Annotated in this window: 50 protein-coding genes and 1 pseudogene (1 of these 51 running past the window's edge); 15 read left to right on the forward strand and 36 right to left on the reverse strand. The window is 52.0% G+C overall.

What is annotated here, in order from left to right; all coding sequences use genetic code 11:
* The 13 genes and pseudogenes from OGV71_RS07810 to OGV71_RS07870 all read right to left on the reverse strand — a co-directional run.
* A pseudogene (locus OGV71_RS07810) lies at nt 1–254 on the reverse strand (formylglycine-generating enzyme family protein); the annotation flags it as partial.
* Complete coding sequence (locus OGV71_RS07815; protein WP_286533009.1) at nt 251–2,467, reverse strand: ATPase; 2,217 nt, start codon at nt 2,465–2,467, stop codon at nt 251–253. The gene OGV71_RS07815 and the pseudogene OGV71_RS07810, both read right to left, overlap by 4 nt.
* A gap of 15 nt (nt 2,468–2,482) precedes the next feature.
* Nucleotides 2,483–4,990, reverse strand: coding sequence for a type VI secretion system Vgr family protein (locus tag OGV71_RS07820; protein ID WP_286533012.1), 2,508 nt, complete (start codon nt 4,988–4,990; stop codon nt 2,483–2,485).
* A 295-nt stretch (nt 4,991–5,285) separates the two neighbouring features.
* Nucleotides 5,286–5,933: an Ssp6 family T6SS pore-forming effector gene (locus OGV71_RS07825; protein WP_286533014.1), complete on the reverse strand. Its 648-nt coding sequence runs from the start codon at nt 5,931–5,933 to the stop codon at nt 5,286–5,288.
* A gap of 76 nt (nt 5,934–6,009) precedes the next feature.
* Nucleotides 6,010–8,634, reverse strand: a complete 2,625-nt coding sequence (tssH, locus tag OGV71_RS07830) for a type VI secretion system ATPase TssH (RefSeq protein WP_268046651.1) — start codon at nt 8,632–8,634, stop codon at nt 6,010–6,012.
* A 162-nt stretch (nt 8,635–8,796) separates the two neighbouring features.
* The gene (tssD, locus tag OGV71_RS07835) at nt 8,797–9,288 is read right to left on the reverse strand and encodes a type VI secretion system tube protein TssD (protein WP_003024437.1); all 492 of its coding nucleotides are present in this window, start codon (nt 9,286–9,288) and stop codon (nt 8,797–8,799) included.
* Between the two features lie 16 nt (nt 9,289–9,304).
* Nucleotides 9,305–10,960 (reverse strand): OmpA family protein, encoded by a 1,656-nt coding sequence (locus OGV71_RS07840; protein ID WP_048218587.1) that lies wholly within the window; start codon nt 10,958–10,960, stop codon nt 9,305–9,307.
* Nucleotides 10,961–10,963: 3 nt separating this feature from the next.
* Entirely contained in the window at nt 10,964–11,605 is a 642-nt protein-coding gene (gene tssL, locus OGV71_RS07845; RefSeq protein WP_003024441.1) for a type VI secretion system protein TssL, short form, read from the reverse strand.
* 5 nt (nt 11,606–11,610) lie between these two features.
* A complete protein-coding gene (gene tssK / locus OGV71_RS07850) occupies nt 11,611–12,948 on the reverse strand; it encodes a type VI secretion system baseplate subunit TssK (protein WP_003024443.1) in 1,338 nt (445 codons plus the stop codon).
* 23 nt (nt 12,949–12,971) lie between these two features.
* Nucleotides 12,972–14,501, reverse strand: a complete 1,530-nt coding sequence (tssC, locus tag OGV71_RS07855) for a type VI secretion system contractile sheath large subunit (RefSeq protein ID WP_268046644.1) — start codon at nt 14,499–14,501, stop codon at nt 12,972–12,974.
* A gap of 65 nt (nt 14,502–14,566) precedes the next feature.
* Nucleotides 14,567–15,064 (reverse strand): type VI secretion system contractile sheath small subunit, encoded by a 498-nt coding sequence (tssB, locus tag OGV71_RS07860; RefSeq protein WP_286533016.1) that lies wholly within the window; start codon nt 15,062–15,064, stop codon nt 14,567–14,569.
* A 466-nt stretch (nt 15,065–15,530) separates the two neighbouring features.
* Nucleotides 15,531–17,393: a bifunctional glutathionylspermidine amidase/synthase gene (gss, locus tag OGV71_RS07865; protein WP_103856756.1), complete on the reverse strand. Its 1,863-nt coding sequence runs from the start codon at nt 17,391–17,393 to the stop codon at nt 15,531–15,533.
* A 153-nt stretch (nt 17,394–17,546) separates the two neighbouring features.
* Entirely contained in the window at nt 17,547–19,835 is a 2,289-nt protein-coding gene (locus OGV71_RS07870; RefSeq protein WP_204583281.1) for an FdhF/YdeP family oxidoreductase, read from the reverse strand.
* Between the two features lie 217 nt (nt 19,836–20,052).
* On the opposite strand from OGV71_RS07870, the gene yghU reads away from it, so the two are divergent.
* A complete protein-coding gene (gene yghU, locus OGV71_RS07875) occupies nt 20,053–20,919 on the forward strand; it encodes a glutathione-dependent disulfide-bond oxidoreductase (RefSeq protein ID WP_003024455.1) in 867 nt (288 codons plus the stop codon).
* Between the two features lie 88 nt (nt 20,920–21,007).
* Here the strand turns inward: yghU and hybG are convergent, their stop codons facing one another.
* The 11 genes from hybG to yghX form a co-directional block, all read right to left on the reverse strand.
* Nucleotides 21,008–21,256, reverse strand: a complete 249-nt coding sequence (gene hybG, locus OGV71_RS07880; RefSeq protein WP_003024459.1) for a hydrogenase maturation factor HybG — start codon at nt 21,254–21,256, stop codon at nt 21,008–21,010.
* Between the two features lie 30 nt (nt 21,257–21,286).
* Entirely contained in the window at nt 21,287–21,628 is a 342-nt protein-coding gene (hypA, locus tag OGV71_RS07885; RefSeq protein WP_003024462.1) for a hydrogenase maturation nickel metallochaperone HypA, read from the reverse strand.
* Nucleotides 21,621–22,109, reverse strand: a complete 489-nt coding sequence (hybE, locus tag OGV71_RS07890) for a hydrogenase-2 assembly chaperone (RefSeq protein ID WP_003024465.1) — start codon at nt 22,107–22,109, stop codon at nt 21,621–21,623. The genes hypA and hybE overlap by 8 nt, the downstream gene beginning before the upstream one ends.
* Complete coding sequence (locus OGV71_RS07895; RefSeq protein WP_204583279.1) at nt 22,102–22,596, reverse strand: HyaD/HybD family hydrogenase maturation endopeptidase; 495 nt, start codon at nt 22,594–22,596, stop codon at nt 22,102–22,104. The genes hybE and OGV71_RS07895 overlap by 8 nt, the downstream gene beginning before the upstream one ends.
* The gene (gene hybC / locus OGV71_RS07900) at nt 22,596–24,299 is read right to left on the reverse strand and encodes a hydrogenase 2 large subunit (RefSeq protein ID WP_003024476.1); all 1,704 of its coding nucleotides are present in this window, start codon (nt 24,297–24,299) and stop codon (nt 22,596–22,598) included. The genes OGV71_RS07895 and hybC overlap by 1 nt, the downstream gene beginning before the upstream one ends.
* Nucleotides 24,296–25,474, reverse strand: coding sequence for a Ni/Fe-hydrogenase cytochrome b subunit (gene hybB / locus OGV71_RS07905; protein WP_003024479.1), 1,179 nt, complete (start codon nt 25,472–25,474; stop codon nt 24,296–24,298). Before hybB ends, hybC begins: the two co-directional genes overlap by 4 nt.
* On the reverse strand, nt 25,464–26,450 hold the full coding sequence (gene hybA / locus OGV71_RS07910; RefSeq protein ID WP_003828357.1) for a hydrogenase 2 operon protein HybA: 987 nt from the start codon (nt 26,448–26,450) through the stop codon (nt 25,464–25,466). The genes hybB and hybA overlap by 11 nt, the downstream gene beginning before the upstream one ends.
* Before the next feature lie 2 nt (nt 26,451–26,452).
* Nucleotides 26,453–27,571: a hydrogenase 2 small subunit gene (hybO, locus tag OGV71_RS07915; RefSeq protein ID WP_003024486.1), complete on the reverse strand. Its 1,119-nt coding sequence runs from the start codon at nt 27,569–27,571 to the stop codon at nt 26,453–26,455.
* Nucleotides 27,572–27,761: 190 nt separating this feature from the next.
* Nucleotides 27,762–28,049, reverse strand: a complete 288-nt coding sequence (locus tag OGV71_RS07920; protein ID WP_003024490.1) for a DUF2623 family protein — start codon at nt 28,047–28,049, stop codon at nt 27,762–27,764.
* Between the two features lie 84 nt (nt 28,050–28,133).
* The gene (locus OGV71_RS07925) at nt 28,134–29,774 is read right to left on the reverse strand and encodes a methyl-accepting chemotaxis protein (protein ID WP_003024493.1); all 1,641 of its coding nucleotides are present in this window, start codon (nt 29,772–29,774) and stop codon (nt 28,134–28,136) included.
* A gap of 215 nt (nt 29,775–29,989) precedes the next feature.
* Complete coding sequence (gene yghX, locus OGV71_RS07930; RefSeq protein WP_071696285.1) at nt 29,990–30,877, reverse strand: YghX family hydrolase; 888 nt, start codon at nt 30,875–30,877, stop codon at nt 29,990–29,992.
* Between the two features lie 155 nt (nt 30,878–31,032).
* Here yghX and OGV71_RS07935 point away from each other — a divergent pair, with 155 nt between their 5' ends.
* Nucleotides 31,033–32,073, forward strand: coding sequence for an aldo/keto reductase (locus OGV71_RS07935; protein WP_204583278.1), 1,041 nt, complete (start codon nt 31,033–31,035; stop codon nt 32,071–32,073).
* A gap of 70 nt (nt 32,074–32,143) precedes the next feature.
* Here the strand turns inward: OGV71_RS07935 and OGV71_RS07940 are convergent, their stop codons facing one another.
* On the reverse strand, nt 32,144–32,647 hold the full coding sequence (locus OGV71_RS07940) for an ESA_00282 family adhesion-associated protein (protein WP_003024499.1): 504 nt from the start codon (nt 32,645–32,647) through the stop codon (nt 32,144–32,146).
* 104 nt (nt 32,648–32,751) lie between these two features.
* Between OGV71_RS07940 and OGV71_RS07945 the strand changes: the two genes are divergently transcribed.
* A complete protein-coding gene (locus OGV71_RS07945; protein WP_003024501.1) occupies nt 32,752–33,156 on the forward strand; it encodes a hypothetical protein in 405 nt (134 codons plus the stop codon).
* A 1-nt stretch (nt 33,157) separates the two neighbouring features.
* Complete coding sequence (locus tag OGV71_RS07950; RefSeq protein ID WP_003838178.1) at nt 33,158–33,565, forward strand: hypothetical protein; 408 nt, start codon at nt 33,158–33,160, stop codon at nt 33,563–33,565.
* 77 nt (nt 33,566–33,642) lie between these two features.
* Here the strand turns inward: OGV71_RS07950 and exbD are convergent, their stop codons facing one another.
* A complete protein-coding gene (gene exbD / locus OGV71_RS07955) occupies nt 33,643–34,068 on the reverse strand; it encodes a TonB system transport protein ExbD (protein ID WP_003024505.1) in 426 nt (141 codons plus the stop codon).
* Between the two features lie 6 nt (nt 34,069–34,074).
* On the reverse strand, nt 34,075–34,809 hold the full coding sequence (gene exbB, locus OGV71_RS07960; protein WP_003024507.1) for a tol-pal system-associated acyl-CoA thioesterase: 735 nt from the start codon (nt 34,807–34,809) through the stop codon (nt 34,075–34,077).
* Between the two features lie 250 nt (nt 34,810–35,059).
* Between exbB and metC the strand changes: the two genes are divergently transcribed.
* Both metC and yghB read left to right on the forward strand, forming a co-directional pair.
* On the forward strand, nt 35,060–36,247 hold the full coding sequence (gene metC / locus OGV71_RS07965; protein WP_044713735.1) for a cystathionine beta-lyase: 1,188 nt from the start codon (nt 35,060–35,062) through the stop codon (nt 36,245–36,247).
* A 131-nt stretch (nt 36,248–36,378) separates the two neighbouring features.
* On the forward strand, nt 36,379–37,038 hold the full coding sequence (gene yghB / locus OGV71_RS07970) for a DedA family general envelope maintenance protein YghB (protein WP_003024510.1): 660 nt from the start codon (nt 36,379–36,381) through the stop codon (nt 37,036–37,038).
* A 69-nt stretch (nt 37,039–37,107) separates the two neighbouring features.
* Here the strand turns inward: yghB and OGV71_RS07975 are convergent, their stop codons facing one another.
* Nucleotides 37,108–38,007, reverse strand: a complete 900-nt coding sequence (locus OGV71_RS07975; protein WP_153983661.1) for an AraC family transcriptional regulator — start codon at nt 38,005–38,007, stop codon at nt 37,108–37,110.
* Between the two features lie 194 nt (nt 38,008–38,201).
* Between OGV71_RS07975 and yqhD the strand changes: the two genes are divergently transcribed.
* The 4 genes from yqhD to OGV71_RS07995 all read left to right on the forward strand — a co-directional run bounded on the left by yqhD (nt 38,202) and on the right by OGV71_RS07995 (nt 42,440).
* Nucleotides 38,202–39,365: an alcohol dehydrogenase gene (gene yqhD / locus OGV71_RS07980; RefSeq protein WP_071696288.1), complete on the forward strand. Its 1,164-nt coding sequence runs from the start codon at nt 38,202–38,204 to the stop codon at nt 39,363–39,365.
* 104 nt (nt 39,366–39,469) lie between these two features.
* Nucleotides 39,470–40,297, forward strand: coding sequence for a 2,5-didehydrogluconate reductase DkgA (gene dkgA / locus OGV71_RS07985; RefSeq protein WP_003024520.1), 828 nt, complete (start codon nt 39,470–39,472; stop codon nt 40,295–40,297).
* A gap of 188 nt (nt 40,298–40,485) precedes the next feature.
* Nucleotides 40,486–41,940 carry a DASS family sodium-coupled anion symporter gene (locus OGV71_RS07990; RefSeq protein WP_286533022.1) on the forward strand — a complete coding sequence of 485 codons (1,455 nt, stop codon included), beginning with the start codon at nt 40,486–40,488 and terminating at the stop codon, nt 41,938–41,940.
* A gap of 44 nt (nt 41,941–41,984) precedes the next feature.
* On the forward strand, nt 41,985–42,440 hold the full coding sequence (locus OGV71_RS07995) for an HIT family protein (RefSeq protein ID WP_204583277.1): 456 nt from the start codon (nt 41,985–41,987) through the stop codon (nt 42,438–42,440).
* A gap of 103 nt (nt 42,441–42,543) precedes the next feature.
* Here OGV71_RS07995 and OGV71_RS08000 read toward each other — a convergent pair whose 3' ends face one another.
* On the reverse strand, nt 42,544–44,715 hold the full coding sequence (locus OGV71_RS08000) for a YgiQ family radical SAM protein (RefSeq protein ID WP_003024532.1): 2,172 nt from the start codon (nt 44,713–44,715) through the stop codon (nt 42,544–42,546).
* A 199-nt stretch (nt 44,716–44,914) separates the two neighbouring features.
* On the opposite strand from OGV71_RS08000, the gene OGV71_RS08005 reads away from it, so the two are divergent.
* Nucleotides 44,915–46,390: a TrkH family potassium uptake protein gene (locus OGV71_RS08005; RefSeq protein ID WP_003024535.1), complete on the forward strand. Its 1,476-nt coding sequence runs from the start codon at nt 44,915–44,917 to the stop codon at nt 46,388–46,390.
* Between the two features lie 16 nt (nt 46,391–46,406).
* Here OGV71_RS08005 and ftsP read toward each other — a convergent pair whose 3' ends face one another.
* The 4 genes from ftsP to OGV71_RS08025 all read right to left on the reverse strand — a co-directional run bounded on the left by ftsP (nt 46,407) and on the right by OGV71_RS08025 (nt 51,599).
* Nucleotides 46,407–47,819, reverse strand: coding sequence for a cell division protein FtsP (gene ftsP / locus OGV71_RS08010; protein ID WP_003024538.1), 1,413 nt, complete (start codon nt 47,817–47,819; stop codon nt 46,407–46,409).
* 71 nt (nt 47,820–47,890) lie between these two features.
* On the reverse strand, nt 47,891–48,628 hold the full coding sequence (gene plsC / locus OGV71_RS08015) for a 1-acylglycerol-3-phosphate O-acyltransferase (RefSeq protein ID WP_003024540.1): 738 nt from the start codon (nt 48,626–48,628) through the stop codon (nt 47,891–47,893).
* 195 nt (nt 48,629–48,823) lie between these two features.
* A complete protein-coding gene (parC, locus tag OGV71_RS08020) occupies nt 48,824–51,082 on the reverse strand; it encodes a DNA topoisomerase IV subunit A (RefSeq protein ID WP_204583276.1) in 2,259 nt (752 codons plus the stop codon).
* A gap of 118 nt (nt 51,083–51,200) precedes the next feature.
* Entirely contained in the window at nt 51,201–51,599 is a 399-nt protein-coding gene (locus OGV71_RS08025; protein WP_003024544.1) for a YgiW/YdeI family stress tolerance OB fold protein, read from the reverse strand.
* 150 nt (nt 51,600–51,749) lie between these two features.
* Here OGV71_RS08025 and qseB point away from each other — a divergent pair, with 150 nt between their 5' ends.
* From qseB to OGV71_RS08045, 4 genes are all read left to right on the forward strand, one after another.
* A complete protein-coding gene (gene qseB / locus OGV71_RS08030; protein WP_003024547.1) occupies nt 51,750–52,409 on the forward strand; it encodes a quorum sensing response regulator transcription factor QseB in 660 nt (219 codons plus the stop codon).
* Nucleotides 52,406–53,755 carry a quorum sensing histidine kinase QseC gene (gene qseC, locus OGV71_RS08035; protein ID WP_204583275.1) on the forward strand — a complete coding sequence of 450 codons (1,350 nt, stop codon included), beginning with the start codon at nt 52,406–52,408 and terminating at the stop codon, nt 53,753–53,755. The genes qseB and qseC overlap by 4 nt, the downstream gene beginning before the upstream one ends.
* A 109-nt stretch (nt 53,756–53,864) precedes the next feature.
* Nucleotides 53,865–54,446: an NAD(P)H-dependent oxidoreductase gene (locus OGV71_RS08040; protein WP_071696292.1), complete on the forward strand. Its 582-nt coding sequence runs from the start codon at nt 53,865–53,867 to the stop codon at nt 54,444–54,446.
* 30 nt (nt 54,447–54,476) lie between these two features.
* Complete coding sequence (locus OGV71_RS08045) at nt 54,477–54,791, forward strand: putative quinol monooxygenase (protein ID WP_003024557.1); 315 nt, start codon at nt 54,477–54,479, stop codon at nt 54,789–54,791.
* 106 nt (nt 54,792–54,897) lie between these two features.
* Here the strand turns inward: OGV71_RS08045 and parE are convergent, their stop codons facing one another.
* The 3 genes in view from parE to cpdA are tightly spaced (at most 28 nt apart) and all read right to left on the reverse strand, a layout consistent with a single transcriptional unit that may run on beyond the window.
* On the reverse strand, nt 54,898–56,790 hold the full coding sequence (gene parE, locus OGV71_RS08050) for a DNA topoisomerase IV subunit B (RefSeq protein ID WP_003024571.1): 1,893 nt from the start codon (nt 56,788–56,790) through the stop codon (nt 54,898–54,900).
* Between the two features lie 28 nt (nt 56,791–56,818).
* Nucleotides 56,819–57,400 carry an esterase YqiA gene (gene yqiA, locus OGV71_RS08055; RefSeq protein ID WP_003024575.1) on the reverse strand — a complete coding sequence of 194 codons (582 nt, stop codon included), beginning with the start codon at nt 57,398–57,400 and terminating at the stop codon, nt 56,819–56,821.
* Nucleotides 57,400–57,671: the end of a 3',5'-cyclic-AMP phosphodiesterase gene (gene cpdA, locus OGV71_RS08060; protein WP_003838143.1), read on the reverse strand. Its footprint extends 556 nt past the window's final position; 272 of the gene's 828 nt are visible here — the last part of the coding sequence; its start codon lies off the right edge, out of view; the stop codon is at nt 57,400–57,402. The genes yqiA and cpdA overlap by 1 nt, the downstream gene beginning before the upstream one ends.

Raw genomic sequence — 57,671 nt, forward strand, 5'->3', positions numbered from 1 at the left:
CTGTGTAATGGTTTGCTGTCTTTACGCCCGTCGTACTGCAGTCTTTCCACGCCATACTCTTCGCCAAAATCCCCCATCAGATATTCACCTCCTTCCACAAATACCTGCTCTGACTTTATCTGCGCCACAAATTCCTGCAGCCGGGCCTGGTCTTCCGCACTGTGCAAGGGTGTGACTGAGGCAGCTTTTTGATCGCAGCCAGCCATCGCGCTGACAGCCAGACTCAGGAGTAATAACGGGTATTTTATCTTCATGACCATTCCTCAGAATTTGTGCCAGACAGCGGTGAAAATGTTCCCATACGCGGATAAAAGGGGTTATCCGCCGTCGTTAAGCGATACGCAGTGGTATTGTTCATCGTCAGGGCATATCCCCAGGCAGGCGTCGTTCTTAATCTTTTATAGATAAGATCCATTTCACTGACTTTATCGAAACCTTCCTGGAGAAAACGCCTTACCGCGTTCATTGAATTTTGCGCCTCCATATATTTCAAGGCAGAGTTACCCTCTGCCATGTCACTTCCACTGGCATTAAATCGGCTAAATATCTGGAACCACTCCCGCTGCGTCTGAATGGATTGCAACACAACAATAATCGCCTGCTTGCGATCCTGATAAATATCGATGAGATAATCACCGCGATTATCAAAATCAACATGATCTGCGGCACCATGGCGGGTAAGCAGGTAGAGTAATATTCCTTTGGCCTCAGGGGTACGCATCAGAAGTAAATCGGGGCTCTTAATAATATTTGCTGCTAACTGATTTCTTCTTTCAGACTCATCAAAGACGGATTCAATATTTTCAATTAAGGAGTTAAATTTCTCCCCTATTGACTTGACCGTTTCACTGCAAGCTGATAATCCATTTTTAATTGAACCCTCTATATCCGAAAGCAACAAAACACTGACCTGGGTAAATGCTTCAAAAGCTTTCTGTGCCACTATTTCGAAAAAGGCGTAGTCTAATCCATAAAGCTGATAAATGAGCCATTTTGAAAATTCATAAAATTTGTCAAAATCCACTTCTGCTTCAAAACTGCCTTTTGCCCCAATCCCGACACAGAGGCTGGCGGCGATTTTGAAACAAAACTTACCGTTAACAAAATCACACTGAAAAGTACCACCAATTCCGGCGCCGGCCATTCCGACCAGGCTTTCAGTAAAGGTACAAAAATCGGCGAACTCGTTAGCTTCTTTGGCATCGTCTCCGGTCTTGCCCTGGCGTACGGTAAGTTCCGGCGGCTGCAACCACTGTACTCCACCTGCGAGCTTTAGTTCTGCGCGCGCGCCGCCAAACGCTTCTGCGCTCACTTTGGCGCCATCTTCGTTTTCCTCTCTAGCCTTATGAAAAGTCGCTCCTGTCACATGCCGTTCACTAAATCTCGGTAGACGCCCGGCGCTGTTACCCATAATCATTTGCTTACCGCCATAGGTGGTAATCTGCAACTGCGCTTCTGCCTGGGCAGAGGCTCCCACAAAGCCAATCAGTGAGGTTTTCAGATAGACTCTGAGCATTCCCATTTTTAATGGTTCAGTTCGATTTTCAGGTTGAAATGTCAGGCTCCAGCCAATACGATCCGGAAGATAAAATGTCGTTTCAACAATGCCAGAAGCCAGAGAAAGCGTGGCCTTGAACTCACCTTTGATAGCCAACTCGCCGGTTGCTGGATCCCATTCCGCTGAAGCCGCCAAATTAGACGAGCAGCGCATAAACTGTGCGCCAGCTGAAAAATCGATAAACTGACCAATTTCTTTATGCGAAACCAGACTGTTATTCCAGCTATCTGCCCAGCCCGTTAACGTCTCATCTATTAGTTTTTTATCGATTGGTTCAAAAATATTTATGCCTTTATTTTCAAACTCCAGATCTTTAATTTGTTTTTTTAATTTAGAAACTGAAATTCCTGTGATGTTACCATTTTCTCTCTTTAGGATATTATCCGCATCAGATTGTTTAAATTTTACTTTATGTCTGACTCCCGCCCCCAAATTATCAACATATCCTTTCTTTGCAAAAGCATAGCGTTTCTTAGTACCAGCGCCACCATTTTTTCGAGAGATGGGGATGAGTTCAACAACATCCTCATAACCTGCCCCCTCAGACGAAAATTTTCCCATAATCTTTTGTAAAGCATCTCTTTTTTCACTCAAATCAGCTTCTTTATGAGTGACATTACTCTCTTTGTCAGTAAGAGCGGCACTTTCCTCTATTTTCGAATTTAAAACACCAAATTCCTCAACAGCTTTAGAGTATTCCTCGTTAGCCTGATGGAATTCATCAACTGCCGTCATTATTTCACTGGCATGCTCATCAAGATTTTTCGCTGCTGCCGTCGTTAGGAATAATAATTCCTGATTTTCGGTGCAATAATAAATATCACATGATTCATGTGATATCTGTACGGTGTTATTTTCTTTTTTACTTAATTGATTCTCTGCTACGGGTAATCTGGATGTATCGCTCATGATACCAACCTGGTTTTATTCAAAGAATAACTTCATAGTCTGAGGTTCAAGGCCGTAATGAGATTGGGTATATCCATTCTCATCAGTCACACCACGAATAGTTTCACCACTTTCAGTTTCAATACGATATTTAATGTACGGTTTAGGCTTACCATCCCCTTTATCAACGATCTGAAAAGAACCATTCATAGGGTATTTATATTGCGGGTCAGAAACAGTCATCGGCTTAAGCGCTTTTTCCAGGATACCTACTCCGCCCCACTGGATATCAGGACTTTTTAGCTTAAGACTCCCCGGTGCGCCAAGCTCGATGGATCCATCTTTGATTTTTATATACGCTCCGCCAGTGCTGGTAAGCGTAATTCCCTGTTGGGCGTTTAAAACAATGTCACCATTAACGCTATTAATATTCATCGTTTTATCTGACTGCAATCGCATGGCATCAGTTTGTGCCTGAATATCGACCATTCCTCTGGCGGCAAAAATTTTCATCCCCATTTTTTGGGCAAACAAACTGATTGCCTCGCCAGCGGCAACGGTCAGACGTTTAAACAACGTCAGATCTGCGTTCTCACCTGTCGTTACGGTTAGAGAATGACCCGCTGTTAGCTGAATATTTTTGGGTGTGGCCGCACCTATACCAGCAGGTGCATTCAGTAACAAACCCGCCCCTTTTAGTTGCGCCAGCGTTTTCGTCAGTTCTTGCTGCGAAGCAATATCAGCATCAAGTGAACCTGATACTTTGGCGCTGTTCGCTAAAGCTGTAACCAGCTCGAGTGCATTTTGCAACTCAGCTATTGCAGCACGCATATCCAGCATCTCTCCCTGAGCCTGCGGCTGGTTATAGGCACTAATTAAAACCCCTTTCCCGCCGCGTACCGCCACCCAGTCATCTGTGCGCAGCTCGGCTCCCTCGCCCCGCAGCGCACGCTGTGCATCCACATTATGCCCCAGGTTCAGCTGCGTCTTGCCGCCGTACTCGGTGCTGAGCTTGACGTGCTCCTCGCCCCGTTTGTCTTCCATGCGCAGCTTGTTGTTCGCGGGTGTGCGAATGACGTTGCGGGTGTGGTTTGCCTGTGTCACGTGGTCAGGATGCCGGGAGTCGTGCAGCGCGTGGGCTATATAGGGCCGGTCCGGGTCACCTTCATGGAACGCCACCGCCACTTCTGTGCCCTGTATCAGCGGGAAGTGAATCCCGTAGGTGTCGCCGCCGTAGGGTTTGGCCAGGCGCAGCAGCATGCTCTCGTAACCCTGCTGTTTGCTGTCCTGGTCTGCATCGAACTTCACCCGGTACAGCCCCTCCGCCGTCTGATGCGCGTAGATATCCCCGCTCTTCGGGCTGCTGACCCGTGCCGTCAGCGTGCCGCTAACCTTCGGTCTTGCCTTCAGCGCCGGACGCCAGCACTGCGTCTCACTGTACGGCACCGCCGCCAGCGTCACCCTCAGCGCATCCTTCCTGCTGCCGCTGAAACCGGCCCGGATGACCACCACCGGCTGCTGCAGCACGCCCGGCAGCGTCGACGGCACGCTGTTGTCGGTTATCGTCAGCACCTGTCCCGGACGTAACCCCGCATCCGTGCTGAAACCCGTTATCAGCGTCTGCTCCGCCAGAAAACGCTCGTGGTCCAGTCGCGCCCAGAAGTTCCCGGTTTCCGCCGCCGGATCGAATGCATCCCCGGTTTCAAGATGGCGCGGTTTGTAGTGATACACCTCGCCATAGCGCATTTCCTCGCCTTCGCCGCCGGTGATATCCGCCCTCGCCGACTGCAGCACCTTCTGCGCTTCGCGGTGGTTATAGTCTTTTGTCGTCACTCCCGCCGGTGCCACCTGGTGCAGGATGTTCAGTCCCCAGACGGAGTCCGCCCCGCTGTCGCTCATTCCTGACGGGCTGTTCAGCGCCAGCCGTTTATCAAACTCATAGGCGCTCTGCTGGTCTGCAAAATGCACCACTTCCGTCCGGGTGTCCGGCTGCAGCGTGAAGAAGTAAAATATCCCCACTTCCGCCAGCAGACGCTCAATAAACGCCAGGTCGCTCTCCTGGTACTGATTTATCTGTTCACGCTTCGGATAACTCTGTGTCAGCGTGAATTCATACTCCCAGCCATGCAGGGCGTGCTCCTGCAGGATTTCACTCACCACTTCCGGGACCGATTTGTTTATGAAGAAGCGGTGCGTGCGGAACTGTTTATCCAGCAGGGAGAGATAAGGCTCAATGATGATTTCATGGCTGACCTGGTCGCGCGACCCCGTCAGACGCCGGAAATGGGTCACCACGCCGTGGACGAATTTCACGGGCAGGGCATGCAGTAATTCCCCGCCTTTCATGGTCAGCAAAGCCGGCTGGTTCAGGAACATACCGGCAGTCAGCTCTGAAGCGCTGCAGGTAAAACGGACTGAATAATGGTAACGGACACTTAACTGCTCCAGCCCCTCAAAACGTTCCACATCCAGTTCATGCGGGCATGAAGAAACCGATAAACTGTAGCGGTTAAGCGTGGGCCCTGATGCTATTTCCATATTCATAGCGTTAACTCCGTTTAATAAACTATAATTACGCGTTTATAAACCATAATAAAAACTGAATAAAACAGTTTTCCATTAAATAAAAATCACAGATAATCATCCCAATTACTACGTACGTGAGGCCAGCCAAATTTCATCATAAAATACCCAAAAACAATCAATAAAAAACCTCCCGCGCCCCATAAATATCTAAATCCATCGTCAGAAATAAAGAAGAACCAAATAGAAAAGGCAATACCAAACATACATAAGATATTACCAGCCAGATATGAAAAATAATACATTAAATATCTGGCTATTTCTCTAAACTTCCCAAGCCGTCCAGAAAACATTGGCAAACCTCATTAAAAAAAACTAAATTTGCATTGTGAAATTCAATTGCTTTTTCAAAAGGTGAAACAAGATCTTCTATCAGAAAATAAAGCAGATCCAGGTCCCCCATATCCTTCAATTTTTGATAATGACCTGGACTCCTTGCAGCCAGATAGCGAGATGTATAGATTGCTCTGGATACTTCCGCTCCCAGCGTAAGAAGCGAGCCTATAGCAGCACCTGAAAAAAATACCGTGACTAGCCGATTAGAAATAACAGCCCCAATTTTAACGCCAGTTAGCTCTGAGAAAATCATCCTTCCAGCACTATTTCCAGCTATTTTTTCTGCCATTAAAGCAACATCCAGTCGAGAAGAAAAATCATCAATAAAAACTCCAACAACCTGACCTACCAGCTCCTTATTAAATCCCACCTTATTAATAAGTCTGGCAAACCTGTATTTGTCATCTTCATTCGCTCTGCGATGTTCTGTGTCCATAAAATCATAGGCCAAATACCCCATACTAACAGGAAATGATATAAGCCCTTTTACCAAAGCAGCAATAAATCCAGAATCATCAACATTAATAGCTTCGAGCATATCTTTTGCAAGATCTTTAGCACCATCCATATTTAGTCCTTTAGCGCAACGCATATCCCGATACAAAATAAAACCCAGCGCTAGTCTTTTCACTGGGTTTTATTTTTCACTTGCTATCAAATATCAGTTCAATTCCCTCTTCATCACGCCAACTTAAAGTAAGTTGCAGAGGTTTTTGCTGCCGGGAAAGATACGTTAACAACTGCTGGCTGAGCACTGGCAAGATTTGTTGATTCAGCAGGCTGTCAATATTCCTCGCCCCCGTATCCGGTAGCAGGCAAGCGGCGGTCAGGGCATCAAAAAGGTTCTCGGATATCGTCGTGGTGATACCGTAGTGGCGCTGCAATCGCTGGCTAACCTGATCCAGCTTCATTTGTACAATGGTGCGCAGCGCTGGTTCACTGAGCGGGTGATAGATAATGGTCTGGAAACGTGCCAGCAGCGCCGGCTGAAAATGGTCGCGCAAAAGCGGGCGCAGTAGTTCATGCAGATCGGGCTCTGCCGCTTCCGGCTGTTCTTCCAGCAGCTGCATCACGGCATCGCCGCCAAGATTGGAGGTCATCAAAATAACGGTATTGCGAAAATCAATTTCACGGCCTTCGCCATCGCGCATGAAACCACGGTCAAATACCTGATAAAACAGGTTCATGACGTCGCGATGCGCTTTTTCGACTTCATCCAGCAGTACCACGCTATAGGGGCGCTTTCGCACGGCTTCGGTCAGGATCCCTCCCTGACCATAACCCACGTATCCCGGAGGCGAGCCCTTGAGCTGGCTCACGGTGTGCGGCTCCTGATATTCAGACAGATTAATGGTGATCAGCGATTTTTCACCGCCAAACAGAATCTCGGCCAGCGCCAGCGCCGTCTCCGTTTTCCCGGTACCGCTTGGTCCGGTAAGCAGAAACACACCCTGCGGGCCGTTTTCCGGCGTAAGACCCGTTTTTGATGCGCGCAGTCGTTGCGCGATGGCATTCAGCGCATAATCCTGCCCGACAACGCGTTTTCCCATCTGAGTTTCAAGCGTCAGCAAGTCTGTCTGGGAGTCCTTCATTAATGAAGATAATGGTACACCAGTCCAGTCGGCGATCACCGTTGCGACAGTGCGCGCGTCTACATCCGGAAACAGTAAAGGATGACCCTGCTGAAGCACACTAAGCTGCTGCTGCAATTCAACCGTCTCCGCCTGACGGGAAATATCACGGCGGCTGGCCAGCAGTTGCTCAGTGAGCGCTAATTCCTGACCGTACTGGGTTTCGCGTTCATCTAACTCGACAAGCAGACGATTTTCATGCTGTTCAATGCTCGCCAACCTTTCACCATGCTGACCATTTCCTAGCGCGAGATCGGCAAGCAACGCCTGCTTTTCAATTTCAAGCGCAGTTATCTCCGACTTCAAACGCGTCAGTGGTTCCGGAACGGTATCAAGGCTCATCCGCACTCTTGCACCTGCGGTGTCCAGCAGGTCGACGGCTTTGTCGGGTAATTGCCGCCCAGTAAGATAGCGGCGAGAGAGCGTAACGGCGGTTTTAACCGCGTCGTCGGTGATGTGAACGCCATGGTGTTCCGCATAGCGTGATTTCAGACCGCGCAGCATTAAACAGGCAGTGTCATCATCCGGCTCATCCACTTTCACCATCTGAAAACGCCGCTCCAGCGCAGCATCACGCTCAAAATACTGTTTATATTCGCTCCATGTGGTCGCCGCAATGGTTCGTAATTCTCCTCTGGCCAGAGCGGGTTTTAGCAGGTTGGCTGCGTCTGCGCCTCCCGCCTGATTACCGGCCCCAATGATGGTGTGTGCTTCATCGATAAAGAGCAAAATCGGTATTGGTGATTGTTGAACGGCATCAATGATATTTTTCAACCGCTGCTCAAACTCACCTTTCACTCCAGCCCCCGCTTGAAGCAGCCCAAGATCCAGCGTGCGTAACGTCACCGCTTTCAGGCTATCCGGCACGTTACCTTCCGCAATACGCAGCGCCAGCCCCTCCACCAGAGCGGTCTTGCCGACGCCGGGTTCCCCAACCAGAATGGGATTGTTTTTTCGCCGACGGGACAGCACATCCACCATTTGACGAATTTCATTATCGCGACCAAATACCGGGTCGATACCGCCGGCATGCGCTTTCGCGGTAACGTCCTGCGTAAATTTATCGAGCACGCCTTGTAATGCTGGCGACAACATCGATTCAGCCGGTCCAGGACGCGGTTCATCATCAAAGGAAACCTGCGCCAGAGCGGCTTCTTGCTGTCTTTCCGGCCGCTCATCAGACTGGACATTTAATAGCGGCAGGAGGCGTTCCAGTTGAGTATGTCCTGCGCTCAGAAGAGGCCACAGGCCATCGCACTTCAGCAATGACGGCTTGCCTACCAGCGCCATCAGCAAGTGCACACCCCGTATCTGCGAATTTTCATCCGTTGCGGCGCATAGCCACGCTTGTTGCATTAAAGAAAGAAGCGCATCAGACAACTGCGGGCGGCTTTTCACGGAACGAGGCTGAACATCCAGATGCGCCAGCAGCGACTGCCAGAGATTGTCGATATCCCATTCATAGCGACGAGCGATGACGGTAATATCGCCCTCCCCCTGCTCAAGCAACTTCAGTAACCAGTGTTCAGGCGTGATTTCTGCATGCGCGCGCGTCTGGCATAACGATGCTGCCGCTTCAAGCGCCTGAGCGCAGTAGGGGTTGAGACGACGTAATAACACTGCTGACTGGTGTTCCATTTGGTTCCTGACTCCCTGTATTCAGGCATGCTACCGCCCGTGGCCGTAATCCAATGCCCATAAGGTAATAAGTGACGTTGATACTCTCTGCTTAACCCCCACTCCGGACGCTCAGCAGAGGGCATAAAAAAACGGATGAGGAAATCCTCATCCGTTAGTGCATTACGCGGTGGTACGCTCGTTCCAGGCGTCAGAATGGATAATGTTGCCATCCTTATACGTCCAGACGATCTTCTCGTAGCGCAGTTCAATCTGCTCCAGGTGGTTGTGCTTCTCTTTAGCCGGATCCTTGATGTCGTACATCACAGGGTTTACTTTCACCACTTTCACGTTGTGCAGAGTGGTGTTGAAGTATTCCACTTCCTGACCCGCATCATTAATGCGATACCATTTGAACTCTGCCTGGCGCAGGGTCTGACCGGTCGTTACAGCCTTATACAGATACGGGCTGGAGGCATCGATTTCCTTCGTGAAAAGGAATGGGGTATGGATACGCGTCCCGGTCAACTTACCGGTGTTGTTATCGGTAGGGATGTACAGGTTATGTTCCTGAGCCACTACTTCGATACTGCCCACACGGTCTTTCACGTCAACAGAGCCTTTGATATCCGCACCGCCGTCGTCTTTCAGCCAAAGGTAGACTGGAATTGCCATAACTTTTTCTCCATTTTTACTTCGCTAATGCGTCACCGCCTTCCGGTGACGGTTCCTTCATTCCCGGTACCCGACAGGCATCAGCCTGCGGTACCAGACTGATCTCTACACGGCGGTTGGCAGCCCGCCCCTCCGGCGTATCGTTGGTTTTGTAGGGACGTGATTCACCGTAACCCTGAACGGCAAAGCAGCTCTCTGCGACGTCACCGGTATCACGCATCCAGTCGCGAACAGATTCCGCACGTTTGAGAGAGAGCTGTTGATTAGATTTATCGTCACCCACATCATCGGTATGCCCGGCGATGACTATCAGCCAACCGGGTCTGGCTTTGATATTGACCAAAGCTCGAATGAGTACTTTTGTTGAACCCGCTTTTAGCGCCCATTTGCCCGTATCAAACAGCGACATGCTGTTGAGACGCACGGTTTGCGGGGAGATCGCTTTTGGTTTTTCAGGTGGCAACCAGTCGCTAATTGCGGCCTGCAAAGGTGGGATCAATCTCATCCCCTGGTACAATCCCATTGAAAGAGAAAGGGGTTCGCCGCGCTGATACCAGCGATCAAGCCGCTGCGCATCCCGACGAAGTTGATCCTGAGCCTGAATCTTTGGCTCGACAGGGTTGCCGCTAAGATGGCGGTATAGCGTCAGATGATCGTTTGTGATCCTGATGAGATGCTGGTTATTGATAAAGCTGCATGCCATCGCCAGTCCGACAAAAATGCCGCATAGCAGACCACTTATACCCAACGTTCGTTGAAATGCTGTCAGCGCCCGGCGGCGGGATAAAAAAGGCAATGCTAAATCAGGAAAAGGCAGCAGTTCGGACGCTGCAGAAACCGCAGGAGAAATCGTTGTCCGATCGGTGATATGCCGTTGCCACAGATTATTTTCACAGACCGCTAATGAGGTGAAACACACAACCCGTAAAGCAGAGAAAAGTGGCGGAACATGGCGCTCGGCGTCGCCCTGCTCCTTCTTCAGCCAACCCAGTAAAGTATCTAACCACACTGCATGTGTAAGATGAGAATGGCGAGCAGAGTGCTCTTGCGATGAGAAAGGAACACAATCATCTAATCCTGTAGCCGACTGCACTTCAGCATCCTGAGGGGTGCGAATAAACCAACGTACAGTCTCATTGCATTGAGGAGAATTCAGCCAACAACACAGCCAAAATGGCGGTATACCAGATAACCAACGCCGACTCTGGGTCACCACCCGCCGCCAACTGAGCAGCATGTGCTTAAGCGCATCTTCATCATTATGCCGTTCCGGGATTAACGCCAGCATCACGGAGACACGCATAAGAAGCCCCGGACGCTGCACAGCTATCTGACGAACCAGAGCACTATAATGCTCTGGGGATTGAACAGATAAATACCAGCCCTGTGAACTCTCGCAGGAATCGCCACGTCCGGCAAACAAGGGGGCAGTATCGCCACATACCAGCACAACAGGCCCACTGAAACTCTCTGGAGGGAGCGGAACGTCATGAGCAGACGTCAGCCGACCATACTGGCGCCAGCCATAAACGATTCCAGGAATGGAAAGCAGTAAAATAAAGACGGTAAGACCACTGCGAACACCTGCACTTAACGGACTGAATCCCCAGACCAGCAACAAAGCCAGCACGGTCGCCAGTACATAGTTCACGATCCCTCGCAACTGAGCCATGTCTTAACCCTGCCCAATAAGCTGAGCAATCTGCCCTTGTAAGACATGAGAAAATGTGAGCCATAAAGCACCTAACGCCAGCGCGCCGACAAGCCATGCCAGCCACCAGCGGCGCTTACCGCCAGAGAAGCCGGAAGCCCGCATAATTACCGGCGCATCGTGCTTTAATTTAAAAGGCATCGCCTGAGTCGCCAGCGCCTCAAGAACATCTTCGCGACGTTCGTCACCTTGCTCACGATAGCGCCCCACAAATCCGAGCGTGATTGCGCGATAAAAGCAGGTTAATACGGCGGTATCAGGAACGGGCTCGCGCAGAACGGTGCGAATACGCTCCCAAAGTTCTTCCCCGGCATTGGTGGTGTTGAAATAGCGGGCCTGTAAAGGTGTCGCAAGCCAGGTGATATAACCGCTATCCTGACGGTTGCGGTTCAACACGCTTTCATCCAGTAATGCACATTGCGTATAGAGCATGTGCTCAACGCTGTGTTCGCTGTATCCCATATCACGCAAGGCCTCACGTGCAGAATCAATCCATTGGCAGGCCTGGCGATAGAAAGCAGCCCCATCGTCAACTTCCGGCCCATCGCGTAATTGGCTTACAGCAAGCCAGGTTGGCCAGAACACCTGATCAATATCCTTATTCATTTATTTCAATCCCTTAATACTGCAAAGAGCTCAAGTTGAATCTCTCCCAACGTTCCCGGCACATAGAAAGCGCAATTACCGGCGTCCAGCATGGACTGGGCGGCTGGATGATTAATCTCAAGAGCAAAATATTGATTTTCGAGTCGTAGTGGGATAGCGGCGGGTACATGCGTCAGCGGTTTTAATGGAATGCCGCTGAGTGCCACATTGACGACATCTGACACATCAGCCCGACTTCCTGCTTTACACAGCTGTGGAAACTGCGTCAGGAGGACATGCGCAGGAAGAGGCGAACGAACGGAAAGATAAAAATCAGCGCCTTCACGCAGCCGTGCATCCGACAGAGCGCCATACCAGAACTGTCGCTCCTGCGTCAGTTCAATCGCGACAACGCGAGATGGCAGGCTGGCTTCCAGTAGTTCCACCAGCAGTGCAAACAGTGGCGGGAATACCTGCTGCGGATTTGCGTGCTGGTATGGAGGTACAACGCTGACATCATTTTCTAATGAAAAGGTCAGCAGGCTGCCGGCTAACCGCGCCAACTCCCGCCACAAAAGCTCGGGGTGACGACCTGGGTTTTGCAGCATTTCTTTCAGAACAGGCTCCGAGCTATTAAGCGCATTCAGCAGCCAAAACAATGAAACGTCTGCTACCGCAAAATCCGCCATTCGTTCATTACTTTCACGGCGCAAGGCCATCAGACGGCGGCAACGGGCCTGGATACGGTGTACCAAATCACCGAGCGAATTGATTAATGAGGGGCTCGCTGAGAGTGAAAGCGAGGGTGGTAAAAAATCGTGCCCTAATTCCCATTGCCCCTGAGCATTACGAATAAGGCAAGCTACCGGACAGGTGAGATAAGCGCTGTTATCGTCGTGGGCATACCGGAGGGTAATAGCATGCCGCAGCACCGCCATATCAGTCTGCTCCTGGCCTGCGAGATCCTGCACTGGCAGCCATTCCTGCTGCCAGCGACACGGGCGGCTAACGCCGTTGCCTGATGAAAGGTTACCGCCATTAGCCGAAAGCAGCGGCAATGCCAGCACGATATCAACGCTGTTGTAACCAGTAAGGTGCGATAAATCACACGCCGGAGGCAGGTTATCTGAAATACCTGTATCCACTAACGTACCGTCAGGGAAGCGCACCACCAGATTAACGGGATTCAAACGGGAAACCGTTAGCGCACTTTCGTCAAACTCCGCGCTGATGACGCCCCACGGTGATGAAAGTGACATGTGAGCCACAACGTCAGCGACATAGGCATCCCAACGAGTCTGTTGCTGAAACTGCTGGGGAGCCAGAAAGGCCCCCTCGCTCCATAACGGACGATAGATCTTCATCGCACCTCCTGTGCGCTGCGTCGTTAAGATTTCGACTTAGGCATTTGTGAAACTAACGACAGACTGACGTCCATACCTTCAACCTGGAAATGCGGAATAGCGTACAGGCGCACGCGGAAGAAACCGGGGTTATCCTCAATGTCCTCCACCACGACACGCCCATCACGCAGCGGGTGTGATGCCTGTAAATCATCGCCAGGATCGGTCATTTCGGTTACCAGACTGCGCAGCCAGTTGTTAAGTTCAAGCTCAAGCAGACGGCGATCTTTAGTCGTGCCAATGTTTTCTCGCTGCAGGATTTTCAGGTAGTGAGCGATACGAGAAAGCAGGAAGATATACGGCAGACGTGAGTTAATCCGACTGTTAGCCGTCGCTTCCGGAGTATCAAACTGTGCAGGTTTTTGAGCCGAGTTAGCAGAGAAGAAGCAGGCGTAATCACGATTCTTATAATAAGAAAGCGGAATAAAACCGAGGTTGGCGAATTCAAACTCGCGGGTTTCCGGAATCATTACCTCAGACGGGATTTTCACCTGATTACCTGTACCTAAATCGTACAAATGGATAGGCAAATCTTTAACCGCGCCGCCCGCCTGTGGCCCACGGATCTGGACGCACCAGCCATTCTTGATAAAACTTTTCACCATGTTCACAGCGAAAGAGAAAGAGGCACTGGTCCACAAATATTTTTCGTGATCCGGCCCCTTAACTTCTTCAACATAGTTAAAACTGCGTACCGGCACCGTATCTGGGCCATACGGCAGGCGACCCAGCACACGCGGCATAGTCAGCCCGATGTAGCGTGAATCATCGCTATCACGAAATGCTTTCCACTTGATGTATTCAGCACGTTCGAAATAATCATTGATGTCTTTTATGGCCGCGACTTCTTCCATATTTTCTTTCAGGAAGAATTTCGGCCCAACGGCACCAATAAACGGCATATGGCAAGCAGCCGACACGCCAGAAATATTGCGCAGCAGTGCAATATCCTGCGGACTGTTATCAAATTCGTACGCTGAAATCATTGCCGCAATGGGTTCGCCGCCTGGTTGATCATATTCTTCAATATAAACATGGCGGTATAACCCACTCTGGATAAGCTCCGGCGCGTCGTCAAAATCATCACGCAGCGCATCCTTGCTGATATCCATCATTTCTACACGGACATTTCGGCGAAAATCGATGCCGGTGATCATCGAATGCAAACCACGCCAGAGCGATTCTTGTTTTTGAAATTCAGCATGGTGCATAACTTCATTAACCTGGTCGCTAATTTGCTTATCCAGGCGAGCAATCTGCTCATCGAGCAGCGTTTTATCCAGGCGCTCTACGGGCTGTGCAGCATCCGCCAGACATGAAACCAGAACCTGAATCGCAGCGGTCACGCGTTCAGCCGGAGCGGCATCAGATAGCGCTTCATCGCTCTGCCACGCATCGACGTTTTTTAATGTCGAAACCGGGGCAAGATTAATTTTGTCAAAGAGGGATTGATAAACGCTACGTTCACTGGTCGTGGTGGTCGCGACTGAAGAGGTATGTTCCTGAACAGACATCAACATATTCCTTTTATGATCCTTTACTATTCCTGCCGATTTAGCGGAGGAAACCCTGTATAGCCTTAAATCTCTTCCGGCATCATCGTTGCCAGTTCATCACGCAATTCCTGACTCAAGTCCGGATCTTTAAGGATGATTTCCAGCTCGCGACGAAAAGCGGCGTTATCGAGTAAGTTAGATTTCAGGTCACGCAGTAAGTTACGCATAGCTAACAAAACACGTAATTGTGGGATATTTCTTGCGACCTGTTCGGGTTCGAAATCGCGGATATTTTTAAAGGTAAGGTTAATATCGTCCTTTCTGTCATCACCAGCCAACGTATTTTTAACACTCAAATTAACCACTGGTGAGAACTTAGCTAACACATCATTAAAATTATTCTTATTAATATCAACCTTTTCGCGCTCCGATAATGGTCGTTGTTCTCTACCATTACTGAAATCCCCCACGGTCAAAAGTTTTAACGGCAATTCAACCTTTTTTTGCACGCCTCCGGTATGTAAATCTAACTTAATATTAACGCGTGTTGTCGGCACTTCATTCTGAAAACTGTCACCCATACGTCCCTCTCAGACCGGCGATTCCTGCCGATATTGTGCATTTCCTGACGGAGCATTTTCTAATCGCTCAACGTGTTTCTTACAACGTCATTTCTGTGGGCAGTCAATAATGACTGTTAATGACAATTAATGATTATAATTAGTACGCAGTCGGAATCCGATATATTCCACGGGAGAAAACTTGATCGATATCACTAATCAACCAAATAACACATTAGTGTTTATTATTTAAAATTAAAATCAATAAAATATTTATCTGATACAAGCGACGAAAATTAATCATTGGTGAATATATTCATTAAACGAATGCATTTAAGTTATAAGACATTAATCTTAAAAATATTTACGCCCTTATATATACATCACGAAACTTATTTAAAGTTAATCAGCACCAATTTAACTATAAATAAAAAAGCCGGAGATATACTCCAGCTTTTCGTATTTCAATCAAGAACATGCCAAAAGATTACTCTTCCTTCACCACTATCAGCGGCTCGATATCGCTCTCTTTCTTAATCACCAGCGACTCATCGCCGCGCAGGCAGGTACCGCCGTAGTTACCGCCTACGGTGAAGGTACAAACCTGAATATATTTACCGGCAATGTTTGGCAGACACCAAAGCTGCTGATAAATGTTCTTCTGCTCGGCAAACTTACCGCTGGTTTTATCCAGCAGCTCTTCCTGATGACTCACCAGATCGATGTTGCTGCCACAACGTCCTGCAATAGGTTTCACCGCATAACCGGTTTGCGCCAGCTCATCATTAACAGTGAAATCGGTATCAAGCAGATAGCGGTGGTGCGGGAACAATTGCCACAGAATCGGCAGAATCGCTTTGTTGCCAGGGATCACCGTCCACAGAGGTTCGAAGACCAGCACTTCCGGGCGCAGCAACACGTCGATTAAACGCACTTCCTGATTCGTATGCCCGGTACGAATTGGTACCGCGGCGTACTCTGTTTCGCTGACCTCTCGCACCTGCTCAATCGCGGTTTCCCACGCCCAGGTTTTCCAGACACAGTTCACCAGGCGACCGTCACCGTCAATCAGTTGACCAGCATCATCCCAACGTAGCTCATCGAGGCCACGCAGAATTTTGCTGTCAAACCCGGCCTGACGCAGCGCCTGCTGCATAAACTGCGCGTGATAGTTTTCTTCGATATCCTTATCCTGCATGATGTGGACAAACGGACGTGCGCGGCTGTGCTTCCAGGCACCCGCCAGTTCGTTGATCAACCCTTCAGCCGGGTTGTGTCCCTGCCCTGTGTAGCCACGCTCGGCCCATCTTTCGAGAATCAAGCCAGCTTCGGTATGGCACGAGGCGGAATCGGCGTTGTACTCATACACCTTCAGTCCACGTTCATCCATACAGAAATCCATACGACCCGTAATCATATGATGCCGACGACGCTGCCAGGAAAGGCGCAGGCGCGGCCAGAGGATTTTCGGAATATCGAACAGCGCCAGCAAGTTATCGTCTTTCAGCACCTTGTCGGTCGCGTGCAAGTACATCAGGTGCAGCTCGTTAGTGGCTTTGATCAGCTCCTGCTCGGCACTTTCGGTAATGGTGAAGTACTGATGCGGATCCTGATTAATCACATGCCCATTCGCCAGCACGTAGGCTTTTTGCAGCGGATCCTGTTCATCCAGCCATTTACCGTCAAACTGCCCGTTATCTTCCAGTCGCGCGCCGCCAATTTTCAGTGAGTCACTGGCGATCTCCGGCTGCGGCAGGCTGTAACGAGTATCCTCGGTCTGGATCATCCAGCCAAGGATGGTGGTGTCGTCAAAGGTATCCCTCAGGGTGTAGCAACCGTTTTCAACCACCATCTCCAGCTCGCGGGTCCACTGCTGTCCGGGAGGCAGCGGCGTATGGAGCACGTTCTGTTCGGCAATACGGATTTTGTTTTCCAGCAACTGGGTGACGACCGCCACATGGCCGGTATCTTTAAATTCGCCGCCTTTTTGCCAGATAAGCAACGCGCCTGCTACCGGTGCGCGGGGTGAACCATTGGGAAATGCCTGTAACGGCAGGATATTGTCATTCACCACTTCACGTAGGAAGCGTAAGGAGAAGATCTCCCAGGCCATGCCTACATCGGTGAAGACCACGCCATAGTTAAGGAAGAGAAAGCGGCGTGCGAACTCTACGCACTGCCATTTGTGGCCCATGTATTCGTCGTCGATATAGCTGCGAAATGCCGCATCATCGTCGTAGTCCCGTGGGTCGAGGGAGCTGTAATCTGAAGAGTAGATTGCTACGCCACCTGGGGCGTAGCCCAATAATGTCCCGAATGGGGCATCCTGACTGGTCGTTCCTTTGCTCATGCACCTTACCTCAAAACAATACAGCCTGAGCAGGTTGGCGTGAATTTTTCGCTCTGATTGCCTGCTCTGCGACACTAACCGGACAGAGGTCGACATCATCATACACCTCAACGCAGCGACTGGCGCTCAGAGGCGAAAAATTCACAACAGGAACTACACCTGGGTAAGGATTACCGGCACGCTTTTATAGGCCGGAGTCAAACTTTGTGTATCCACCGCATCCAGCGACAGCAGGACATTCGCTTCCGGCAAATACGCGCCAATTGAGCCCGCCGCCATGTTGTAAATCACCACCGTTAAGCCGTACATGATGCGATCCGCGCAGGACTGACCGTTGTCGTCCAGCGCCTGAACGTTGACCACATCACCCTGGCTCAGACCGCGGCTCATCGCTTCTTCGGCGCTTAAAAACACCACATCCCGACGACCGGTAATGCCGCGATAGCGATCGTTCATACCATAAATCGTGGTGTTGTACTGATCGTGGCTGCGTAGCGTCGCCAGTATCAGCGTATCGGCAGGCTGATTTTCCCGCTCTACCGCCCGCTGATGGCTGACGATAAAGTTGGCTTTGCCATTCTCCGTTCGCCATTCACGGCGCGAAGCAGGCGTATCCATACGAAATCCGCCCGGCTCGGCAATACGGGCGTTGTAGTTGTGGAATGCGGGGATCACGGCTTCAATGGCGTCACGGATCAGAGCGTAGTCCCCGGTTAACGCTTCCCAGTTGATCGGCGAAAGCGGCAGCGTTGCGCGCGCCATGCCCGCCACAATCGCGGGCTCGGATTTTAGCCAGCGGGAAGCCGGCTTCAGCGCGCCACAGGACGCGTGGACCATCGACATTGAGTCTTCGACGGTCACAGACTGAATGCCCGTCGCCTGCAGATCGCGCTCGGTTCTACCCAACGCGGGGAGCAGATAGTTATGTTTTGCCAGCAGCAGGTGCGATCTGTTCAGTTTGGTCGCCACATGGACCTGCAGATCCAGATTTTTCATCGCCGCAAAGGTACGCTGCGGCTGGGGCATCGCCACCGCCAGATTGCCGCCCATGCAGATGAGCGCTTTTGCATCGCCCCGCTCGATGGCCCGAATACTCTCCACGCTGGAACGGCCATGATTACGCGGAACACGGATAGAAAAATACGTCTCAAGGCGTTGCAGGAAATCTTCGGACGCCGCTTCGTTGATCCCCACAGAACGATCGCCCTGCACATTAGAATGACCGCGTAACGGGCAGATTCCCGCCCCAGGCTTACCTATATTGCCTTTCAGCAGCAGCAGGTTTACCAGTTGCTGGACGTTCTCAGTGCCGTTTTTATGCTGGGTGATGCCCAGGCCGTAACAAACAATCGTGGCGCGGGATTTACTGTAGCTGTGCGCCAGATCTTCCATCTGACTGCGCGTCAGGCCTGAGTCCTGTTCCAGCTCCGCCCAGCTACGCTGGCGTAAGTCATCATACAGCGCGGCATATCCGGCGGTGTGCTCATCGATAAACGCATGATCGAGCGTTGGCTGCTGATCCAGTAAGATCCGCGCTTCGTCCATTTCGATCAGCGCCTTCATGATGCCTTTGAGCAGCGAGGCGTCACCGCCCATTTTTACCTGGTAGTAGTCGTTGCTCAGCTCCGTCGCCTGGGCGGTGAACATCTCTTTCGGACTTTGCGGGAAGCTAAAGCGCTCAAGCCCCCTTTCGTTCAGCGGATTAATGGAGATAATTTTAGCCCCGCGTTTGGCAACGTCGCGTAAGGTGGTCAGCATGCGCGGATGGTTAGTGCCTGGGTTATGCCCGATACAAATCACCAGATCGCAGTGGTCAAAGTCCTCAAGTTCAACGGTTCCTTTTCCAAGGCCAATGGCCGGCGTTAGCCCTGCGCTGGTCGGTCCGTGGCACATGTTTGAGCAATCAGGGAAGTTGCTGCTGCCATATTCGCGGGCAAACAACTGATACAGGAACGCTGCTTCATTTGACGTTCTGCCGGAGGTGTAAAACTCAACCTGCTGGGCTGAATCATAACTGCGCAGACGCTCGCCGATTTCCTGGAAGGCGATATCCCAATCCACCGCCTGCCATGTGTCTGACGCGGCATCGTATTTCATCGGCTGCGTTAAACGACCGATGTTTTCCAGCTCATAATCGCTGTAATGCCAGAGTGTGGAAACCGGGTGACGGCTGAAAAATTCTGGTGACGCTTTCTTGTTGGTTGTCTCCCAGGAAACCGCCTTAACGCCATTTTCGCACAGCTCCATCGGTGCCCGATGGCCAGGGTCCGGCCATGCACAGCCCGGACAGTCGAACCCTTTCACCTGGTTCATTTTAAACATCGCGATAATGTCGCGGGCGACAGCCTTTTGCGAAAACAGCGAAGCAGTGACGGCTTTTACCGCGCCCCACCCACCCGCCGGGCCCTGATAACCGCTTACTCCTGGAACACCCTTTTTCATTATTACTGCTTATTCACCGCCAATTTTTGATGGTGAATACGGTAGCAATTTCCGTGCAACAATGATTTCCTCTTCATGGAGTACGGGCCAGATACAATGAACGGGTTAGATTTATCTTCCCCTTTCAGCACAAAACGGCATAAAGTCCCAATCTGTTAAATTGAGTTCTACCTGGCTGCTACACTGCATCAAACAACCACTCAGAAGGCAGGTCACTATGTCAGACAATACCTATCAGCCCGCGAAAGTCTGGACGTGGGAAAAATCGAACGGCGGCGCATTCGCCAATATCAACCGCCCTGTTTCCGGCGCTACACACGAGAAAACGCTGCCGGTTGGCAAGCATCCGCTGCAGCTCTATTCGCTGGGTACGCCAAACGGGCAGAAAGTGACGATTATGCTGGAGGAGTTGCTGGCGCAGGGCGTGAAGGGCGCGGAATACGATGCCTGGATTATCCGCATCGGCGATGGCGATCAGTTTTCCAGCGGCTTTGTTGAGGTGAATCCGAACTCGAAGATCCCGGCACTGCGTGACCACTCGCAAAACCCACCGGTTCGCGTATTTGAATCTGGCGCAATCCTACTCTATCTGGCGGAAAAATATGGTTATTTCTTGCCGCAGGATTTGGCAAAACGTACTGAAACGCTAAACTGGTTGTTCTGGTTACAGGGTGCTGCCCCGTTCCTCGGCGGTGGCTTTGGTCACTTCTATAATTATGCGCCGGTTAAAATTGAATACGCGATTAATCGCTTCACCATGGAAGCCAAGCGCTTACTTGACGTGTTGGATAAACAGTTAGCGCAGCATCAGTTTGTCGCCGGAGATGAATACACCATCGCCGATATGGCTGTCTGGCCGTGGTTTGGCAATGTGGTTCTGGGTAACGTGTACGACGCGGCAGAGTTCCTTGATGCAGGAAGCTACAAGCACGTGCAGCGCTGGGCAAAAGAGATTGCGGCGCGTCCGGCGGTTAAGCGTGGTCGTATTGTGAACCGTACCAACGGACCGCTGAACGAGCAGCTTCATGAACGCCATGACGCCAGCGACTTCGATACCCATACCGAAGATAAGCGCCAGGGTTAACGTAAGATGCCGGATGGCGGCGCAAACGCCTTATCCGGCCTACATATAAGGCGCGGGCCTGATAAGCGCTGCGCCATCCGGCATAAAATCACGCGCTGGTGACGTCGTACTCCATACGGCGAAGTGCGTCTAACGTGGCTTTAGCTTCATCTTCATCAATGATGCTCATGGCGAACCCTACGTGCACCAGCACCCATTGCCCGACCAGCTCAGCCGTATCACCTTCACAAATCAGGGCAATATTGACATCACGTTTGATGCCGCACACTTCAACCTGCGCAAGCTGGTGAATATCTTCACCAACGGCCAGAACCTGACCAGGGACTCCAATACACATATCTGACTCCGCCCCATAGCAACCTATGGGTTATTCGACTTCAATACTTTTCACTTTCAGTGAATCGCCCGCATCAACTCGCAGACGATCCCCCTGGCAATGTGGACACTGCGCATCATGCTGGGTGATTTCCACAACCTGACTGCAATCCCAGCACCATGCCTGGGCTGGCTTGTAATCAATATGCAGCTCACACCCTTGCGCCAGCGTCCCCTGACAGACGATGTCGAAACTGAAACGCACGGCGCTCTCTTCAACGCAGGAGAGCGCCCCGATTTCCAGCCAAACGCCGGTTACACGTTTGACACCGTGCTGCTCTGCCTGCTGTTGAACAATCTCAACCGCGCTCTGACAAAGGGACAGCTCATGCATTTTCGCAGTTCCGACGACCCAGCAGCAGCGCGCGGCGATTGAGCTGCGGCGCATTTGGATCGCTCACCGGCAGCGATAACAGCATTCGCGCACAATCGTCAGTCAGGCGCACTCCTTCTTGCGCAGACATGCTGTGCGAAAGCGGCGACATCAGTGAACAGGAAAGGTATTGTGATACGCCCTCCAGTTCACCAACGGTAAAGGTCATCTCGCCATACGGCAGACGCAGCCCGATTTTTTCGCTGACTTTACGTACCGGCCAGACCTGGTCTGGTCCAGGGAAAATCAGTGCGCTGAGCATCCAGGGTGTGATAACACACCCCGTCCACTGCCCTTCAAACAGCGTAAAATCAGAGACATATACCGGCATGTTCGGATGCAGAAAAGAGAGATCGTGCATCGAACGCCGGGCAACCTCTTCAAACGCTGCCTGAATCTGCATCTTCGGGGCCGTCTGAAAACCGACAAACTCCTCAGACATGAGCCGCCTCCCGAGGGATCACTTCAACACCTGATTCGCGAAGCGCGGCAAGAACCTGCTCAAGCGCAGGTTCAATCATCGCTTCGACCGTTGGCGTTAGCCCGATATGCGGCTCCAGTGATTCCGGAATAATGCCGACTAACGTCAGCTTTTTCGGAAACTCGCCGGTGAAACGCAGGGCCGACAAAACGTCGGCCAGGCCAAGCTGGTGCGGTGAGATTTTGTTGGTAAACAGCGCCGGGATCTCTTCATCCCGCAGGACCATCATCGTTCCTGGCGTGTTTTTCTTCGACACAATGGCATCAGCAATGATCAGATGATCTCTGTTCGCCATATCGCCGAGAAGCTCCATCCCAGCCGTACCACCGTCCAGAACATCAACAAAGTCTGGCAGGATGTACCGTTGCTCTAATGCCTCAACGATACGTACCCCGATGGCTTCGTCGGTCAGCAAAATATTGCCGACCCCTAAGACTAATATCCGCATTACAGAACCTTAACTGAGACCACTTCGTTCCCGTCAACGTCCACCACATGCACCGCACATGACATACAAGGGTCGAAGGAGTGAATGGTACGAACCACTTCCAGCGGTTTGTTTGGATCGGCAATCGGCGTACCTACCAGCGAGCGCTCATACGGTCCCACTTCATCATTAAAGTTACGTGGGCCAGAGTTCCAGGTTGACGGTACAACCGCCTGGTAGTTGCTGATAATGCCATCTTTAATCACCATCCAGTGAGACAGCATACCGCGCGGCGCTTCGAGGAAACCAACACCTTTGAATTCGCCCGTTGCCGGAATATCCGGTTTCACGAAGGTGGTGTGGTCGCCTTTACCGATGTTCACGATCAGCGCGTTGTACTGATCCTGCAGAACGTTCTGCAGTTCACAGCAGTGAACGGTACGGCCAATAATACGACCCAGCGTAGAGTGCAGCTGAGACACTTCGATAGTTTTACCGGTCAGCTTGGTGTAAATCGCGATGATTTCATTCAGCTTGGCATGAGTAGACTCGCGTTTGGCCGCCAGTTTACACAGCATGTTGGCCAGCGGACCCACTTCAACCGTTTTACCATAGAAGGTCGGTGCTTTAACCCACGAGTACTTGCCGTCATCTGACCAACCGGTGTAATCAGGAACCGTTGTGCCTTCCCACGGAGCCTGCGGCGCTTCGTCTTTGTACCACGCGTGTTTCGCACTCTCCTGAATCCCTTTGATCAGGTACTCATCGGAGTGAGAGGTGATCGGACGATAGGTCGACAGATCTTCATTAGTAATGTAACCACCCGGGAACAGGAAGCTGCCGTTTTTACCGTCAGTCGGGAATTCCGGCGCGCTCAGGTAGTTAACCGCGCCCTGACCACGTTCCAGCCATTCAGGGTAGAACGCAGCAATGACCGCGGTATCAACCTTGTAAACCTGCTCAACGAAGTCGCTCAGCTTATCAATGAAAGACTTGATGTACATCAGGCGTTCAAGGTTCAGCACGCCAAGACCGTCGAGGTTAATCGGGTTAGCAACCCCACCTACCGCCAGGTTCTGGATGTGCGGCGTTTTACCGCCCAACAGCGCCACAACGCGGTTGGCATCACGCTGGCATTCCAGCGCCTGGAGATAGTGAGCGACCGCAATCAGGTTCACTTCCGGCGGCAACTGCATTGCCGGGTGACCCCAGCAACCGTTAGCAAAAATGCCTAACTGACCGCTGGCAACAAGATCTTTGATCTTGTTCTGAACCTTGGTGAACTCTTCTGCGCTGTTCAGGTGCCAGGAGGACACGCCGTTCAGCATGGCAGATGCTTTCGCTGGGTCAGCTTTCAGGGCAGAGGTGATATCCACCCAGTCCAGCGCAGACAGCTGATAGAAGTGAACAATGTGGTCATGCGTGGTGTGCGCGGCCAGAATGATGTTACGGATATACTGTGCGTTCACCGGAACATCAATATTCAGCGCACTTTCTGCTGCACGAACGGAAGAGATAGCGTGAGTGGTCGTACAAACGCCACAGATACGCTGCACAATCATCCAGGCATCGCGCGGATCGCGGTTTTTCACGATCTCTTCCATGCCGCGCCACATGGTACCGGAAGCCCATGCTTTAGATACCACGCCATTTTCGATTTCGCAGTCGATGCGTAAATGACCCTCAATACGGGTTACCGGATCAATAGTAATTCTCTGGCTCATGCTTTGCTCGCCTCATGACGATTTTGATCGTTTTGTTTTAAAGGAGGAAGTATCGGCAGTAGACGAATGAGTACGATGTATGCACAAATCTCAATAGCCACAAAACCAATAGAAATCAACAGTTCTTCCCAGGTCGGGAAGTAGTGGTAGCCACCACCAGGATTGAACGCCACCAGCGAATAGGACAGACGCCATGTTGCACAACCCAGCAATGCGCTCAGCGCAGACAGATACAGCATGCGCGAGTCATTACGCAGCTTAGTGACGCGCAGCACCACCAGCGGGAAGACCATCAGCACGACCTCAAGCCAGAACATGGCTGAGTAGAAATCGCCTGCAAACGCATACGACAGCTTGTCGCGATAGATCAGTTCGCCAAAGCGCAGAACCACGAAAATCGCCAGCAGCACGCTGATGGTGTTCGTCAGCTTGATGAACAAACTTTTCTCGTCCGGACCGTTACCTTTCAGCCCCGCTTGTACCAGTGAGCCTTCAAAGATGACGATCGAGAAGCCCATAATAAAGGCGGTTAATACCGAGAAAAGCGGCAACATTTCATAAGCTTGCCAAAGCGGATGCACCTTATAACCCGCAGAAATCATCAATGACCCCATTGAAGACTGGTGCATGGTTGGCAGCAGCGCGCCGAGGGCAATAACAAAGAACATCACTTTATTCAAACGCTTGAGAGAAACTTTCCACCCCAGACGTTCAAACAGAGCCGGAGCAAATTCCAGCGCCATGATGCCGATATAGATGGTCATACAGACCGCCGTTTCGAACAGTACCGAATTCACGTTGAAGTGGCCCGGAATGTAGAAATACGGCAGGTTCCAGTAACGACCGACGTCGATGGTGATTGACAGACCACCCAGCGAGTAGCCAAACAGGCTCGCCAACAGCGCCGGACGTACCAGCGGATGGTATTGTCCTCTGTTGAAAACATACACCGCCCAAGCCAGCGCCCAACCGCCGCACGCAAAGCCAGTACCAATCAACAGGTCAAACGCGATCCATACACCCCATGGGAAACCGCCGTTCAGATCGGAGACTGAGCCCAGTCCGAAGACCAGACGTTTCACGATCAGGAGCATACACAGGACGATAAGCGGCCCAAAAATAATGACCGGTTTGCTGATTATTTTTCCGCCCAGCGGTTTAGGATCATGACTCATGATCGTCTCCTCCATCGTGATGGTCGTTTTTCGTGTTACGACGAACCAGCACGGTTAAGCCCGCCAGCGCAGCCAGGGGTAATATCATGCCCTTGTACAGGGAATGTTGAACATGTTCGGAACGCGCACCAGTTGAAAGATCATCCAGCTTCGGCAGATCCAAATCCTCGTAAGGAACACCCGTCAGCACCATAACCTGCGTACCACCACCTTCTTTCTCACCGTACAGGTGTGGGTAGTACTTCGGTACCGTATGCAGATAGGTATCGCCTGCTTTCACCGTTTGACGCGGATAGTGGTATTCGCTGCCAGGCTTCAGCGCGAGACGTTTTTTCGCCTCAGCCATCAGCTCTTCACGGGTACCAAAAATCACCGCACCGGCTGGGCACACTTCAACACAACCCGGCAAACCGCCTTTGTCCAGACGCTCAACGCCTTTCTGGTTACACAGTTCACATTTGTGAAGCGCACCAAACGGGTTGTTGTAGTCGTACTTAGGCACGTTGTACGGGCAGGCGACCATGCAGTAACGACAGCCCGTGCAGACGTCTTTGTCATAATGGACGATGCCGGTTTTCGGATCTTTCTTCAGCGCGGAGACCGGGCAAACGGAAACGCAGTTCGGATCAACACAGTGCATGCACTGTTTCTTGATGTATGCGTAGCCATTTTCTTCCTGGTCTTTGTTCACGCCTGTTCCGCTACGCCACACCTGGATGATGTTATTGGTATACGGAGACAGTTTGTCGTTGTTCGACCAGGTTTGCTCGCCTTCCGGGTTACGGGCCGGGAAGTTGATATCCTGACACTTGGTGACACAGGCCTGGCAGCCTACGCACAGCGTCGAGTCATAGAGCATCCCAAGAGAACCCGGGATCGGCGGACGGTTTTCTGCAGCCGCATGACTGATGGACGGCGCTGCGCCCAACAGCAATGCCCCGCTGGAGGCTGCTTTAATAAAGTTACGTCTGTTCACGGTTATTCTCCCCGTGAGTCAGCGTTATCTTTCTTTTGCTGACGCCCCAGTTCACGTACCGCCATCACGCTGACGCCGGCAACCAGTCCTACTACGCCACCCAGCAGTCCAATCGCTCCGGCAGATACATTACCGCCTTCTTTCATATTGACGTCAGGCTTCTCGGAACGCGGCGTTTGGTTTTCCACATGAGCAAGCTGGTGAATACCTTTATGGAAACCGACGCCTTCTTCGTTACAGCCGTAGCAAGGGTGACCAATAGCCACCGGCCACACGCCGCCAACGTCGCAGAATTGCAGCGTTGAACAGTTGCCGTAGGTTTCTGGCCCTTTACAGCCCAGATGGTAGAGGCACCAACCTTCACGGTGGCCTTCATCGCCAAACTCTTTCGCAAAACGACCAGCATCGAAGTGCGGGCGACGTTCGCAGTGCTCGTGAATCAAACGGCCATAGGCGAATGTCGGACGGTTTTTGGTATCCAGCTTCGGCGGCTTACCGTAAGTGATGATATGGGCGACCGTTGCGAGGAAGTTATGCGGGTTCGGCGGACAGCCGGGGATGTTGATGATGGTTTTGCCTGGCAGAACTTCTTGCAGGCCGACGGCACCCGTTGGGTTAACGCCAGCGGCAGCAACACCACCCCACGCGGCGCAAGAGCCGATGGCAATGATAGCGGCTGCGCCTTCTGCGGCCCGGCGGATGTGATCCACGATCGGCTCACCGGCAACCATGCAGTAAATGCCATTATCTTTCAGTGGGATAGAACCATCCACTACCAGAACATATTGCCCTTTGTACTTCTCCAGAGCGTTATGTTTGTTCTCTTCAACCTGATGGCCGAAGGCGGCAGAGAGCACCTCATGGTATTCCAGAGAGATTGTCTCCAGAACGAGGTTTTCCACTGTAGGGTGTGTCGCGCGAAGCAGCGATTCAGTACAACCCGTACACTCCTGAGCACCAATCCAGATAACCGGTGGGCGCTGAGGACGAGAAACTGATTCGGCCATTTCTGCGGCGGCTTTGCTACTGAGCCCCATGGTAGCGGCCAGTGCTGCACAAAGCTTCATGAAATCACGGCGATTAATGCCGCTCGAATTGATGAGAGAGTTATCTCCAGTCATTTTATAGTTATTCCGTTGCGAAGACCTGGCTTTTTATTTTGCACCATTCGCATGTTGCATATTGCGATCGGCGCGCCATTTACCACACTTTTTATATGGTTATGTGCGATATATTACTTCGACGGAGCAACAAAACGAAGGTGTTGGTCAATAGTGTAATTAATTAAAGCAACGGAATACCCCTTTCGGATCAAGCTTCGAGCCGATAGCCAGCCATGAAAAACCGAATTGTCGTACTGGACTGGTTCTCTTTAAAGAAATCCATCACCATCTCTTTATCCAGGCCATAGCGGCGCGTGAGGATGCCCGCCTCCCACGCACTAAGCTGTCGATCGCCCGTTTTTTCAAACATGCGATGTGAAAATCCCAACACAAAACCACGCTTATAATCCGCACAAAAATTCGCCACTGAGCGTGCGCTGTCCGCACTTGAGGCGTTTAATCCGGCCATCAGGCCTTTTCCAAAATGGTTGTCCATGCATAACCTCCAATCTCTATATAATAAATTATATAGCGATTTTTTGAGCAAAGACCAGAGGTATCACGAACTTTTTATGCCAGCTTAAAAGGACACCCATTCATCCGTTTTAGCTGCCGCAGACGTTTTGCTGTCTGCTGAAGGGGAAGCAGTATTAGCAGCGGCGTATTGCACATCATTCGCTGAGAGGCGGAACTGTTGCACCGAGCGTTGCAGTTCCTCTGTTTGTCGTTCCAACGCCACGGCAGCGGCGGAGACTTGCTCTACCAATGCAGCGTTCTGTTGCGTTACGCTGTCCATCTGCGTGATCGCCACGCTCACCTGCGAGATGCCCTTATTCTGTTCTTCCGAGGCTGAGGCAATTTGCTTCATTATGACCGTCACTTCGGTGGCACCGCGCAGAATTGCCTCCATGGTTAATCCCGTTTCTTTAACCAGACGAGCCCCCTGATCGACACGACGAGATGACTCGCCAATCAGCGTCTCAATCTCTTTCGCCGCCCCAGCGCTGCGACTGGCAAGGTTGCGTACTTCACCGGCAACGACGGCAAAACCGCGCCCCTGCTCGCCTGCCCTGGCAGCTTCAACTGCGGCGTTCAGCGCCAGAATATTGGTCTGGAAAGCAATGCTATTAATAACTGACGTGATTTCCGCGATCTGTTTAGAGCTGGCGGCAATGCCGTCCATCGTCTCAACCACTTCTGAAACCAGCGTGCTGCCTTTACCTGCCGTTTCTGTAGCCGTATCGGCAAGCTGGCTGGCTTCACGCGCATTTTCAGCGTTCAGTTTTACCGTTGCGGTCAGTTGCTCCATGCTGGCAGCGGTCTCTTCCAGCGCCGCGGCCTGCTCTTCAGTACGTGAGGAGAGATCGTTATTACCGGTGGAAATTTCCGTCGCCCCTCGCCAGATGTTGTCACTACCTGAACGGATGGTACTGACGGCTTCGCGCAGGCTGTCCTGCATCGCGCACAGTAACGGCACCAGTTGGCCCACACAGTTACGACCAAAATCTTCAATGGGATGGCTGAGATCGCCCTGCGCAATCTGCTGGAACTGCTGACGGATGCGTCCCAGAGGTTTCACCATCATGGCGACGAGGTAACGGTCGGTAAAGAACAGTAGGGCAATACCGAGGATAACGGCAGTAATAATTAACGTCCGGATGATAGACGTTTTGCCATCGACCATCACGCGGGTGGTATCAAGCCGCTCTCCTGCCGTGGCGTTAAAACGTTCGGCACTGGCGCCAAATTCACGGCTCAGCGCTGGCGTTATGGTACTGGCATGTTCCGCAAAGGCCGTGAGCGTGCCCTGCTTTGCCAACTGCATTTGCGGGATCACGCCATTGTCCAGCAGCGCCTGCCACTTCGTCAGTACCGCCGCGGCAACTTCCGGATCCATGGGGCCTGGAGACAATGTTTTCATCTCCTGGAGTTTTTTACTCATATTCTCCAGGGACTGCTGCGCCGGCGCAAAATCAGGCGTTCCGCCGCTCATTTTGACATCCATGGCGCGACTTAAGCGCGTTACGAAGCGAAAGTACTGATCGTTACCCTGACTGAGAACCGTCATCTGATGGACAAGATGGCGGTCAATATCATTGCCTTCAGATATTTTTGATAACGAATGAAGACTGAATAAACCCACGCCCGACCAGAGCAGGCAGAAAAGTCCCAGTATTGCCAACATGACAATACGAATAGTGAAGTTTTTCAGCAAACGCATAATAATTTCCTTGCCGTTGATGAGGAATTCGCCATCAGGCGATACTTATCCTTGTTATCGGCAGGCAGTAGAGAAGATATAATGCGTTCTTTATTTTTTTACTTTCTTAAGTACATCCACTATCTCTCCGCCCTATATCAATATGAATGCTAATGAAATTAGGTAGCATTATTATTCAGGTAATTAATTAAAAGCATTAAATAATCTATTGTTTTCTATCGCAAATATTTGTCAAACCACGCAAGAGTACGTTCCCAGGCTAAATCAGCGGTAGCTTTATCATAACGGGGGGTAGAATCATTGTGAAAGCCATGATTAACACCGGGGTAGATATATGCTTCATAGACTTTCTTATTCGCCTTTAGCGCCGCTTCATATGCAGGCCATCCCTCATTAATTCGGGTATCTAATTGCGCATAGTGCAGTAATAAAGGCGCGCTTATTTTAGGGACATCTGATGCAGGAACCTGACGCCCATAAAAAGGCACCGCACAGGCCAGTTCAGGGAAAGCCACAGCTGCGGCATTCGACACACCACCACCATAGCAAAATCCGGTGATACCTACCTTTCCTGTCGTCCCTGAATAATGCTGCATAAATTCAATGGCGGCAAAAAAGTCGTTCATTAACTTTACGGGGTTAACCTGCTGCTGCAATTCCCGACCTTTATCATCATTGCCTGGATATCCCCCTACCGAACTTAACCCATCAGGCGCGAGTGCCATAAAGCCCGCCTTCGCCACCCGTCGCGCCACATCTTCAATATACGGATTCAGCCCACGATTCTCATGCACAACCACCACCGCCGGAACTTTCCGCGTCACCTTCGTTGGTTTAACCAAATACCCCCGCACATCACCATGTCCTTCAGGCGAGGGATAGGTAATATATTCCGCCAGAATATCGGGATCGGTAAATTCTACCTGCGTTGCGAGAGCGTAGTTGGGTTTCAATAAATTGAATAAGGCCAATGCCGTCATGCCACCCACTGCATATTTCGCTGCCATATTGAGAAACTCGCGTTTCGTTATTTTGCCATGAGCGTAATAGTCATAGTAGTCGAGCAGTTCTTGCGGAAAATCTTTGGCAGTCAAACGCGGCATCGTCGCACTCCTGATTGATGTTTTTTTAAGCAAAGCACAGTGACCTGTTTTTGCCCAGTTTTTCATCTCAGTGTGACCTGGTGAACGGGATATTCACCGTGAACCCGCTAGAATAGAAACGTTGTTTCGAAATTTACCTGCACTAAGGAGATCTCATGGCCTGGTTTGCCAATCCTGAACGTTACGAGCAGATGCTCTATCGCTACTGTGGGCACAGCGGTTTGCGCTTACCCGCGCTATCGCTGGGTTTATGGCACAGTTTTGGGCACGTTCAGGCGCTGGATTCACAGCGAGCCCTATTGCGTAAAGCATTTGATTTAGGCATCACGCATTTTGATTTAGCCAATAACTATGGGCCGCCACCAGGCAGCGCAGAAGAGAATTTTGGCCGATTACTGCGCGAGGATTTTGCACACTATCGCGATGAACTGATTATCTCCACCAAGGCAGGCTATGACATGTGGCCAGGGCCATACGGTTCTGGCGGTTCGCGCAAATACCTGCTCGCCAGCCTCGATCAGAGCCTGAAACGCATGGGCCTCGACTATGTCGATATCTTCTACTCGCACCGCGTCGACGAAAATACGCCAATGGAAGAGACCGCCTCAGCCCTGGCCCACGCCGTACAGAGCGGCAAAGCGCTGTATGTCGGCATCTCATCCTATTCGCCAGAGCGTACGCAAAAAATGGCCGAGCTGATGCGGGAATGGAAAATTCCCCTGCTGATCCACCAGCCGTCTTACAACCTGCTTAACCGCTGGGTAGACAGCAGCGGCCTGCTGGATACGCTGGAATCCAATGGCATGGGCTGCATCGCCTTTACGCCACTGGCTCAGGGACTACTGACGGGGAAATACCTCAACGGCATTCCGGAAGGTTCACGCATGCAGCGTGAAGGGAAAAAAGTTCGTGGGCTGACGGAAAATATGCTGACGGAAGAGAATCTTAACAGCCTGCGGTTGCTCAATGAGATGGCGCAACAGCGTGGACAGTCGATGGCACAAATGGCCTTAAGCTGGCTGCTAAAAGACAACCGGGTGACTTCGGTATTAATTGGCGCCAGTCGACCGGAGCAACTGGAGGAAAACGTTCAGGCGTTGGCGAACCTGACGTTCAGCACCGAAGAACTGGCGCAGATCGATAAGCACGTCGCGGACGGTAAGCTGAACCTGTGGCAGGCCTCATCTGACAAATAGCCGTATGTAACATCGTGCCGGGTGGCAGCGTTAGCCTCCCCGGCACGTAATACGGGCCAAACAGTCCCCTTCACACCTCTTCCGCTTTGATCTCCGGGCGTTGATACTCCGGCCACACCAGCGCGACAAGCGCGGGATAAGCCTCCAGACTGAACTCCCTAAAACACTGACGCAGGTTGAGCACGTCCAGGTCGGCATGCGGGACCTTCTCACCGCTCAAACAGCGCTTTTTAATATTGTCGTAATATTTATACACCGCAGAGTTGAGATCGCTACAACGCCGCTGCGCATCAAATAATCCAGGTGTCTCATTCAACTCCACCATTGTCATCCGCTTGATCGTGGAGTGGATAAAATCGATATATTCGTGATTAACGCGCCAATACCAGACCGGCGTAATCGAATTCATCAATACCGAGAAATGGTCCTCGCCTTCTTCTTTACTCAGCATTTCCGGCTGGTTTTCAGAGTGCCCATTTTCGGCATGTCGGTTTTTATTTGCACTGCGCATTAACAAAAGTACCCCGCAGGTCAGCAATAGCAGGGTAATAACAGAATAAAATATACTGTTCATATACTGGCTCCATTTTTTTTGATTTTAAAATTACGCCATGCTATTGTCAACGCGGCCTGGTTTATTTAAAACAACATATCATTGGCATCAAAGGATATTTCAACATGCTTCCCGAGCATCTTGTTCCCTCGCACTTTCACTTATCCAGCCCCGCTACCAATACCAATCCCGTAGATAATAGTGAAAATTTGACTCAGGGAAAGAGAACATTAAGCGATTACGAATCCGATATTTTGATTAGCTCAACAGCTACCGGTCAGTCACGAAATATGCTATTTGAAGAGTGCGATCGTCATTTAAAAGAGCGTCTGTTTCGTGCAGCAAAAATTGAGTCATTCTCTCGCCTGCTCAATTCACTACAAGCAGAAGGCGATATTAACGCACAAGAATTAAGTAAAATTTTGACTCAAAAAACAGCCATCATAAATGAACAGGGCAACAAAATTTGGCTTAATTTAATTACGCGTGAAACCAGCGACCCTATTTTTTATTCTCTGGAAGAGAAATAAAATGAAAGATGTTGAGGATAACAATGTTTATTTGGCTTTAGATAACCATAAAAGCGATGAGTTTGTCTTAAAGCAAAATTTAGCCGTGTTGATTGCCAATAAAAACGCGACGCTGGAAAGCGTTGCTCAGGAGATAGTCTCTATTCCCGCTGCACTGGTGCGGATGAAATGGCAAAATCGGCGTGAAATTTACACGCTACAGGCTAAAGAAGAGATCTACGGTGCCGCGATCGAAGCCATTATGGAGCAGCAACCAGAACTGCGGGACAAAATCATGGCCCGACTGGAAAGCACCTACCAGCATATACTCGCGCGGGAAACAGCCACCTTACGCCTGACACGAAAGCTGTCTGAAGGGAACTACGAACCCACCAGGATAACCACGGTCGCGTTAGACGAGAACAGATAAGAACAGGTATGCGAGAGAGTTGAATCAGGAGAGGCACGCCGAGTAAGGCGACAACCATTACCCGGCAATGAGGAGGATTACTTCGCTTTCACAGTCTCTTCGCCAACCAGACCAATCTTCAGGAAGCCCGCCTGATGCAGCGTATCCATAACCTTCATCATGGTTTCATAATCAACGGTTTTATCTGCCCGGAAGAAAATGGTGGTGTCTTTCTTCCCATCTGTCAGTGCATTTAACTCGCTAATCATGGTGTCATCCGTCACCTGATTGTTGCCAATAAACATACTTTTATCGGCTTTAACAGACAGGTAAACCGGTTTTTCCGGACGCGGCTGCGGCGTGCTAGTGGAGGCAGGAAGATTCACTTTCACATCCACCGTTGCCAACGGTGCGGCCACCATAAAAATGATCAATAAAACCAACATAACGTCGATAAACGGCGTCACGTTGATTTCATGCATTTCACCGTTATCATCCAGGTTTTCATTAAAGCTCATTGCCATGGAACATTATCCTACACGTAATTTCTGCGCTGCACGTACCGGATGCGCGGATGCGCTTGCGTTCAGGTCCAGATCGCGACTTTGCAGTAACAGCACCTGTGCCGCGACGTCACCCAGCATCGCTTTATAGCTGCCAATCTGACGTGCGAAAATGTTGTAGATAACAACCGCTGGAATTGCTGCGACCAGACCAATTGCGGTCGCTAACAGCGCTTCTGCGATACCCGGCGCAACAACGGCCAGGTTGGTCGTTTGAGTTTGTGCAATCCCGATGAAGCTATTCATGATGCCCCATACGGTACCGAACAGACCGACGAATGGAGAGATAGCCCCGATGGTGGCCAGGTATCCGTTACCACGCCCCATATGACGACCTACTGCCGCGACGCGACGCTCCAGACGGAAGCCGGTACGCTCTTTAATGCCTTCGTTATCGTCACTGCCTTCTGACAGTTCCAGCTCGTTTTGCGCTTCGTTAATCAACTGTGCGCCCAGGCTTTTGCCATCGAATCCTGCGGCAATCTCACTTGCCTGATCTAAAGAGCGGGCTTCCGCCAGCAGTTGCTGTTCACGCTTAAGGCGGCGTTTCTGAGTAAAGAACTCAAGGCTCTTACTAAAGAAGATAGCCCAGGTGACCACTGACGCCAAAATCAGCCCAATCATCACGCACTTAACCACGATATCGGCGTGCTGATACATACCCCAGACGGAAAGATCCGTCTGCATCAAATTATTACCCACTCTGTATCTCCAGGACGCAAATCACAAAATCTGAGCGTAATGATATCAAAACGACGTCGAATTGATAGTCGTTCTCATTACTATTTACATATTGCCGCACCTTTGGTTTCTTTTCCTTGCGCTTACGCAGTAAAAAAGTCACCAGAAGCATTTTGAGATTATTTTCTACTGTATAACCGTTCTGCAGGATGCGTCATCTTTGATTCATGGTAGTTTAGACATCCAGACGTATAAAAACAGGTAAGACAACATGGCAGATAAGCAACTTGAAACCAAGCTCGTTCACGCAGGACGCAGTAAAAAATACACGCTGGGCTCGGTAAATAGCGTGATCCAGCGCGCTTCTTCGCTGGTGTTTGACACCGTGGAGGCCAAAAAGCAGGCCACACACAACCGTGCCAACGGTGCGCTTTTCTATGGACGTCGCGGAACCCTGACGCATTTCTCTCTGCAGGAAGCGATGTGCGAACTGGAAGGCGGCGCGGGTTGCGCCTTGTTCCCTTGCGGTGCGGCTGCCGTTGCCAACACCATCCTCGCTTTTGTGGAGCAAGGCGATCATGTGCTGATGACCAATACCGCCTATGAACCCAGTCAGGATTTCTGCACCAAAATTCTCGGCAAGCTCGGCGTGTCCACCGGCTGGTTCGATCCGCTGATTGGCGCCGATATTGTGAAGCACATGCAGCCGAACACCAAAGTCGTATTTCTGGAGTCGCCCGGCTCTGTCACCATGGAAGTGCATGATGTTCCGGCTATTGTTGCCGCCGTCAGAAGCGTAGCACCTGACGCAATCATCATGATTGATAACACCTGGGCTGCCGGGGTGCTGTTCAAAGCGCTGGATTTTGGCATCGATATTTCTATTCAGGCAGGCACCAAATATCTGATTGGCCATTCCGACGGCATGGTCGGCACGGCGGTCTCTAACGCCCGCTGCTGGGATCAACTTCGCGAAAATGCGTATCTGATGGGGCAAATGCTGGACGCCGATACCGCCTATATGACCAGCCGTGGGCTGCGTACGCTGAGTGTACGCCTGCGTCAGCACCATGAAAGCAGCTTAAAGGTCGCCGAGTGGCTGGCCAGCCATCCGCAGGTCGCCCGCGTGAACCACCCGGCACTGCCCAGCAGTAAAGGGCATGAATTCTGGAAGCGTGATTTCACCGGCAGCAGCGGCCTGTTCTCCTTTGTATTGAATAAGAAACTCAATAATGAGGAGCTGGCCGCGTATCTGGATCACTTCAGCCTGTTCAGCATGGCCTACTCCTGGGGCGGTTTTGAGTCGCTGATTCTCGCCAACCAGCCGGAACACATTGCGGCAATCCGTCCGCAAGGCGAGGTGGACTTCAGCGGAACGCTCATCCGTTTGCATATCGGTTTAGAGAACGTTGACGATCTGATTGCCGATTTGGCCGCAGGATTTGCCCGAATCGAGTAAAATTGCCATAGATGGACATATATGCAGACACTTCTGGTGGAAAAGTCTGCAATTGTTGCGTCCGGGATCAAGGCATCCCGGACAATTCAGGAGTACAATCCACACATAAACGCTGTTCCACAGGAAAGTCCATGGTAGTCATTCAAGATATTGTCTCCGCGCTCTGGCAACACGATTTTGCCGCACTGGCGGATCCACACGTTGTGAGCGTGGTGTACTTCGTCATGTTCGCCACACTGTTTTTAGAAAATGGCCTGCTGCCCGCCTCCTTTTTACCCGGAGACAGCCTGTTATTGCTGGCAGGGGCGCTGATCGCTCAGGACGTGATGAGTTTTTTACCTACCATAGCTATTCTGACTGCCGCCGCCAGTCTGGGTTGCTGGCTGAGCTACATTCAGGGACGCTGGCTGGGCAACACGCGCACGGTGAAAGGCTGGCTGGCGCAATTACCTGAAAAATACCATCAACGCGCTACCTGCATGTTTGACCAACACGGGTTGATGGCGCTGCTTGCCGGGCGTTTCCTGGCGTTCGTCCGTACCTTGCTACCAACGATGGCGGGCATTTCAGGGCTTCCTAACCGTCGGTTCCAGTTTTTTAACTGGCTGAGCGGACTGCTGTGGGTCACCGTCGTCACCAGCTTCGGCTATGCGCTGAGTATGATCCCGTTCGTCAAACGTCATGAAGATCAGGTGATGACCTTTTTAATGATCCTGCCGATTGCTCTGTTAACCGCAGGTCTGTTGGGAACGTTGTTCGTGGTGATTAAAAAAAAATACTGTAGCGCCTGAGTATTAGCCGTATGCCGGAGTCACTCCGGCATTTCATTGATGGCGCACAGCTTTAAAGCCGACAAGAAATCAACTCCCCTGCATCATACGAATTCTTGCCGCATCTTCCCCCGGCGTTACGCCAAAGAAACGTTTGAACTCCCGACTGAATTGCGATGCGCTCTCATAGCCGACGCGCATTGCAGCCGCACTGGCCTTCATTCCATCGTGGATCATCATCATCCGTGCTTTATGCAGGCGATAGCTCTTCAGATATTGCAGCGGCGAGGTACTGGTCACCGCTTTAAAATTATGATGAAACGCCGATACGCTCATGTTCGCCTCTGCCGCCAGCTGTTCTACATTGAGGTTTTCGGTGTATTTGGTTTCAATCCGCTTGAGTACCCGGCTTATCAAACTGAAATGCGTCTGGCGACTTACCAGCGCAAGTAACGCGCCACCGCGCGGCCCGGTCAGCACATGGTAGAGGATTTCGCGAATGATCTGTTTCCCCAGAATACGCGCATCCAGCGGTCGCTCCATCACATCCAGCAGGCGCTCAGCAGCACAGAGAATTTCGTCTGAGAGCGTCGCAGAGTTAATCCCACTGGCAGCCATAGCGGGCTGGAACAGCTCGTCTTCCCCAATGTCCATCAACAGCTCCTGCAATTGCAGGATATCGACATTCAGGTAAATACCGGCCAGAGGAACCTCCGGCGTCGCATACGTTTCACATTCGAAGGGTAAAGGTACGGTTAGCAGCAGGTATTCGTTGGCGTCATAGCGAAAGACGCGCTCATTAATGTAACCAATTTTATGTCCCGAAAAGAGAAATATGATGCCTGGCTGATACATGACTGGTGTACGCGCCGCCGGCTCCGTACCGTGTAGCAGGCGGACATCTGGCAGCAGTTCGTTGAGTTTATTTTCATTGTTTTTCAGCTGCTTAATTTTATCTGTCAGCAGAAGGCAGATCTCATCACGGTTCATGGGGCACCATTTCATTATCGTTTTTCGACCCTGACATAATGCGCAGATTTATCCGTTTTCTCCAGCAGTCTGTAGAAATGGGCAAGACATCGGCAGAAATGAGCATTGAGAGCAACGCGGCGGGCGACCACAATGTTCATCATCCGGCAGACACTCTCCTGCCCTCTTTTATTACCCACCAAAGGGAACGAGCAATGAACAACTTTAATCTCCATACCCCAACACGTATTTTGTTTGGTAAAGGCGCGATTGCTGAGCTGCGCGATCAAATTCCTCAGGACGCTCGCGTGCTAGTTACTTACGGCGGCGGCAGCGTGAAAAAAACAGGTGTCCTGGCACAGGTTCAGGACTCGCTGAAAGGCCTGGACGTGCTGGAGTTTGGCGGTATCGAGCCAAATCCGTCTTATGAAACGCTGATGAACGCGGTAAAAATCGTGCGTGATGAGAAAGTGACGTTTCTGCTGGCAGTAGGCGGCGGTTCCGTGCTGGACGGCACCAAATTCATCGCGGCTGCTGCACAGTACGCGGACGGCGTAGACCCATGGCGTATTCTGGAAACCCACGGCAATGACGTAACAAGCGCCATCCCGATGGGCTCCGTATTAACCCTGCCCGCAACCGGCTCTGAATCTAACTCCGGCGCGGTAATTTCGCGTAAAACCACCGGCGATAAACTGGCCTTTATGACCCCGTTTGTGCAGCCAGTATTTGCCGTACTGGATCCGGTTTACACCTACACCCTGCCGCCACGTCAGGTTGCAAACGGCGTCGTGGATGCGTTCGTTCATACCGTTGAGCAGTATGTGACTTATCCGGTCGACGGGAAAATTCAGGATCGCTTTGCCGAAGGCATTCTGCTCACACTGGTAGAAGAAGGTCCGAAAGCCTTGCAGGAACCGGAAAACTACAACGTGCGTGCGAACGTCATGTGGGCGGCAACCCAAGCGCTGAACGGTCTGATTGGCGCAGGGGTACCGCAGGACTGGGCAACGCATATGCTGGGTCATGAACTGACTGCAATGCACGGTCTGGATCATGCTCAAACACTGGCCATCGTTCTGCCAGCGCTGTGGAATGAAAAACGTGATACCAAGCGTGCCAAACTGCTGCAATACGCAGAGCGTATCTGGAATATCACCGAAGGAAGCGATGACCAGCGCATCGACGCCGCCATTGCCGCAACCCGCGCTTTCTTCGAACAAATGGGCGTACCGACTCGCCTGTCTGACTACGGTCTGGACGGTAGCTCCATCCCGGCGCTGCTGGAAAAACTGCAAGCGCATGGCGGTACGAAGCTGGGCGAACATCAGGACATTACGCTTGAGGTCAGCCGTCGGATTTACGAAGCTGCCCGCTAAGGTTTTTTAACCTCCGCCTTTCGTTTTTGGGTATTTATACCAGACTTAAGTCACACCTATGTCACCGGAATATGTTCCGGTGACAGTCATTAAGGGGAGGAATTATGACCACTCCAACCATTATCAAACTACAGGATGGTAACGTCATGCCGCAACTGGGCCTGGGGGTCTGGAAGGCAAGCAACGAAGAAGTCATCACTGCCATTCATAAAGCGCTGGAAGTGGGGTATCGCTCAATTGATACCGCGGCAGCGTACAAAAACGAAGAAGGTGTCGGCAAAGCAATACGTGACGCAGGCGTGCCACGGGAAGAGTTATTCATTACCACCAAGCTATGGAATGATGACCAGAAACGCCCCCGGGAAGCCTTGCTCGAAAGCATGGAGAAACTCCAGCTTGATTACCTCGATCTATACCTGATGCACTGGCCAGTTCCGGCGATCGACCACTACGTTGAAGCGTGGGAAAACATGATCGACCTGCAAAAAGAAGGGCTGATTAAGAGCATCGGCGTGTGCAACTTTCAGATCAACCATCTCCAGCGACTGATGGATGAAACCGGCGTACCTCCGGTGATTAATCAGATAGAACTTCACCCGCTCATGCAGCAGCGCCAGCTGCACGCCTGGAACGCCACACATAAAATCCAGACCGAATCCTGGAGCCCGCTGGCGCAGGGCGGCAAAGACGTCTTCGATCAAAAGATAATCCGTGACCTCGCAGAGAAATATGGCAAATCACCGGCGCAGATTGTCATCCGCTGGCATCTGGATAGCGGCCTGGTGGTGATTCCGAAATCGGTCACCCCTGCGCGTATCGCAGAAAACTTTAACGTCTGGGACTTCCGCCTGGATAAAGATGAATTAGGCGAAATCGCGAAACTCGATCAGGGCAAGCGTCTGGGGCCAGACCCGGACCAGTTCGGCGGTTAACCCCTTCCCTCCAGCCCGACACTCTCGTCGGGCCTTTACTGATTTGAAATATCAGGAAACAATTCACGCACATATATTGTTGTATTTCTTGCAGTCACTGGAGCAGCATTGCGCAACATAACCTGTTAATTATTAAATAAATATATTTATTTGATGAATACATTCACCATATCCATAGGTGCGTAACCGTGACTGAGAAAAAAGGTAATGGAGTCAAATGGCTCCCATTAATTCTTATAACATTCATTTCTGCCGGGCTGTGGCAACTTACCCCTCCATCCGGGTTAAGTGCGCCAGCCTGGCATTCGGCAATTATCTTCGTTGCGACGATTGCTTCTATCGTGGCAAAAGTTTTACCCATCGGCGCGGTCGGCATTATTGGGATTACGGTTTTTGCACTCGCCTATGCGGCCGGGGATAAAACCGCCAGCGGCGCTATCACCACGGCACTGAGTGAGCTGAACAGTTCACTTATCTGGCTTATCGTCGTGGCTTTTATGATTGCCCGCGGTTTTATCAAAACTGGCCTCGGACGACGCATTGCGCTGCAGATGATCCGTCTGCTCGGCAAGCGCACGCTGGGACTCGCCTATGGTCTGGCTTTTGCCGATCTGATCCTCTCCCCGGCAATGCCGAGTAATACGGCACGCTGCGGCGGTGTCATCTATCCGATTGCCGACTCTCTGGCACGCAGTTTCCATTCGAACCCGGAAGATGAGTCCCGCAGTAAAATCGGTACCTTTCTTATCACCTGCATTGGCAACGTCAACGACGTCACCGCCGCGCTCTTTATGACCGGTTATACCGGCAACCTGTTGGCGGTGAAGTTGGCGGCCAATGCGGGCGTCACGCTGACCTGGGGCAGCTGGTTTATGGCGGCGCTGCTGCCATGCCTTGTGTCCTTACTGCTGGTTCCACTGCTGGTCTACTGGATCGTGCGCCCGGAAATAAAGCACACGCCAGATGCCCCGAACCTGGCGCGCAAAGAGCTGGCTGAAATGGGCAGTATGTCTCGCGGCGAATGGCTGATGCTGGTTACCGTCGGCGTACTGCTGGTGCTGTGGATTTTTGGCGATACGTTGGGCGTCGACGCCACTACTGCCTCGTTCGTGGGACTGTCCATTTTATTGCTAAGCGGCGTTCTGAGCTGGGAAGATGTGAAAAGCGAGAAAGGCGCATGGGACACGCTGATTTGGTTTGCCGCGCTGCTGATGATGGCGAACCAGCTGAAAAAACTAGGTTTCACTACCTGGTTTGGCAATCTGATCGGCGATAGCCTGAGCAGTACTATGCACGGTACCAGTTGGGTGATCGTCCTGTTGCTGCTGAATGCCGCCTACTTCTATACCCACTACTTTTTTGCCAGCGGTAATGCACAGATTGCCGCGCTGTACGCCGTTTTCCTCGGCGTCGGCCTGCATCTGAATATCCCCGCAGCCCCCACGGCGTTAATGCTGGCCTTCACCAGCAGTTTGTACTGCTCGCTCACCCAGTACACCCACGCTCGCGGTCCAATCCTGTTTGGTGCCGGGTACGTTCCAACGGGCGTCTGGTGGCGCACAGGATTTATCATTAGCTTGTTTAACCAGGCGGTGTTTATCACCGTAGGTCTGATGTGGTGGAAGGTGTTGGGTCTGTACTAAACTAACTGCGCCCTGACGAATCACCTTACCTGCGGAGAAAAGGAATGACCTGTATTTTCTGTCAAATTGTTGAAGGTAAAGCACCCTGCCATAAGGTCTGGGAAGACGAGCACCATCTGGCTTTTCTGTCGATTTTCCCGAACACCGACGGTTTTACCGTGGTGATCCCGAAAAAGCATTACCCCAGCTATGCCTTCGATATGCCGCCGCAGGCGTTGGCTGACCTGATGATGGCAACCCAAAAAGTGGCTAAGAAACTGGATAAGGCTTTCCCGGATGTCAGTCGTACGGGGATGTTCTTCGAAGGTTTCGGCGTAGACCATGTGCACAGCAAATTAAGCCCCATGCACGGCACTGGCGATCTAACTCACTGGAAACCGATTGAGTCGCGGCAGACCAAATTTTTCGAGCAATATGAAGGGTATCTGTCATCACACGATCATGAACGGGCGGATGACGAAAAGCTGGCCGCATTAGCGGCCAGCATTCGTGAGGCATAAATACTGAGCACTTCTGCCGGATGGCGGTGCAAGCACCTTATCCGGCCTACAAAACTGTGCTGTTCGTAGGTCTGATAAGCATTTCACCACCGAGCAAAGCAAATTAACGTCCCGCTACTTTCCCGCGTTTTTTGTTTGCGGCAGGGGTCTGGCGCTGGTGCGCCACCGGAGTGTGCTTGGTCAACGCCGGACGGGTATGACGGTTCTGGCGACGTGCTTCGCGCATCTCTTCCAGGGTAGGCGCCGGAACCAGACATTCACGACGACCGCCGATCAGATGCTTTTTACCCATGTCTTCCAGCGCCTGGCGGATTAACGGCCAGTTAGCTGGATCGTGGTAACGCAGCAGGGCTTTATGCAAACGGCGCTGCTTATCACCTTTCGGCACCACCACGTCTTCACTCTTATAACCAATTTTACCCAGCGGGTTTTTCCCGGTGTAATACATGGTTGTGGAGTTCGCCAGCGGCGATGGATAAAAGTTCTGCACCTGATCCAGACGGAAACGACGTTGTTTCAGCCACAGCGCCAGATTCACCATATCCTCGTCACGCGTACCCGGGTGCGCGGAGATGAAGTACGGGATCAGGTACTGCTCTTTACCCGCCTGTTTAGAGTAGGTATCGAACAACTCCTTAAAGCGATCGTAGCTGCCCATCCCCGGCTTCATCATCTTCGACAGCGGGCCTTCTTCAGTATGCTCTGGCGCAATCTTCAGATAGCCGCCAACGTGGTGGGTCGCCAGCTCTTTGATATAGCGCGGATCTTCAACCGCGATGTCATAGCGCACACCGGAAGCAATGAGAATCTTTTTAATGCCTTTCAAATCACGCGCCCGGCGATAAAGGTTAATCGTCGGTTCGTGATTGGTGTCCATATGCGGACAGATATCCGGATAGACGCATGACAGACGACGGCAGGTCTGCTCCGCACGCGGTGACTTACAGCGCAGCATATACATGTTCGCCGTTGGGCCGCCGAGGTCCGAAATCACGCCGGTAAAACCTGGAACGGTGTCGCGAATGGCTTCGATTTCATTGATGATCGAGTCTTCAGAGCGGCTCTGGATGATGCGGCCTTCGTGCTCGGTGATCGAACAGAACGAACAGCCGCCAAAGCAGCCACGCATAATGTTGATCGAGAAACGGATCATCTCATAGGCCGGAATGCGGCTGTCGCCATACGCCGGGTGGGGCACGCGCTTGTACGGCAGCGCAAAGACGCTATCCATCTCTTCGGTAGACAGCGGAATAGCTGGCGGGTTGATCCAGATGTAGCGATCGCCGTGCTTTTGCATCAGCGCACGCGCGCAGCCAGGGTTGGTTTCGTGGTGCAGGATACGCGACGCATGCGCATACAGCACTTTATCGCCCTTCACTTTTTCAAAGGACGGCAGCAGCACGTAGGTTTTTTCCCACGGTTTCGGACGCGGCGGCTGTACGGTTACCGCTTTCGCTTCCTGCTTTTTCGGTGCGACCGGTTTGTTGTCAGCACACGGCAGATCTTCGCCGTACGGATGCGGGATCGGATCAATCTTGCCCGGCGTGTCGAGACGCGTGGAATCCACCCCACTCCAGCCCGGCAGCGCTTCTTTAACCATAATCGCGGTGTTACGCACGTCGCGGATCTGATCGATGGTTTCGCCCATCGCCAGACGATGCGCCACTTCCACCAGCGGACGTTCGCCGTTGCCGAACATCAGCATGTCGGCTTTGGAATCCACCAGAACAGAGCGACGAACGGTATCAGACCAGTAGTCATAGTGCGCGGTACGGCGCAGGCTGGCCTCAATGCCGCCGAGAATAACCGGCACATCTTTCCATGCTTCTTTACAACGCTGGGTATAGACCAGCGTGGCGCGGTCCGGGCGTTTACCTGCTACGTTGTCTGGTGTGTAGGCATCGTCATGGCGCAGTCGGCGATCTGCGGTGTAACGGTTGATCATCGAGTCCATGTTGCCTGCGGTCACACCAAAGAACAGGTTCGGTTTACCCAAACGCATAAAATCGTCTTTGTTGTTCCACTCAGGCTGGGCGATAATCCCTACACGAAAGCCCTGCGCTTCCAGCATACGGCCGCATATTGCCATGCCAAAGCTGGGATGATCGACGTATGCATCGCCGGTAACCAGAATGATGTCGCAGCTATCCCAGCCAAGTTGGTCCATTTCGTCGCGTGACATCGGCAAAAACGGTGCCGGGCCAAAACAGGCAGCCCAGTACTGCGGCCAGGAGAAAAGGTCTCTGTCCGGCTGGATCAGGGATATTGCGCTCATAATGCTTCCAAAAATGGTAAAAAAATAATCAAAGGCCGGGGATTATACGCTGTATGTCGACAAGAAATGAAGTGGAGTCTGAACCAGGGCAGTAGAAAGTTATATAAATTGTTAAATTTTACGACGCTCATTTTTATCAATCATAATTAACACCATGCCGGCCAGCTGAGATAACTCTTTTTCGGCGGGGGATTTTTCATTGCGACTCAACGATTCACTGCATATTTCCCAGTTACGGGTTGTTGTTCACCTGTGTGGGTTTCTGGTTCTTCTCTACAGCTTTTCTATGCTGCCACCGATGGCCATCGCTTTGTTAAACAAAGAGCGGAGTTTGTTCGCTTTTTTCAGCACATTTATGACTTTCTTCACCCTCGGCGGCGGAGCGTGGCTGGCAACCAAACATGCGGGTATTCAACTGCGAACACGGGATGGTTTCGTTATTATCGTCCTGTTCTGGCTGTTGTTTTCGTTTATCAGCGCGATGCCGATGTGGATGGACGATGGCTTAAACCTCTCCTTTGCGGATGCCCTGTTTGAAGGGGTTTCCGGGATTACCACCACGGGCGCAACGGTAATTGGCGACGTCAGCGCCATGCCGAAGTCGTATCTCTACTATCGGGCTCAGCTCAATTTTATTGGTGGCCTGGGTGTTATTGTCCTCGCCGTGGCGGTATTACCGCTTTTGGGTATCGGCGGCATGAAGCTGTATCAGTCTGAAATGCCGGGCCCTTTTAAAGAAGAACGCCTCACGCCAAGACTTGCTGATACTGCACGTACGCTGTGGCTGACCTATGTCATTCTGGGTCTTATCTGTACCCTGGCCTACTGGGCTGCCGGGATGTCGTTCTTCGATGCCTTATGCCACGGGCTGTCGACGGTTTCTCTCGGCGGATTTTCCACTCGCAGTGAAAGCATCGGCTTCTATAACAGCCATGCGATCGAGCTGGTCGCTGGGGTGTTTTCCCTGCTGTCTGCGTTTAACTTCACCCTCTGGTACGTGGCTATCGTGAAACGTACCTTCAAACCCTTTCGTCGTAATGCCGAACTGCGTTTCTTTTTGCTTATTGCGTTGGTTGTCACTCTGATCGCCACCTGGCAAGTTTGGCGGGCAGGCATGTACGGATTAACGGACAGCCTGGTGCATGCTTTTTTTCTGGCCAGTTCGATGCTGACAGATAATGGCCTGTCGACGGCGGATTACGCGCAGTGGCCTTCGCACACGATCTTCATGCTGCTCAGCGCCAGTTTCTTCGGCGGTTGTGTGGGATCGACCTGCGGGGGGATTAAGGTGCTGCGTTTTTTGATTATGTTCAAGCAGTGCCGTCAGGAGTTACACCAGCTCGCGCATCCCCGTGCCCTGCTGAACATTAAAGTGGGCAATAGCGTGGTAAGCGACCGGGTGGTGCGTTCAGTATGGAGCTTTTTCTTTCTCTACGTTTTGTTCACCAGCTTTTTTATCTGGGCGCTCAATCTGATGGGCTACGATCTCTTCTCCTCTTTTGCCACCGTCGCCGCCTGCATCAACAATATGGGGCTAGGATTTGGCGTCACCGCCACGACATTTGGCACCTTAAATGAGGAAGCAAAGCTACTGATGTGCGCGGCCATGATCATGGGGCGTCTGGAGATTTACCCCATTCTGATCCTGTTCTCGCGCATGTTCTGGCGGGCATAACGGAAATCCCGGCGCATTACGGCGCCGGGTTCACCAACATCTGTCCGATTGAGCCACGATCTGCCATTTCCAGCGTCTGGCTATTAAAGTAGAACGGGAAATGGGCCCAGGAAGGCTGTCCGTAATAAACCAGTAATTCAACCTGGCCGTCAACCCAGACAGTATCTTTCCAGCCTCTGTCTTCCGGGAACGGCATCGCGCCATTCACATTACGGATCAGGAACGAGACGCCTTCAATATGGAAGGACTGGGGCATATCCGCCCGCACAGTCCAGCGCTCCCAGGAGCCCTGCTGAGCGGTAATATCCATACGATTGACGTCCCACAGCTGACCGTTGATGCCAGGGTCATCGTCCAGGCTGATATCACGGCTGCGAATCGGCGAACCGCTGAGGATTTCCGTTGGCAGCAGGCGCATTGGCAGGCTGTCAGTCACCAGCGGCAGAAGCCCCGTTGGACGCAGAGTCAGCACCAGCGTGGAGATGAGAATACTGGAAGGCTCAAAGAACCCACGGATCCTGTCGACAATACTGGCTGCCTCGCCACAGGTGATAGAGACCTCATTACCGTTCGTCATATCCACCAGGATCTCACGACGCTCGCCAGGCGCCAGCGAGAGCTGTTTCACCGAAACGGGCGCAGGTAAAAAGCCCTGATCGCTGGAAATCACATGCAGCGCACGGCCATCGCTCATTTGCAACTGGTAACGACGCGAGTTTGAAGCGTTCAGTAAACGCAAGCGCACCCAGCCGCGGGAGACTTCGACATACGGGCTTTGCGCCCCATTGACCAGCAGCGTATCACCGACAAAGCCACCGCTGCCGGGCTCGCTGTATTCCGGCGTGCCAAAGTTGTCCAGCCGCTTGTCCTGGATAATGACCGGAAAATCATCCACGCCATAGTGGTTGGGAATAGACAGTGATTTACTCACTTCATCTTCAACCAGCCACATCCCGGCAAGGCCGTTATAGACCTGCTGAGCAGTACGATTTGGCGTATTGGCGTGATACCACAACGTGGCGGCATTCTGGCGAATCGGTAGCACCGGCGCCCAGTCAGCATTCGGGGACATCATGCGCGCCGGGCCGCCCATCAGCGGGCCTGGTACCTGTAACCCGGCGACGGTCATCGAGACATTCTCAGTCAGACGGTTGCTGTAGATAAGCTTGACGTCATCCCCTTTCCAGACGCGAATTGTCGGTCCCAGGTAGCGGCCGTTAATTCCCCAGACAGGTGCGCGCGTGCCTTGTGTAAAGGACCAGTGCGCACGTTGCAGCGTCATAAATAGCGGCTGCCCCCGGCGGGATTCCAGCAGCGGAGGCACAGGTAACGGTTGTTGCTGACCGGCAGCATTAGCCTTCAGCGGAACAGCACCTGCACACAGTGCGATCCCCGATGCCTGAATGAACTGACGCCGACTGAATGACATATAAACTCCATAAAAAACTGGCTATTAACACGCAGGAAGTCATTTCCTGTAAAAAACCCGAATTGCGCGGATTAAACCTTACCGGCGGCTTCCCGCTCAGCAACTTCTTTATCGAGCTCTGCGATTTTTTGTTCCATCAGCGTGCGGCAATGTGCTGCCAGTTCACGAACCTGATCTTTGCCAAAGTGGCTAATATCCACCGGCGGCAACATCTCGACAATCGCCAAACCATTATTGAGTCTGTTTAATTTTATCTTGTTCGAGGTTGTGGAAACGCATACCGGAATGACCGGGACACCAGCAGCAATCGCAGCATGGAACGCGCCGGTTTTAAACGGAAGCAGACCGCGACCGCGGCTACGCGTTCCTTCCGGGAACATCCAGATAGAAATGCGGCGTTTTTTGAAATGATTCACCACGGCAGCAATGGTGCTGTGCGCTTTTGCGCGGTTATTTCTGTCAATCAACAGGTTACCGGTTAACCAGTACAGCTGCCCGAAGAAAGGGATCCACAGCAGGCTTTTTTTACCCACCGTCACCGTCGGCGGTTGAACGATATTCGCAGCAGTAACCATGTCATAGTTGTTCTGATGGTTACAAATATAGATAGCATTACCATAGTTCTGCGCGTCTGCCGGCATGCGGCACTCGACCTTCAGACCATAAAGGGGAGCCAGGCGGCCAAACATATGACCGAACGTTGCAACGTGTTTTGGATTTCGCGGGCTGAACAGACAGTATATGCAACCGAAAATACAGACCAGAACGCAGTAAATAACAGTAATAATTAAACGAAAAATATATAGCATAACAACCTCTAAGGCCTAAGAGCCTGGCATTTTACGTCACCTGATTCATCACGCGGTATCAGGTTAGGGCTTTGTTAAGGGCGGCTCTCTGGAAAAGCGTATTGTTAATCGCAACGCACGAATAAACAACGGTTTCACGGGAATTTTTAACGTTGGCTCTCCCTGGGCTTTAACAGGGAGAGCCGGACGGTAGCGTTATTCTTCGCTGTCGCCGTGATTGGCGCGTCGAGGCGAGTCAATCTCAATGCTGTCGATACGCTGCAGACCACGCATTAGCGTGCCGCGACGGCCGCGCTCGCCGGTCACTTTCTGCAACTCTTCGGGACGCAGTTTGATTTTGCGCTTACCGACGTGGATAGTCAGCGTGCTCTGCGGCGGCAGCACGTAAAGTTGCGCCAGACCATCCTCGCCTTTCGCCGCTTCCGCTGAAGGGATATTAATGATCTTGTTCCCTTTGCCTTTCGACAACTGCGGTAAATCGCTCACCGGGAACATCAACATGCGACCAGCCTGAGTAATCGCCAGCAGCATATCGGTTTCATCTTCAATCACCACCGGCTGCATGACGCGCGCATTCTCTGGCAGCGTAATCAATGCCTTACCTGCACGGTTACGTGCTACCAGGTCATTGAAGGTGCAGACAAAACCGTAGCCCGCATCCGATGCCATCAGCAGTTTCTGATCATCGCCCTCCATCAGCATGTGCTCAACCGTCGCGCCCGGCGGCAGAGTGAGCTTCCCGGTCAGCGGTTCACCCTGACCGCGCGCCGACGGCAGCGTAATCGGATCGATGGCATAGCTGCGACCGGTCGAGTCCACGAACACCACCGGCTGATTGCTCTTACCCTTCACTGCCGACTTAAAGCTGTCGCCCGCTTTATAGCTTAATCCCGGCGCATCGATGTCGTGGCCTTTCGCGCTACGCACCCAGCCACTCTGGGACAACACAATAGTCACCGGCTCAGACGGCAGCATGTCGTGCTCGCTCATCGCCTTCGCTTCTTCGCGCTCCTGCAGCGGAGAACGACGATCGTCGCCATAGGCCTCAGCGTCAGCCTGCAGCTCTTTCTTCAGCAGGTTATTCATTTTACGTTCAGATGCCAGAATGGCCTGCAACTGATCGCGCTCTTTCGCCAGTTCATCCTGCTCGCCGCGGATTTTCATCTCTTCGAGTTTGGCAAGATGGCGCAATTTCAGCTCAAGGATGGCTTCAGCCTGGGTTTCAGAAATACCAAACCGCGACATCAGCTCTGGCTTAGGTTCATCTTCATGACGAATAATTTCGATTACTTCGTCAATATTGAGGAACGCCACCAGCAAGCCTTCAAGAATGTGCAGGCGCTTGAGCACTTTTTCCAGACGATAATTCAGGCGGCGGCGCACGGTATCGCGGCGGAACGCCAGCCATTCGGTGAGGATCTCCAGCAGGTTTTTCACCGCCGGACGACCATCAAGACCGATCATGTTCAGGTTTATGCGGTAACTTTTTTCCAGATCGGTGGTGGCAAACAGGTGGTTCATCACCTGCTCCATATCCACGCGATTGGAGCGCGGGACAATCACCAGACGAGTCGGGTTTTCGTGATCCGATTCGTCGCGCAGGTCGTCTACCATCGGCAGCTTTTTATTGCGCATTTGAGCAGCGATCTGCTCCAGCACTTTTGCCCCGGAAACCTGATGTGGCAGCGCGGAAATCACCACCGCGCCGTCTTCTTTCGTCCATACCGCACGCATACGTACGGAGCCGCGTCCGTTTTCGTAAATCTTACGAATCTCCGCGCGCGAGGTAATGATCTCCGCTTCGGTCGGGTAATCCGGCCCCTGCACGATATCCAGCAACTGATCCAGCGTCGTTTTCGGCTGCTCAATCAGAGTAATCGCTGCTTTTGCCACTTCACGCAGGTTGTGCGGCGGAATGTCCGTTGCCATACCAACGGCAATACCGGTCGTACCGTTGAGCAGAATATTTGGCAGACGCGCAGGCAGCATCTTCGGCTCCTGCATGGTGCCGTCAAAGTTCGGCACCCAGTCCGACGTGCCCTGACCGAGTTCACCCAGCAGGACTTCCGCATATTTAGACAGGCGGGATTCGGTATAACGCATCGCCGCGAAGGATTTCGGATCGTCCGGCGCCCCCCAGTTCCCCTGCCCGTCAACCAACGGATAACGGTAAGAGAACGGCTGCGCCATCAGCACCATCGCTTCATAGCAGGCGCTGTCGCCGTGCGGATGGTATTTACCCAGCACGTCACCGACGGTACGGGCGGATTTTTTAAATTTGGCGCTGGCATTCAGCCCCAGTTCGGACATCGCGTACACGATGCGACGCTGAACGGGTTTCAAACCATCGCCAATAAACGGCAACGCCCTATCCATGATGACGTACATGGAATAGTTCAGATAGGCGTTTTCCGTGAATTCATGCAGCGCCAGGCGCTCTGCCATATCGCTCATTAATCGTGGTTCCTCAACTTTGTACCCCTCTATTGAAGGGCAATATTGCCGCAGATACTACCCTATCTGGCGTGTTGAGTCACAAAGAAAAGGGCCGCGGACGCGGCCCTGATGGGGATTACTTAGCAACTTTGGTAATCTGTTTCACGTCGATTTCAACGGAGTTCCAGTCTTTATCCACTTCACCCTGGATTTCAACCACATCCTGCGGTGTGACGGTTACGCCGTTCCAGCGCTTGTGGTCGATATCCACATTCACCGTGCCGGTCGCATCTTTAAACACATACAGGTCGTCGGAAATACGCTCAACGATGTTCCCGCGCAGGGTAACCCAGGTGTCATCACGCAGTGATTTGGCGCTTTCTACTGTCGTGCTGCTACCGTTCGGGCCGACAAATCCGCCGTTTTGGCTCTGCGTAGTGGTTGTCGTTGGCCCAGAGAAGCCGCCCTGCTGAGCTGCCAGAACAGGTGCGGAACACAGTGCCATTACGGCAACCATTGCAGCTAATTTTTTCATCGTCATGTCTCCCTTTCATGTTGGTTTACGACTATTAAATAAGTTAATCCTTAACAAGTTCTTAAGGCAAAAAAAGATACTTTTTTTACTGTACAGAGACTGTAGCCACAGGTTTACTGACTGCAAATGAGTTATCGCAGGGAAGAACATATGCGTATTTTACTGATCGAAGATGACACGTTGATTGGCGATGGCCTGAAAACAGGTCTGAGTAAAATGGGTTTCAGCATTGACTGGTTTACCGAAGGTCGCCAGGGGAAAGAAGCACTCTACAGCGCACCTTATGATGCGGTAATCCTCGACCTGACACTGCCAGGCATAGACGGACGGGACATTTTGCGCGAATGGCGAGCTAACGGGAAGCAGGAGCCGGTACTGATTCTGACCGCTCGCGACGCGCTGGCGGAACGCGTTGAAGGCCTGCGCCTGGGCGCAGATGACTATCTGTGTAAACCCTTTGCGCTGATCGAAGTTGCTGCCAGACTGGAGGCGCTGGTGCGTCGTGCCAGCGGCCAGGCCAGCAACACATTGCGCCATGGCCAGGTAACGCTCGATCCCGGCGCGTTGGTCGCCACGGCGGCGGGTGAACCTTTGTCACTCAAACCTAAAGAGTTCGCACTGCTGGAACTGTTGATGCGCAACAAAGGTCGCGTCCTGCCCCGCAAACTGATTGAAGAAAAACTGTATACCTGGGACGAAAATGTCTCCAGCAATGCGGTTGAGGTCCACGTTCATCACTTACGCCGTAAGCTCGGCAGCGACTTTATCCGTACCGTGCATGGCATTGGCTACACCCTGGGTGACGCATGAAACTCACACAACGCCTCAGCCTGCGCGTCAGGCTAACGCTTATTTTTCTGATTCTGGCATCAGCCACCTGGGCCGTATCCAGTTTTGTGGCCTGGAGGCAGACTACCGATAATGTCGATGAGCTGTTTGATACCCAGCTGATGCTGTTCGCCAAGCGGCTTAGCACGCTGGATATCAGCGATGTCACCACCTCAAGCAATATGGCCCGCACGCCAAAGAAACTGAAGCATGGCCATATTGATGACGACGCACTGGCGTTTGCCATCTACTCCACCGACGGCAAAATGGTGCTACACGATGGCGATAATGGCCAGGATATTCCCTACAGCTACAGCCGGGAAGGGTTTAGCGACGGCCAACTCAGGGGCGACAGCGATTCCTGGCGCTTCCTGTGGCTGAATTCCGCTGATGGAAAATATCGCATTGTGGTGGGCCAGGAGTGGGAATATCGGGAGGATATGGCGCTGTCGATCCTTACTGCACAATTAACCCCGTGGCTGGTTGCGCTGCCGCTGATGTTGCTGATCCTGGTGGCCATGCTGAGTCGCGAACTCAGGCCGCTAAAAAAACTGGCGCAAGCTCTGCGCTGGCGCGCCCCGGAATCAGAAGAGCCGCTCGACCCGAAAGGTGTGCCAAACGAAGTGCGCCCGCTGGTTGAATCGCTAAATCAGCTGTTTACCCGCATCCACTCAATGATGGTGCGTGAACGCCGCTTCACTTCTGATGCCGCCCATGAGCTGCGCAGTCCGTTGACCGCGCTGAAGGTGCAAACCGAAGTGGTGCAACTGTCAGACGACGACCCGCAAACGCGGGAAAAAGCGCTGGCGCAGCTACATGCGGGAATTGAACGCGCCACCCGACTGGTCGATCAGCTCCTGACGCTTTCGCGCCTCGACTCCCTCGATAATCTTCAGGATGTGGCGGAAATTTCATTGGAGGAGCTACTGCAATCCGCGGTGATGGATATCTACCACCCGGCCCAGCAGGCGCACATTGACGTACGTTTGCAGATTAACGCACACAATATTATGCGCACAGGACAGCCGCTGTTGCTGAGCCTGATGGTACGAAATCTGCTGGATAATGCCATTCGCTACAGTCCGCAGGGGAGCATTGTGGAAGTGACGCTCAACGCCCGCAATTTCAGCGTCAAAGATAATGGTCCAGGCGTTGCGCCGGAGGTACTTACACACATCGGTGAACGTTTTTATCGTCCACCAGGACAAAGCGTGACCGGCAGCGGTCTCGGCCTGTCAATTGTCCGCCGTATCGCAACACTGCATGGAATGTCAGCCTCGTTTGGCAACGCTTCGGAAGGTGGCTTTGAAGCTAAGGTCAGTTGGTAACTGCATTATTATTGCTCAAATAGCAAAAGACTTTGCACATTTTGCTAATTTCACCGCACCGCTGGTGGGGGTAAAATCGTCCTCAAACGTATTTTCTTGAGGACACAAAATGAGCAACATTCTGATTATCAACGGGGCGAAAAAATTTGGCCATTCTAATGGTCAACTGAATGACACCCTGACCGAGGTCGCGGACGGTATCCTGCGCGACCTCGGGCATGATGTTAAAGTCGTACGCGCGGACAGCGATTATGACGTAAAAACAGAAGTGCAGAATTTCGTCTGGGCCGATACGATTATCTGGCAGATGCCTGGCTGGTGGATGGGCGCACCGTGGACCGTGAAAAAATACATCGATGACGTGTTTACCGAAGGTCACGGCACGCTGTACGCCAGCGATGGCCGCACACGTTCAGATGCCTCTAAAAAATATGGCTCCGGCGGGCTGATTCAGGGCAAAAAATACATGCTGTCCCTGACCTGGAACGCACCGATGGAAGCCTTCACTGAAAAAGACCAGTTCTTCCATGGCGTTGGTGTTGATGGCGTCTATCTCCCGTTCCATAAAGCAAACCAGTTCCTGGGAATGGAAGCGCTGCCGACCTTTATCACCAATGACGTGATTAAAATGCCGGACGTCCCGCGTTATATCGCAGAATATCGCAAGCATCTGACCGAAATTTTTGGTTAACTGGTAACCTGGAATTAGAAGGAGTTAACCATGCTTACCGTTATTGCAGAAATCCGTACACGTCCAGGTCAACATCACCGCCAGGCGGTACTGGATCAGTTTGCTAAAATCGTTCCGACCGTACTGAAAGAAGAAGGCTGCCACGGCTATGCGCCGATGGTGGATCATGCCGCAGGTGTGAGTTTTCAGACCACAGCACCAGATTCAATCGTGATGGTTGAGCAGTGGGAAAGCATCGCGCATCTTGAAGCGCATTTGCAGACCCCGCATATGAAAGCCTACAGCGAAGCCGTGAAAGGTGACGTGCTGGACATGAATATTCGTATTCTGGAGTCGGGTATTTAAGGTTGTCGATTTGCCGGGTGACGCTTTGCTATCCGGCATATAATCGCTTCGTCAGATGAGAGCCGGATAAGGCATTTTACACCCTCTCCGGCTTTTCTACATGCAATTAGCCTTCGAGATCCGCCAGGTCGCCTTTCTCTTGCAACCAGTTACGACGGTCTTCAGAACGCTTCTTGGCCAGCAGCATATCCATCATTGCGTTGGTACGCTGATCGTCTTCATCATCGATAATGAGCTGCACCAGGCGACGGGTGTTCGGATCCAGCGTGGTTTCACGAAGCTGCATCGGGTTCATTTCACCCAGTCCTTTAAAGCGCTGCACGTTCGGCTTACCTTTCTTGCGCTTTAACTGCTCCAGTACGCCCGCTTTCTCTTCTTCCGTCAGCGCGTAATACACCTCTTTACCGAGGTCGATACGGTATAACGGCGGCAGCGCCACGTACACGTGACCGTGTTTCACCAACGTGCGGAAGTGCTTCACAAACAGTGCGCACAGCAGCGTGGCGATGTGCAGACCATCGGAGTCCGCATCCGCCAGGATACAGATCTTACCGTAACGCAACTGGCTCAGATCGTCGCTGTCCGGATCGATGCCGATCGCCACCGAAATATCGTGCACTTCCTGCGAAGCCAGAACTTCATCGGAAGAGACTTCCCAGGTATTAAGGATCTTACCTTTGAGCGGCATGATCGCCTGATATTCACGATCGCGCGCCTGTTTGGCGGAACCGCCTGCGGAGTCACCTTCGACGAGAAACAATTCGGTGCGATTAAGATCCTGCGCGGTACAGTCCGCCAGTTTACCCGGCAGCGCCGGACCACTGGTCAGCTTTTTACGCACCACTTTTTTCGCCGCGCGCAGACGACGCTGGGCGCTGGAAATCGCCATCTCAGCCAGCAGTTCGGCGGACTGTACGTTCTGGTTCAGCCACAGGCTGAAGGCATCTTTCACCACGCCAGAAACAAACGCCGCACACTGACGCGAAGAGAGGCGTTCTTTGGTTTGTCCGGCAAACTGCGGATCCTGCATTTTTACCGACAGCACGTAAGCACAGCGATCCCAGATATCTTCCGCCGACAGCTTCACGCCACGCGGCAAAATATTGCGGTATTCGCAGAACTCGCGCATCGCATCCAGCAGACCCTGACGCAGACCGTTGACGTGCGTCCCGCCCTGCATAGTTGGGATCAGGTTCACATAGCTTTCGGTCAGCAGCTCACCGCCTTCCGGCAGCCAGAGCAGCGCCCAGTCCACTGTCTCCGTCTCACCGCTGAAATTACCGATAAACGGTTTTTCCGGCAGAGTCGGTAGGCCATTCACCGCTTCGCTCAGATAGTCATTCAGACCATCCTGGTAGCACCAGCGCTGTTCGCTGTTGTTGACCTCATCCTTGAAGGTGATCTCAACGCCCGGGCACAGTACCGCTTTGGCTTTCAGTACGTGCGTTAAGCGCGAAACAGAAAAACGCGGGCTGTCAAAGAAGCTTTCATCCGGCCAGAAGTGCACGCTGGTCCCGGTATTGCGTTTGCCGCAGGTACCGACAACCTGTAAATCCTGCACTTTATCGCCATTCTCAAACGCGATGTTGTATACCTGCCCATCGCGGCGTACGTTCACTTCCACACGTTTGGACAGGGCGTTAACAACGGAGATCCCCACACCGTGCAGACCACCGGAGAACTGGTAGTTCTTGTTGGAGAACTTGCCGCCCGCGTGCAGACGACAGAGGATCAGCTCAACCGCCGGAACGCCCTCTTCAGGGTGAATGTCTACTGGCATGCCGCGTCCGTCATCAATGACTTCCAGAGACTGGTCGGCATGTAAGATCACGTCCACGCGTTTCGCGTGGCCCGCCAGTGCTTCATCCACACTGTTATCAATCACTTCCTGTCCAAGATGGTTCGGACGGGTCGTATCGGTGTACATCCCAGGGCGACGGCGTACCGGCTCAAGCCCAGTGAGTACCTCAATGGCATCAGCGTTATAAGTTTGCGTCATGGTTTAAATAAGCAATTCGAATTGATCGTCAGAAACTGTGCAGTCCAAGGAAATCGACAATCGGGTTGAAATAATCTTCGAAGCCCGTGAATGCGTGGTTTCCGCCCTCAATAACTGTCTGACGGCAGGAGGCGTAATACGCCACCGCCTGGCGGTAGTCCAACACTTCATCGCCCGTTTGTTGGAGCAGCCAGATCAAATCCGGCGCTTCCAGCGGGTCAATCTGCATGACTTTAAGATCGTAAATATGGCGTGACTCTAGCACATATTGCTGCCCCGTGTAGGGGTTCTCGTTTTGACCGAGATAGTCGACCAGCAGTTCATAAGGCCGTACAGCAGGGTTCACCACCACTGCCGGCAGCATAAAACATTGCGACAGCCAGGTGGCGTAATAACCACCTAATGAGGAACCGACAATCCCCAACGACTCTCCGCCATGTTCAAGAATGATCGATTCCAGCATCTCTGCGGCCTGGGCCGGATACGGCGGCAACTGCGGTACGATCATCTCAACGTGCGGATGGTGCTCCGCCAACCAGTTTTTCAGCAAACACGCCTTCGCCGAACGAGGAGAGCTATTAAATCCGTGAAGATAGAGAAGCGTAGACATCAGTAGCCTTCTGAAGCGGTATCAGGGTGGAACCGATTACCCTGCAGACGACGTACCTGAGTCTGCAACGTCCCGTCAGCAAAAAGCTCCAGCGTCCGCCAGCCGGGGCTGATGGTATCCAATGTGAAGTTGGAACAGTGCGGCTTAAACTGCACGCAGGTCGACGGCGTCGCCAGCAGACGGCGTCCGTTCCAGTCCAGATCCAGTTCCTGATGAATATGCCCGCACAGCAGATACTTCACGCGTGGATAGTTCACCAGCACGTTATCCA

This window comes from Citrobacter sp. Cf088, from assembly GCF_030334295.1.
GTDB classification, from domain to species: Bacteria; Pseudomonadota; Gammaproteobacteria; order Enterobacterales; family Enterobacteriaceae; genus Citrobacter; species Citrobacter freundii.

What these genes read in the sequence shown, in the direction of transcription:
- hybC (WP_003024476.1), bottom strand. Translation starts at nt 24,299, where the DNA reads ATGAGCCAGAGAATTACTATTGATCCGGTAACCCGTATTGAGGGTCAT.
- parC (WP_204583276.1), bottom strand. Translation starts at nt 51,082, where the DNA reads ATGAGCGATATGGCAGAGCGCCTGGCGCTGCATGAATTCACGGAAAAC.
- OGV71_RS07945 (WP_003024501.1), top strand. Translation starts at nt 32,752, where the DNA reads ATGCTTCCCGAGCATCTTGTTCCCTCGCACTTTCACTTATCCAGCCCC.
- exbD (WP_003024505.1), bottom strand. Translation starts at nt 34,068, where the DNA reads ATGGCAATGAGCTTTAATGAAAACCTGGATGATAACGGTGAAATGCAT.
- metC (WP_044713735.1), top strand. Translation starts at nt 35,060, where the DNA reads ATGGCAGATAAGCAACTTGAAACCAAGCTCGTTCACGCAGGACGCAGT.
- qseB (WP_003024547.1), top strand. Translation starts at nt 51,750, where the DNA reads ATGCGTATTTTACTGATCGAAGATGACACGTTGATTGGCGATGGCCTG.
- OGV71_RS07895 (WP_204583279.1), bottom strand. Translation starts at nt 22,596, where the DNA reads ATGCGGATATTAGTCTTAGGGGTCGGCAATATTTTGCTGACCGACGAA.
- qseC (WP_204583275.1), top strand. Translation starts at nt 52,406, where the DNA reads ATGAAACTCACACAACGCCTCAGCCTGCGCGTCAGGCTAACGCTTATT.
- hybB (WP_003024479.1), bottom strand. Translation starts at nt 25,474, where the DNA reads ATGAGTCATGATCCTAAACCGCTGGGCGGAAAAATAATCAGCAAACCG.
- tssH (WP_268046651.1), bottom strand. Translation starts at nt 8,634, where the DNA reads ATGGAACACCAGTCAGCAGTGTTATTACGTCGTCTCAACCCCTACTGC.
- OGV71_RS07940 (WP_003024499.1), bottom strand. Translation starts at nt 32,647, where the DNA reads ATGAACAGTATATTTTATTCTGTTATTACCCTGCTATTGCTGACCTGC.
- plsC (WP_003024540.1), bottom strand. Translation starts at nt 48,628, where the DNA reads ATGCTATATATTTTTCGTTTAATTATTACTGTTATTTACTGCGTTCTG.
- hybE (WP_003024465.1), bottom strand. Translation starts at nt 22,109, where the DNA reads ATGTCTGAGGAGTTTGTCGGTTTTCAGACGGCCCCGAAGATGCAGATT.
- OGV71_RS07975 (WP_153983661.1), bottom strand. Translation starts at nt 38,007, where the DNA reads ATGAACCGTGATGAGATCTGCCTTCTGCTGACAGATAAAATTAAGCAG.
- hypA (WP_003024462.1), bottom strand. Translation starts at nt 21,628, where the DNA reads ATGCATGAGCTGTCCCTTTGTCAGAGCGCGGTTGAGATTGTTCAACAG.
- OGV71_RS07920 (WP_003024490.1), bottom strand. Translation starts at nt 28,049, where the DNA reads ATGGACAACCATTTTGGAAAAGGCCTGATGGCCGGATTAAACGCCTCA.
- yqiA (WP_003024575.1), bottom strand. Translation starts at nt 57,400, where the DNA reads ATGTCTACGCTTCTCTATCTTCACGGATTTAATAGCTCTCCTCGTTCG.
- OGV71_RS07820 (WP_286533012.1), bottom strand. Translation starts at nt 4,990, where the DNA reads ATGAATATGGAAATAGCATCAGGGCCCACGCTTAACCGCTACAGTTTA.
- ftsP (WP_003024538.1), bottom strand. Translation starts at nt 47,819, where the DNA reads ATGTCATTCAGTCGGCGTCAGTTCATTCAGGCATCGGGGATCGCACTG.
- parE (WP_003024571.1), bottom strand. Translation starts at nt 56,790, where the DNA reads ATGACGCAAACTTATAACGCTGATGCCATTGAGGTACTCACTGGGCTT.
- OGV71_RS07995 (WP_204583277.1), top strand. Translation starts at nt 41,985, where the DNA reads ATGACCTGTATTTTCTGTCAAATTGTTGAAGGTAAAGCACCCTGCCAT.
- yqhD (WP_071696288.1), top strand. Translation starts at nt 38,202, where the DNA reads ATGAACAACTTTAATCTCCATACCCCAACACGTATTTTGTTTGGTAAA.
- OGV71_RS07870 (WP_204583281.1), bottom strand. Translation starts at nt 19,835, where the DNA reads ATGAAAAAGGGTGTTCCAGGAGTAAGCGGTTATCAGGGCCCGGCGGGT.
- OGV71_RS07815 (WP_286533009.1), bottom strand. Translation starts at nt 2,467, where the DNA reads ATGAGCGATACATCCAGATTACCCGTAGCAGAGAATCAATTAAGTAAA.
- OGV71_RS08040 (WP_071696292.1), top strand. Translation starts at nt 53,865, where the DNA reads ATGAGCAACATTCTGATTATCAACGGGGCGAAAAAATTTGGCCATTCT.
- yghB (WP_003024510.1), top strand. Translation starts at nt 36,379, where the DNA reads ATGGTAGTCATTCAAGATATTGTCTCCGCGCTCTGGCAACACGATTTT.
- OGV71_RS07950 (WP_003838178.1), top strand. Translation starts at nt 33,158, where the DNA reads ATGAAAGATGTTGAGGATAACAATGTTTATTTGGCTTTAGATAACCAT.
- OGV71_RS08025 (WP_003024544.1), bottom strand. Translation starts at nt 51,599, where the DNA reads ATGAAAAAATTAGCTGCAATGGTTGCCGTAATGGCACTGTGTTCCGCA.
- OGV71_RS07935 (WP_204583278.1), top strand. Translation starts at nt 31,033, where the DNA reads ATGGCCTGGTTTGCCAATCCTGAACGTTACGAGCAGATGCTCTATCGC.
- tssK (WP_003024443.1), bottom strand. Translation starts at nt 12,948, where the DNA reads ATGAAGATCTATCGTCCGTTATGGAGCGAGGGGGCCTTTCTGGCTCCC.
- hybG (WP_003024459.1), bottom strand. Translation starts at nt 21,256, where the DNA reads ATGTGTATTGGAGTCCCTGGTCAGGTTCTGGCCGTTGGTGAAGATATT.
- dkgA (WP_003024520.1), top strand. Translation starts at nt 39,470, where the DNA reads ATGACCACTCCAACCATTATCAAACTACAGGATGGTAACGTCATGCCG.
- tssB (WP_286533016.1), bottom strand. Translation starts at nt 15,064, where the DNA reads ATGGGTGACAGTTTTCAGAATGAAGTGCCGACAACACGCGTTAATATT.
- hybO (WP_003024486.1), bottom strand. Translation starts at nt 27,571, where the DNA reads ATGACTGGAGATAACTCTCTCATCAATTCGAGCGGCATTAATCGCCGT.
- gss (WP_103856756.1), bottom strand. Translation starts at nt 17,393, where the DNA reads ATGAGCAAAGGAACGACCAGTCAGGATGCCCCATTCGGGACATTATTG.
- OGV71_RS07825 (WP_286533014.1), bottom strand. Translation starts at nt 5,933, where the DNA reads ATGGATGGTGCTAAAGATCTTGCAAAAGATATGCTCGAAGCTATTAAT.
- tssD (WP_003024437.1), bottom strand. Translation starts at nt 9,288, where the DNA reads ATGGCAATTCCAGTCTACCTTTGGCTGAAAGACGACGGCGGTGCGGAT.
- yghX (WP_071696285.1), bottom strand. Translation starts at nt 30,877, where the DNA reads ATGCCGCGTTTGACTGCCAAAGATTTTCCGCAAGAACTGCTCGACTAC.
- tssL (WP_003024441.1), bottom strand. Translation starts at nt 11,605, where the DNA reads ATGAATAAGGATATTGATCAGGTGTTCTGGCCAACCTGGCTTGCTGTA.
- yghU (WP_003024455.1), top strand. Translation starts at nt 20,053, where the DNA reads ATGTCAGACAATACCTATCAGCCCGCGAAAGTCTGGACGTGGGAAAAA.
- tssC (WP_268046644.1), bottom strand. Translation starts at nt 14,501, where the DNA reads ATGTCTGTTCAGGAACATACCTCTTCAGTCGCGACCACCACGACCAGT.
- OGV71_RS07925 (WP_003024493.1), bottom strand. Translation starts at nt 29,774, where the DNA reads ATGCGTTTGCTGAAAAACTTCACTATTCGTATTGTCATGTTGGCAATA.
- OGV71_RS08000 (WP_003024532.1), bottom strand. Translation starts at nt 44,715, where the DNA reads ATGAGCGCAATATCCCTGATCCAGCCGGACAGAGACCTTTTCTCCTGG.
- OGV71_RS08045 (WP_003024557.1), top strand. Translation starts at nt 54,477, where the DNA reads ATGCTTACCGTTATTGCAGAAATCCGTACACGTCCAGGTCAACATCAC.
- OGV71_RS07840 (WP_048218587.1), bottom strand. Translation starts at nt 10,960, where the DNA reads ATGGCTCAGTTGCGAGGGATCGTGAACTATGTACTGGCGACCGTGCTG.